Consider the following 45,515-nt stretch of genomic DNA (forward strand, 5'->3'; position numbering starts at 1 on the left):
AAGGGTATGTAGGGTTGGGAAAAAGGCTTGAGAATACACTTGATTATGAGCTAATTATACAAAATAGAGCAAACCAAGTAGCTAATACTGCTACTGAAAAAGCATTTCTTGGTATTTTTCGTAAAACCATTGAAACAGTAAACTCAATACTGACAGAGCAGTTTAACATACAATATACACGTGCAAAGAGTGCTTGGGGACTAACAAATAGAATTATCGCAAAAATAACATCCCTAACTTTTGCTATTTATTTAAACTTTATAACTCAACAACCTATCTTAGATATAAAAAACTTTATATTTTAACTAGCACAATTGGTAAACCAAAATAAAAATATGTTCTAATTTGAAGCAATACTATATTATTCAGATATTTATATCTTAGTTTATATAATCTCACATAGATTTATTGTAATTCCTTATTGCCTAATGAAAATAACAATAACACTTGCCTTGGTGCTTACCTTTTCAGGTTTTGTGTATGGTCAGTTTCCTAATACAAACTTAATAATTACTTCTATAAGAACGGGAGATACGGAAGTTTTTATTGTTAATCCTCTAACGGGTGATGCCTTTAACCTGACCAAAGCCCCTGATTCAGAAGAACGCTACCCTGCATGGTCACCAAATGGGGAAAAAATAGTTTTCACTTCTAATAGAGAAGATGGAAAAACTTTTCAACTTTATATAGTCAATAAGGAAGGGAAAGGTCTAAAACAATTAACTCATCTTCCTTTTGGCTCTGTAGCATATTGGGCAAGTTGGACGGCAGACGGTAAGTACATTTATTTTAACGAAGGCAATACCAGCAGCATTTATCGGATAAAACCGAATGGGACAGGTTTACAAAAAGTAGCGGAGGGCAGGGATGGTAATATCTCGCCTGATGGCAAGAAAATAGTTTTTACCCAACAAGGTAAAAAAGGTTACGGTGTTTGGGTAATGGATGCAAGCGGTGAGAATAGAAAACAGATTATTTCTCATGAAAGTAACATAGGAGGTATTGCACCTGTTTGGTCTGCAGACGGCAAAAAAATTGCTTTTTCTGGACAAGACGGCGAATATGCAGAAATTTTTGTTTGTGATGCTGACGGAGGGAACTTAAAACAACTTACGCACTTAAAAAAAATTAGTAGTTCTCCTGCCTTTTCTCCTGATGGTCAATACCTTACTTTCAGAGTTACTGACTTTGCTTATTGGCGGGAGGAGCAGAGCAGAAATACGGCATACACACAAAAACAAGCAGATAAGCGTCCCGTCTATCTAATGAAAGCTGACGGCTCAGAGGCAAAAATAATAGAAGTATTGCACTATCAATGTGCTATTGACGGAAGTAGGGCAGAGTGGCAACCTAATAAAAAATAAAAATTGCTCAATGCACACTTAACATTTTGGACAAAACGGTAGAAATGCCCTCTGTCAATGTGAAATTAACTATGAGTAAGATTTACGAAGGCATAGACGTATCCAAAAAGAAAAAGTAATTTTTTTGATTTTCCGTTCCCTTTCACATATCGTTTTGGCTCATATTTCCGTTATAAACTAAAAATAATCTTACAAAATATGAGAAAACTGTTTTTTATTTTTACCCTTGCTTTTTTTGCGATTGCTTCGCAAGGATACGGTCAAGATGCCAAACAGAAAGGCGAGGAGAGGGCTGACGAAATAGTGAAGTTCTTGAAAATCTACGACCAGAATCAAATCCGAATGATTAAAATTGCTTCGGAAGAGTATTATAAAAAGTATGATGAAATCGAAGAGAGCGAACCAGACCCTGAAAAGCGCAAAATCAAGCACTTACGCAATGAGCAAAAGTTTGAGGCAAGGCTCAAATCAGTTACCACCCCCGAGCAGTACCGCAATTATGAAATAGGCTTGAAAAATAAGAAAAAGCCTAAAAGTAAGTAATTTTTTAATTTTCATAATTATAATTTTCTGGGTGATAGGCTGTAACATTCTTGAAAAGGGCTTTCAAGGTTACTAAATCTGCTTCTATAGCTCCTGTGGGATAAAATAAATCAAAAATAATAGTTTCCTTTTTTTTGTAATCCAATCCCACAGGAATGATAGGCACGCCTGCACTGACTGCGATATGATAAAACCCTTTTTTCCAATCATCTATGTATTTTCTTGTGCCTTCAGGGGCAATCACGATTCCAAATTCTCCTTTGGCTTTCTTGTACTTTTCTACTACCTGTTCCACCAAATTATTGCTTTTGGTTCTATCCACAGGCACGCCACCAAGCCCATAAAAAATAAAGCCAAAAGGAGGTTTGAACAAGGTGTGTTTTCCTAAAAATTTGGTATTGAAGCCGTACCCAGCAATGTATCTTGCAAAAAGCGCTACAATAAAATCCCAATTACTTGTATGAGGGGCGACTATCATAAGAAATTTCTCAGGACGCTTGACTATTTGGTTGCGTACTTTCCAACCAATAAGCCAGTAAATGAATATACAGATTTGTTTTAAGAACCACTCCATTCCTGCATCAATTTAAGGTTAAGGGAAAATGAACCCTAAATTAATTATTATGATGAAATAATGGTTTTAAGGCGAGGTATAATTTTTCAAATACTGAAAAATTTTTCATGTAAACTGCATGATTTGCCTCATTAGGCAAAAATTCTTTTGTTATGGGTATCATTTCTTGAGCTTCTTTCCACTCATTTATTTCTCCTAAAGCCTTCATAGCCAAAATACAAGCACCAATAGCAGTGCTTTCAGAACTATTAGGCACAAGAATTTTTTGGTTGAAAATATCAGCCATCATTTGTACCCAAAAATCAGACTTGGTAAATCCGCCAGTGGCATAAATACAAGGCTCTTTTGGTGCGGACTGTATTTCTTTAAAAACTTTGCCTACGCTATATAGTGCAAATATAATTCCTTCTAAAACAGCACGATAAAAATGTGCTTGTGTATGATTTTTCCCTATCCCCAAAAACACTCCCTTAGCTGAGGAATCCCAAATAGGTGCGCGCTCACCCAAGAGATAGGGCAAAAACACCAAACCTTCAGACCCAGTGGGAATATTTGTCGCAGATTGGAATATATTTTCTACAGATTCGTCTGGAGAAAAAGCCTCTCTTAACCACTGCAAGATAATACCTCCATTATTGACTGCTCCACCTATAACATATTGGTTATCATCAGTATAATAGCAAAAAGTTCGCATTTGTTCATCAACGAATGATTGGGAGGAGGTCATGCGAATAGCCCCACTTGTGCCAATGGTAGTAGCTATTTGTCCTTCCTCTATCGCCCCTGCTCCTAAGTTTGCCAAACAACCATCACTTGCGCCTATTATAAAATTAATATTAGCAAACTCAGGAAACTTTTTAGTTTGAAAAATAGCAGTAGTAGGAACGGGAGTAGAAAGTTTATTTTCTTCTATCCCAATAAGTTGTAGGCTGTCTTTGTACCATTTCAAATTAAAAACATCAAATAAACCTGTGGCAGAAGCAAGTGAAAAATCTATGACATATTCTCCAAAAAGTTTAAAAAATACATATTCTTTAATACCAATGAATTTATGTGCCTCAGCAAGTAACTCAGCTTGATATTCTTTGAGCCACAGCAATTTGCATAGTGGGGACATGGCATGGACAGCCGTTCCTGTTTGCCTGTAAATTTGTTTGCCTAAATCCATTTCTCTCAGATTATCAGCTATTTGCTTTGCTCTACTATCTGCCCAAGTAATGAGTAGGGTCAGTGGTTTTCCTGCTGCATCTATCGCCATGAGGCTGTGCATGGCGGCACTGAATGAAATCGCTTTGATTTGATTCTTATTGCCTTGATTATCAGCTAATATATCTTTGAGTACTTTGACTGTTGCATTAAAAATTTCTTCTGGGTCTTGTTCTTGGAAGTCAGGAGAAGAAGAAAAAATAGGGTAAGGAATTTGACGAATATTTTGGACTACACCCCGATTATCAATACTTACGGCTTTTACGCTACTTGTGCCTATGTCGACTCCTATGTACATTGGATAGTGTTTTATAGTTTTAAAGTGATTATTGATGTCAATTTTCAAAAGTCTTCAGATATAAAAAGTGTTTCTTTGCTTCTATTTTTCCTATTCATCTGCAATAGTATTTTGTTTAAAGTTTTGATAGGACTGATTATAAACAAAACACAGGCATAAAGTATCAATAGCAAATTATTTTTTCTACTTAGGGCAAGAATGGCTTTTTTTGAAAAATGTCGGAATAGTACTTCTTGATGAATGGCAAAGTTTTTACCAAAGGGACTTGATAGGATATGTCGCATAAATTCTTTTTTTCCAATTTCAGGAAGCCCTTGTCTTCTGCGTAGCATGTTATGCAAGGTCCATTGGTAATGGTATCTTTGAGCAAGTTTTTGAGAAATGACGATAGAGTTTTGACTTGCACGATATTTAGTAAGTGGTTTGTGGATAACAGCAAACATCAATCCTCGTTCTTGCATTCTAAACCACAGGTCTGTGTCCTGACCCGGATTCACATTTCTATATCCGCCTACTTTTAGAAAAGATGCCTTGCGATACATGACTGAAGGGTGTATGACTCCCACTCCTTTATTTTCTTTGAAATATCTCTGATTATCTTCCCAAGTAACTAAGTCTTTGGGAAAATCAAGTAACCTGAAGACTTTGCTATGCTCATCGATATAATATACCCAAGTAGCTACCACATCTACTTCAGGATTTGCTTCTATGAACCGCAGTTGCTCCTCTAAGCGATTAGGCATCATAATATCATCTGCATCTATTCTGGCAATCCACTCTCCTTTTGCCGTGTCAATCGCCCTATTTAGTGAATTGGCTAAACCCATATTGGCATGACTGTCTATGATTATCCTCTGGTCAAGCGTTTGGTATTTTGCTAAAATTCTGGGAGTACTATCTGTGGAACCGTCATCTACAATAATGAACTCGAAATCTTTATAGCTTTGATTTAAGACACTTTCAATGGCTTCTGCTAAAAAATCTTCACCATTATATACTGACATGACCACAGATATTTTCATAAAGGATTTAGGAGTAAATAACTGATATACATTATACTACGGTAAATTTACAAAATACTACAAAAAAATTGATAATCTTGGCATTTTAGTTTTAAAATTTCATTGGTTTCTTATTAATATCAAACTTACTAAAAAAATCTACCTAATAAAAGCTGATTCTTGTGAATCAATCCTATTTTTACCTTAGAAACGCAATTTTATTCTTAGAAACGATTAGTTTATTTAGGATATTTTATCTTGTTAAAGTAATTTAAAACAATAGTAACATGAAAATAGAAAAGTATCAAATAGACCAACACAACTACCTATACGAAAAGCAACATGAAAGGAAATTTAATTTTCTGGCGGAAACACTTGAACAAGAAGGCATCAATGTAAATACCATAGTTACCAAACTTGCTGATTTACAAATAGCTATTCCTTCGTGGGCATTAGGGACAGGAGGAACTCGCTTTGGGAGGTTCTCTGGCGCAGGCGAGCCTCGTAGCTTAGAAGAAAAAATAGAGGATATCGGCTTACTTCATGCCCTCAATCGCTCAAGTGGGGCTATCTCTTTGCACATTCCTTGGGATATTCCTGAAAATACTGATGCAATCAAGTCATTGGCAAGTAGTTATGATATTGTCTTTGATGCTGTAAACTCTAATACTTTCCAAGACCAAAAGACTCAAAACTATTCTTACAAATTTGGTTCACTTTCTCATTCCCAAAAAGAAGTGAGGCAACAAGCTGTAAATCATAATATTGAAGTAATCAAATACGGGGAAATGCTTGGTTCTAAGGCTCTTACTGTTTGGCTTTCTGATGGTTCTTGCTTCCCCGCCCAACAGAATTTTAAGAAAGCGTTGCAAAGAACTTTAGATTCTTTGCAAGAAATCTATGCTTGCTTGCCTACTGACTGGCAAATTTTTATAGAATACAAGCCTTATGAGCCTAATTTTTACTCTACTGTGATTCAGGATTGGGGAACTTCTTTTTTACTGGCAAATAAACTTGGTCATCAGGCTTATACTTTGGTAGATTTAGGGCATCACCTCCCCAACACTAATATAGAGCAGATAGTAGCAACCTTGATGATGGAAGGCAAGTTAGGAGGGTTTCATTTTAACGACTCTAAATATGGAGATGACGATTTGACAGTAGGTAGTATCAAGCCATATCAGCTTTTTCTGATTTTTAATGAGTTGGTAGAAGGTATGGAAGATAAAAACACTCAAAATCCCGTACCAGCATGGATGATAGACGCAAGCCACAATGTCAAAGACCCTTTGGAAGACTTATTGCAATCGGTAGAGGCTATCAAAATAGCCTATGCACAGGCTTTGATTATCAACAGGGAGATGCTCTGGGAAGCACAAGACAACAATGACGCAGTCAAAGCTCAAGAAATTGTACAGAGTGCATTTAGAACAGATGTAAGACCTCTGCTGGCTGAGGCAAGGAAACGTAGTAGTGCGGCGTTAAGTCCTTTGGATTTATTTAGAAAATTGGAAGTAAGAAAAAGATTAGTTACAGAAAGGGGAAAGTTGGCAATAGCAACGGGACTATAAAAAAAGAAAAACGCATGAGTATAGCTGGATAACTGCTTCATATACGAAGCCCCATGCGTTTTCTTACTATTGCATCCACCTAAAAACTTATGACAAAGTTATTAAAAGAAATATATGATGCTATATGTCTTAGATTAGAAATAGATTAGAAAATTGTTAGCGTTTGATGAGTTTAGGGTCTATGAGTTTGAGTACGTTTTCTTTATAAGACATTCCAAGAGGAATACTTGTATTCCCAATAATAACTTCCTCATTGAGAATGACATCTACTTTTGAAATATTGACAATGTAGGAGCGATGAGTTCTTACAAATAAGTCTGGTGGGAACTGTTCCTCTATATGTTTCAGGTTCAGCCATACCAACTGTGGCTTGCCTGTATTGGTGTAGATTTTTACGTAATCTTTCTGAGCCTCTACATACAATACTTCGTCAAAATATAGCTTTATAAGTTTAGAATCTAATTTGACAAAAAAGTAGTCTTTTTGAACGTCAATAACTTCTTTCTCGTTGTCTGCAATTAGTTCAAGTGCTTTATTGACTGCTTTTAAAAAGCGAGCGTAAGTAAAAGGCTTAGTTAGAAAATCCGTTGCATTGACTTCAAAACCTTCTAAAGCATATTCTTGGTGTGAAGTAATAAAGATGAAGAGCGGAGGTTCGCTCAAGGATTTGATAAACTCCAACCCATTGAGCATGGGCATTTCTATGTCTGAAAATATAATGTGTATATGGCTATTATGCAAGTAGTTCATAGCTTGTACAGGATTCTCACAACTTGCCACTAAGTACAAACTATCTACTTGATTAATATAATTACAAACAATGGTTCTACTAATCGGGTCATCATCAATAACTAAACAATTGACTTTCATAGGGTTATATTTGATTTACTCTGCAAATAAGGTAGAATACTAAGACAAATGAAAAATATACTCTAACCAATTATGAACAAATTAGCACCTAAAATTAATAGTTGTTATTTAAATTATTGCTATTTTAGAGAAAAAACTTTAAAATGTCAGATTTAGAATATTTTATTGGGCTGCTTCAAAAAGAAGTTCCTGTAAGAATTAAATATAAAGATGAATCTTGGGAAATGCGTTTGCTGTATTTTTTCATCAAGTGGTTCAACCCCCATTTTATGACTGATTTTACCACAGTGATTGGCTATACGGTCTATTTTACAAACAGAAAGTTCATTGAGCAATGTCCCAAACAAGCTATGCAAATTTTGGCTCACGAAGCAGTGCATCTATTGGACACAAAGCGTTTCTCTTTTCCCATTTTTGCCTTGGCTTATCTTTTTCCCCAAGTGCTAATTGTATTTGCTCTTCTTTTTCCTATCAATGCTTTTTATATTTTCTTTTTGTTTTTTGCTCTGCCATTACCAGCCCCTTTTCGTGCTTACTTTGAAGCGAGAGCATATAGTTTAGACATTATTTTGGGGAAAAGAAGCATAGAAAGTGTGATTAAATATTTCATCAGTTGGGATTATTACAAAATGTTTCCTTTCAAAGAAAAAATTGTTTCTGTACTTGAAAAATATAGTAAGTACCCAAGTCAAGAAATGAAATATATCATGGACTTATATCAAAAGGCAGAACCTCGCGTTTAAAATTTTTAAAAGGGAAAAAGAATTATTTATTTTTCATTTTTACTACAAGCACGGAGGCTACCTTTCGCAGACCTGTTTTATCCGATGGGCTGTTTATCACCTTGCCATTTACCCAGAAAGTAGAAGAACCTCCTCCGTCTAAGTTGATAGCCTCTTTTACTCCCAAACCAAGAAAAATATCTGCTAATTCCTCAAAAGTTACCCCTTCGCTTATTTCTTGCCTGCCATCTACTACTAAAAAAATAACTTCTTGCCTATCACTGTAACCAACTGCTGTTCTGGGATTGATACCTGCTATTTGAGTAAAAAGTTCTTCCTTGTCAGTAATCCGTTTTTGATAATTCTCTACCAATACGGGACCTCCTCCCATAGCCTCTGTTACTTTCCACTTTTTCCGCTTAGAAGGTAATTTTGGAGTAGGTTGGCTTTGTTGAAAATCGTCAGTGATTGGATTGGGCGTTTGATAAAAATAATTTTTCCCCTTCTCCGCATACACCCAAGCAATGTCTGGCTTGCGTCCCCTCAATCCAAAAGCACTGCGCGTAGGATAGCAAATATGCGTATTGTTGCTTGCATCTTTTCGTGAAACTGCAAACTGATTCGTAGCAATAGTTTTCCCTTCGGAAACAATCAAACTTACAGAAGAAAGTCCACCTTTGGCAGTATCTGGCTTAAAAGAAAAATAACCGCCATTAATAGCTAAAATAGCTTGGTTTTTTTGGGCTATCTCTGGAACTATCTCCAAGCCTTTGCCTTCCTGCGAAGCTATGCTTTTGATTTCCAAGTTTTTATCTTTCAAGTTAATTTTAGCCAAAACGATATGTACTTTTCTATTATTTGTAGGCAGATTGCCCTGATATTCAAAGATTTGGATAGAGGATGGCAAGTTTTGATAAATCTCAGTGCGTTCCTGCCAAGACAGTTTTACTTGGGCAAAAAGAACATGAATAGATAAAAGCCAAACAATCAATATTTTGCAAAATAGTAGTAGATATTTCATTTGCTTACCTTTTATACTTTTTTTTGCAAGGTAAGTAATTCCTGAGAAAATAAAAAAGGCTTTACGTAAAGTAAAGCCTTTCAATACATCATTATAAAACTTATTCTGCAAAATATGTCCAGTTGCCGTTGCGATTATTTAGTGTGAGAGAACGTCCGTTATTCTGCAAATTTACATCATATTCCATACCGCTATTATCCCTAATGCGATAGTAGCCCCGCTGATTATCCGCAGAAATTACTAAAACGTCTGTCCATGCGTTCATGCCACTTTGCGTTTGAATCTGTGATACACCACCACTATTAGCAATTCTAATGCGAAAATCTGTTCCGTTTTGAGTCATGCGGAAGGAACGATTAAAATTACTGTAAAATCCTGTGTTATTATTGGGGAAATTACTATTCGGCATATTATTATTTGGCAAATTATTATTAGGAAAGCTATTATTACTGTTCCAATTATTGCCAAACTGATTGCCTGTAAAAATCACTTGTAAAGATACAGCGCGGTTGTCCCAGCCTATTCTGCTCAAATTATCTGTGTCTTGGGTAATATCTACGAAAGAACCCTGTCCATTTTCTCTTGAATACAGACGCACAGTGAAGCCCATAGGCACGCGGATAGAAGAAATATCATAGTTCCCAACTTGCATACCGCTCAAGGTACCATAGTTGCCTTCTGGCAAACTCATCATTCTTCCTGCATAATTAGGAAGTTGGTAAAAGGTAACTTGATTAGGATTCCAATTTTGATTGTTAGTGTTATTATTATTGAACTGTTGAGTAGGAGAAAGCCCACGAATGACTTGCAAAGACATAGCTCTATCGTTCCAACCCATGCTACTTAGGTCGTTTACATCGCCGGTAATGTCGACGGAAGCCCCTCGGAAATTGTCCTGCTCAAAGAGACGTACATAATAGCCTTGTGTAACCCTTAGCGAGGTCAAATCATGTGCCAAGCCAAAGTCTTTAGTCAAATATCGCCCTTCGCCAAGTGCTTGATTCCTACCGTCAAAGTTACTATGTTGATACAATAGAGCGATGCTTCCCGTATTGATATTAGATGGTGCATCACCTTTAAATACTTGGATAGAAGAAGTGATATTGTCCCACCTAAGCGTAGCAAGGTCGTTTACATCTGCTTTGATGTCAAGGGTACGACCGTCAAAATTTCCATGCTCAAAGAGCCTGACTGTATAGCCTTGGGGGACTTTGATAGAGCTAAGGGCATCATTCCCAATAGTTAGTTGTCGGTCATTGTACCTACCCTCTGCAAGCACTTGCCCTTGTCCTTGAAAATTTTTATCTGCAAAAATAACAATGTCATTATCAGAATAATTGACTGAAGGCTTATTCCCCGCCCACCAAGGTTGATTGCCACCTCCTTGATTTTGTGATGTATTCCCAGAATTACTTGCAGGAGTAGAGGTATTATTACTATTATTATTGGTAGTAGTAGGAGGAGAAGTGGTCTGATTATTTGTAATACTACGATTTTGCAAATCTATGACGCGAATAGATGAAATTCTATCGCTCCAAAAATCCAAACTTGGAATACTGGTAGTAATCTCAAAGAAATCACCCTCAAAATTATCATTTTCAAAGACTATTAACTTAAATCCCTCAGGAACTCTCACAGAAGAAATAGCATCATTGCCTACGCCAGCGAGGTCTGCACTGCGATAATCCCCTGCTTTGAGTGATTGGCTTTTGCCGCTAAAATGTGTGTTTTCGTACACCACAGGAGCTTGTGCTAAAATATTGTTTATCAGGCATGTGATACTGAGTACGGTAATCAGGAAAAATTTTTTCATAAGTGTAAGTGTTTGGTTTGTCTAATAACCTTACAAAAAATATACAATTCATACTTAATAAATTGCAAATATGACTTAACGAAATGTTAATAATCATATTGAAGGCATACAAGCAAGTTTTTGAAACAGATTTTTTTTCATACTTGCTCTTGCTTCATACTTGACATAAAGGTTTCACTTTGAGCTTTAGCATATTGCTGCTTGTTTTGAGGAGAACTTAGCCAGTAATCAATGAGATAATGTTTGTGTTGTGATTGGATTTGGAAAAGTTTGTCCAAGTAGCTTTTTCTTGTCTTTACTTTTTCAATATACGGGGGACGTATATTTTGTACTTCTAAAGCAGTGATAAACTGTCCAGCGCTATTTTTAAAAACGACGGTTACATTGCGTTTCTCAAGCAAGTTTTCAGAGATTTGGTGTAAATTTTTCATATAGAATAAAAGTTTTAGATTTATTTAAACAAGATTTCAAAAGAATAACTACTTTATTATCAATTTTTTTGCTAACTTGCATTGCCAAATCAGACATATTTTAAAAGTTTTGCTTCTATTTAAAAGCCAAACTATTTTGTAGCTAAATTTTAAAAGTAAAACTGTTTTGTTTTCTGTTGGTGATGCAATATTAAAAGTATTTGTTTTAATTATAAAAGAATTTTAAAATTATTTCTTTTATTTAGAATAAATCTTCATTTTTGTAAAAAGAAAAACTTTTATGGACGACTTAAAAGAGATACTCGAGCTTATTAGAGAAAAAAGAAAAGAAAGAGGGATTACGCAGGCAGATATGGCGGCAAAGTTGGGCATTTCTCAAAGTGCGTACAAAGATATTGAAATAGGTAAAACAGACCTAAAAGTCAGAACTTTACAGCAAATAGCCGATATTCTTGGGATTGATTTATTTGCAAAGAAAAGTAGTAATAAGGAGCAGTCATTGATTGCCATCAATCCAGAAAATATTTACAGGGACATCAACGAACTGAAACGCAACCAAGAGGAGATGAAAAATGAGCTTAATCAAAAATTAGACGAGATTCTTAATTTTTTTGGCAAAAAGAAAAAGTAAACAAAAAAACCTTACCTTTTTGTGCATAAAAGTAAGGCTCTTAGAGAGTTAAAATTCGCTTATTAAAAGGTAACCAGATTAATACTTACATCTGCATCTAAACTCAAATCTTCTACTTCCATTTTCATATCATCGTCCCATTCATGGTAAAACCAATTAATCTGAGCATGTCCTCCTTCTTGTTGATAGTTTTTGAGTAACCTAAGAATTTCCAGAATCGCTTTTGAAGATGCTGTGTTGAAATAAGTAAGTTTACAGTTAAAAATAATAGGTTTTTTCTCCTCATTGATGTATTGTGTAAGCCAGTCTATGAGTTTTTGGTAAAATTCAAAAGTTTCCTCTAAATATGACTCCCCTGCTATCTCGCAAATACCCGTTTCCGCATTAAAATTAACTGTTGGTATAAAAAATTCGGTTTTTTCTCCTTTTATTTCAATATTTCCCATAGATTTTATGATTAGTTATTCAGATTCAGCTTTACTTTGCTTAGACACTTCAACGGAAATGATAAAGTATGAAAACTCTTCGTTAATAGGTGTAACCTCCACGCTCAAAGGATTTTGGGCTTTAATAGCTATATCTACTAAACCAATATTTGCTCCTTTGTGTCCTTCTCTTCGAGGCAGATTTCGCAAATCTCTTTTCAACTTTCTCAAGCCCTCAATATCCAACTCGTTCACTGTATTGCACTTGTCTATGATTTCGGGAACGTCCTCATTTCGAATCAAATTGCCAGATACAAGCGTAAAATGGTCTTCTGACTCACTGAGTTGAAAAGTCCCGTTTCCGGACTTTTTGAGTTGATTTTCTCCAAAAACATTGCGCTCATCCGAGTGGTGTGCAATATTTTGTGCAAGTTCTATAAAAATAGAAAAGATTTTTTTGCTTGTAAGCGGGTCTTTGTCAAACCTTGCTTTGATGTCTTCACTAATCTTTGCCAAAATAGTTTCCATGAAGGGACCTTTGTAATAGATAATTACATTGTTCTCCTCGAAATCCATATAATAGTCAAAGATATTGATTCCCTTACCCATATTCTTTGGCAGATTTTTAGTCAATTGAATTTCTAAAAAATAAGACTTAGATGAACGTATCTTTTTAACCACTGTCGGCACAAATTTTATGTTTCGGCTTTTATAACATTTCTACTTCGACTCTGCTAAGAGAAAGATAAAACAGTATATAAGAGGTTATGCGGGGTAAAATAAAGAATATTTATTTTGATATGCAAAAATTAGGCAAAAAATATAATTTGCTTGCACTTAATCAAAGATTGATAGACAAATTTGGGGGTAGGAGGCAAGAGAGATACTAAGCAGTTTTGCTGAACCATAGCGCAAGCATGAATCAACGCTAAAATCAGCAAATAAAGAGCTACTTACATCATCAATATCAATAAAAAGAAGCAACTTACAGCTATTACTGCAATAATCATCAGTGTGTCTGTAAAAGTAATATTTTTGGATTTACTTTGACCATGCACACTTTGTAATGGAGTAATGTGCTGATTTTCATTGCTAAAATTCACCAATTCAGAAAATTCTACAGGACTAATTTCTCTATCAAGCATGTATCGTATCATCCTTCGTTTCATATCCTTTGACTGTTTTAATGTGGCAAATGTTATCTTTTATTCTACTAACGTAAAATTATTGTTTTTAGTATTATTTTAATAAAAAATTGTCTTTTTCTTAGAAAACATTAAGTAAGAAAATAGCTACTTTTTTATTTTTAATGTAGAAAATTTATTTGTCTTTTTGGGTAGCCTACAAATGGATTCTATATAGGGCTTGATTATAAATAGCTTAACTATAATTTTTTTGCTTTCATATAATAAAATTTTGTTTAATACAAGGCTAAGATTTGATAGAGATTTTATCATTCTAAAAAAATGAAACCAAAAATCAATAAAAATATATAACTTTGTAGGAAAAGAATGAATGCAATGCTTGATAATACTGTTTTAGATAAATTGATGATAAACGAAGCCTATTTTACTCATAAGCATATACAACTTTTTCAGGATAGCTGTTTGAAAACCAATCTTTTTGATAAAGATTTTGTTGATTTAACCGTTACTTCTCCACCTTATAATGTCGGAATTGAGTATAACTCTAATGATGATGAATTAAACTATGAACAATATTTAGATTTTTCTGAAAAATGGCTATCCAATTGCTTCTATTGGACAAAACCACAAGGGCGTTTGGTGATGAACATACCTCTAGACAAAAATAAAGGTGGGCAGCGTGCAGTAGGGGCAGATTTGACAAAAATAGCTCAAAAAATAGGTTGGCAGTATCATTCTACTATTATTTGGAATGAAGGGAATATTTCACGTAGAACAGCTTGGGGTTCTTGGCTTTCTGCGGCAGCTCCTTATGTGATTGCTCCTGTAGAGTTGATTGTGGTGCTTTATAAAGGCGACTGGAAAAAAACGAATGGTTCAAAAATCTCAGATATTACCAAAGAGGAGTTTATGACTTGGACAAATGGAGTTTGGACGTTTAACGGGGAAAGCAAGAAAAGAATAGGACACCCTGCTCCTTTTCCAAGAGAATTGCCTCGTAGAGCTATCAAGTTATTTAGTTTTGTAGGTGATACCATTTTTGACCCTTTTTGTGGAAGTGGAACTACCTTAATTGAAGCAGAATTGCTAAATAGAGTTGGGGTAGGAGTGGAGATAGATGCTAATTATTGTGAATTAGCTAAAAATAGAATTTTAAAAGAAGTAGAAAAGATAGAAGCTTTTATCAACTAACTCCTCACGAAAATGAAAAAATTATTTTATCTCGGTGCAGTAGGGCTAATACTTTTTGAAATGGGCAATGTCTATTTCATTATGCCCCTTCCCGGAAGTCAAGAAATGAATAGCATAGACATCGCTTATTTTTTGCATACTTGGCGGTGGATTTTTCGTAGTCTTTTTACTGTTACCCTCTTTTTAGGGCTAAAAAATGCCTTGACTGCGAATAAGGTCTTCCCTACGATATTATTAGTAGGGATAGCTGTGGTTGCTTATTTTACCAATTTTAAAATGGCGGCAGACGTGATGTTTTACCAACCCTCCACCTTGCAACTCAGAGCCGTAGGAGAAAGCGAGATTGCCGATGACAAGTTGGTCATTGGGATAGCGCACAATGGACAGGCAAAGGCGTATCCTATTCAGTTTTTGGGCTATCACCACCAAGTCAGGGACAGCATAGGGGGGAAGCCCGTAATGATAACTTACTGCACAGTTTGCAGAACAGGCAGAGTATTTGAGCCTGTGGTCAATGGAAAAGCAGAGGAATTTCGCTTGGTAGGCATGGACCATTTTAACGCCATGTTTGAGGATAAAACCACCAAAAGCTGGTGGCAACAGGCTACGGGAGAGGCAGTTGCGGGAAAGTTAAAAGGCAGTATGTTAGTAGAGTTTCCTTCTTACCAAACTACTTTAAAAAAATGGAAAGAACTGCACCCTTATACTTGGGTCATGCAAGCAGACCCCAAGTTCCAAGTAGAATACGACAGCATGAAAACCTATGAAAAAGGCAGATTGACAGGCAAACTCACGCGCAGGGACACAAGCTCTTGGCAAGCAAAATCTTGGGTAGTAGGGGTAGAAGTAGGGCAGGAGAGTAAGGCTTACGATTGGAATAGCTTGCAAAAAGAAAAAATAATCTATGATGAGTTGGGCAATCAACCTATTGTGATTATTCTTTCCCAAGACGGCAGTAGTTTCATTGCCTTGCAAAGAACAGACAAAATGCAGAAATTTACTATACAAAATGATACTTTAGTGAGCCAAGAAAATCTGTATAACTTCTTAGGGAAATCGCTCAATCCTTCATTCCCAGATTTGAAAAAACTAAACGCTTACCAAGAATACTGGCACAGTTGGCAAACTTTTCACCCTAAGACTAAGAGGTAAAAGGTTATTTTGGTTGTGTAGTATTTTTTAAATTTTCCAATATAGCTTTAAGATTTTCTATTTCTTCCTTAATTCTATCTATTTCTTTTTTATCCTCATAAATATGAATGGTACTATTGACATTAAGTCCATTGGTAGCAGTACAATTCATTTGGATTATTTGCTTTTCATCTAATTTAAGTAGTTCTACCAAAGGGATTTGAAATATTTTTGCGGTTTGTTCTGCAAGTTCTAATGTAATTGGACTACGACCTCGTTCCATTTTCCCATAAGCAGATTGGGAGATACTTAATAGGTCTGCCATATTTTCTTGGCTGTAGTCTTTGGCTAAACGCAATAAACGGATAATACTACCTAATTTTTTGCTATTCATTGAATTGTAATGTTTTAGAGTTTTTTGTACTAAAAAAGTGTTTAAAGTGCTAAACTGATACTTTTAGGACTGTTATTTCCTAACAAAACTGATTAGGTTTGCAATGTAATTAAACTTTAAATTTCAAACAAAAATGAAAGTAAAATTTTCTATTTTTACTGCCTCTCTGGGAAGTTTGGCAGTGATGAGTTTATTATTTTTCTTTGTCGCTTGTAACAGAAATGTGCAAAAAGAAGTTGAACCTATCACACAAGATAAAACTCTCTCACTAAGAAGTGATGTTGTAACAGAGAAACTTCTAAAAAGTAAGGATTTTATGGATTTTGCATCATTAATTATGACTCTAGAAGACAAAAAGAACAAATGGCTATCTACTCTTTCAGCTACAGAAAGGGAAAGATTATTTAACGAAGCTTCTAATTATCGTCAAACTAAAAAACTACCAAATCTGTCTTACTCAAGTAAAGAAGAGCAAAAAGAATTTTATCAGACACTGAAAAAATTGTTGGCTAAATTGAAAAAAGAATATTCCTATAGTAATAATACACTAAATAAAGCACTCTATTCAACTTATAATACTCCTATGTTATCTAATGGGAGGATAGAAGATAATTGTACCTATGATTTTATAAGTTGCCTTATCTTTGCTTTGGACAATTATCTATCATGCGATGAGGGGTCAGATTGTCCATTAATTTATGGTTCTGACTCTATGGTATGCACACTAAAACTTCGCTACTGCCAAACAGGGCAATGGTGATAGTAAAGATAAATATTTTTAATCTTGTAGGATTATCGCTTAATGTGTAATTATTATCTTCAGTAAATTGCAATCTATAATTTCAATATATCAATGTAAAAATATTGATAATAAATGAATTAAAAGCTTTTTATTGAGTTTACAACAATAAGCAGATAATTCTTTTTAATTTGTTTGGTTTCAGGAAATATCTGTTCCTATTGTAAGGCTGACTTAGAAAGTTAAACGCTTTCCAATTTAGAAAATCAGAACTATGACTAGAGAATGCTTATTTATTGAATATCAATTAATTAAATATTGTTTCATCTAAAATCATAATTCTATGAAAGTAATCAAATTCATTATGCTATTTATGTTATGTTTTTCAATATCATTACTTGTCTTTATACCTGCTCAAGCCCAAAAGCGCAAAGAAGGCAAAATTGTCTATCTGAAACAATTTTCTGACAAGTATTTTGACCAAGTGTCAGAACGAATGGGAAAAAGAATCAACAAGCAACAAGCTACAGATAGAATTTTAAGGCAGCAAGACTCAGCTTCTTTTTATCAGAAACAGATGATGAAAATGGAAATACAAAAAATAGTGGATGCGCTATCTACTGATAAAGAACAACTTATATACTTCAAAAAAGATAGAATTTTTTATCTTTCCAGTTTTTATGTTAGTCCTATCAACAACGATACTTTGCACACTATCTTTTTGAAAGAAGATGATAGCATATTTAAGATAGTTTTAGGTAATTTAAATGGAATGGAAAGCGATAGAAGAAAGATTGCATTGAAAAAAGACGTTACTGACGGAAAGGAGATGAACAATATTATGAAAATAGAATATATAAAGGATAGCGAACCCAAAGAAATATTAGGCTATAAATGCAAGAAAGCCATTGTTACTAAAGAAGTCAGAGATACTGCTCAGAAAACGATAGTTTATTATACAGAAGAGCTGCCTAATGTAAACTTAAAATTCCCTAACTTAAAAGGCTTACCTTTACTTATTGAAAATGAAGAAGAAGGCTATATTCTCATAGCCAAAGAAATTTCCTTTGAGCCTATTCCTGATGAGCGGTTTGAAATACCCAAAGGATATAGCTTGACTATTCGGGACTGATATGCATTTAAAATTAAGTCAGTAAACCAACTATCAAAAATATGAAAACTAAAGTCTTTATTTTGTGTATTTTAAATTATATTTTCACTTCTTATGCTCAAGCGCAAACCCATACCCAAGGCAGAATAGTTTATGAAGTTACCTTTAGCAAGGAGTTTTTTGCTCAGTCAAAAAAGTAATTGGAATACAATAACCTCAAGCAAAAGCATATCAAACGCTTGACAAAGAGCAAAACATTAGCCACCGAAATTGCACCTGATGCAGTGCTTGCTCTTTTCCCTAAAATTCAGGAAGAGCAGCTTTTCTTTAAGAAAGACACTGTGGCTTATTGGAGCGCACCCGTCATCAGTAGTTCCAGAGGCGATGGGCATTATGATACACTTACTGGGGTACATTTGAAGCAAGGTGATAGTTGTAAAGCAATGGTCATAGTGAATGTGATGAATAAGAAAGAAGCTCATATTTCAGTTAAAAGAGGGTATCCCCAACCCACAAAGATTCGTTACAAATCTGGGAGAAAAGAAATTTTAGGTTTTCCATGCAAGAGAGCTATTTTGTACTGTGAAAACAAAGAGAAAAATAGCAAATGGACGGTAGAGATTTTTTATACCAAAAAAATACCCAATGCCTATTTCTTTGTGAGAATGTTTGCTTTGTAGGAAGAGAAGCATCATCGCACCTCCTTAAAGTCCAGTAAGGAAAGAAGCAAACTTTGACAAAATTTGCTTCTTTTTCTTACAACCTCACCCCAATAAAATCGAGTGTAAAAAATATTTCAATAATTATTTATTTTTTACATTTCTATTTCCTAACTTTGAACTATGGTTCAATTAAAATTAGGATTAAGGGCTTATAGTCAGCAATTTCGCTCATTTTTTCAATTTTAAAATAAATGATTGTAAAAATTTATTCCATATTTTTTGATTAGTTAATATTTATTGATATTTTTGATGCAAAATATTTTCAATAATAAGTGAATTAAACCAAATGGAGGTTTTGTTATAGCAGTAGGGTATCTCAAAACAAACAAATCACCATTTTCAAAATATAATCTTTTAAAATTATGAACGAGGTATTTGTAAAACTCAAACGCAACTTTGGATTGACGCTGATACTGGCGATAGGGCTGGGCGTAGAGTTCACCAATTTCCAAAGTATGTTTTTCAGATTCATGCTGTCGTACAGACCTGATTGGGGTGCCATCAACCATGTACCTGCCATGTTTCTGAGTGCCTTTTTGCTCTTGTGCATCGTCATTTTTGGGATTCGCAAGCAGGTAGTGTTGTCTTGGTTTTTGGCTTTGCTGACTTGTGTGGTTTCTTTTACCGTATATAGCCGCATGGAGTTGAGCTGGGAATGGGAGAAAATGGACGAACTGAACTTTGTCGTGCTGATTCTGAGTGCCATGTTGCCTATGTTAGTAGCTTATAGCACTCATCAAATCGCTCACGATGAAGAGGAGGACATGAGCGAACTCATGGCTGACTTGGAACGCAGGAAACGCAGACAAATGCAAAACGAGATGATACGTCAAAAAGAACTGCAATATGCTCAAGAGCGTAAGCGTTTGAAAGCCTCTTTAGCACAAGCTTTGAGAGAGGAGGAGCGTATGAAAATGAGAGATTTGCAAAGCTATCAAAACGGATTTGCTAATCCCTACCAAGATGATGAGGATTTTGAGCCTGTTTACCAAAAAGCAAAATACTCCTCGACTCAAGAGGACTTGGCAGAGAAATTTGTAACCAGTAAGCAGTATAACTCTGTGAATTTCACACCCATAAGGGATAAATCTTCTAAAAATACCTCTTACAAGCCGGTGGAAAATAAAGAGAAAAGCAACCACACCAAAGAGCGTTATGCAGAGGAGAAAAACACAGAAAGCAAGCTAAAAACTACTCCAAAAATTATGCAAGCAAAGCCTCAATACGAGGAAGCAGAAAGCAGAGTAGTTAAAAATGAGGTGATAACAAGAAATGAAAACCTCTCTAAGCGATTCAGAGAAGAGATCGAGAAAGAACAAAGGCAAGAGCAAGAAAAGCAAGAGGTAGCAAGAGAAGTAGTTTTCAATTTTGCCAAAAATGAAAATGTAGCTAAGCATATCCCTCTCTCTAAGATGAGCGAGGACAGCAATCCACGCAAAGTAGCTGGAGGATACAAAATTACTTGTGTGCATTGTGGGAAAGAAGTCGTCAAAAAGTCAAAAACAGCCAAATACTGCTCTACCTCCTGCCGAGTAGCACACAACAAAGAGTCGGGCATAGAAGACGATGGCAAAGGTCATGCTTTTTACTTAGTAAAAGACGATTTTGAAAACTCTGGCGTGATAGAGTGGGCAAATGCAGAAAGCGTATAATATATAATATAAGATTGAAAATCAAGCTCTTTAAAGTAAAATATTGTTAATCATTTGTTTATGTGAAAATCTACCATAGTTTTCAATGTTTTATGTGATAGTATATAAAACACCTCTGAGGCACAATTTACTTTAAAAAAGAACTTTTAAAATCAATGATTGGCACTGTCAGAAAGTTAAGTAAGCCCAATTTGCATCTTTCCACGAAGTTCAAAAACGGGCGAACTAAGCCAGAATAAAATCAGTTTTGCTACTATATCAAAGTATCTTCTTTCAATGATTAAAATGAAAAAATGAATAATCAAAAACTTTAAAACAGCTAAAAAAATGACAAAAGTAGAAAATGCAAACAAGAAAACAATAGAAAAGCGTTTGGTGGAAAATCCCAAAGCCAATGCTACTCTTGGGAAGTGTTGCAAATACTGCAATAAGCAGATTCAATACTTTACCAATGATAGGCAAGAGTATTGCTCTAACACCTGTCGCAGTGCGGCGAACCAAGCTAAGCGCATTGCTAAGATGGAGATGAGTGAGCTAAAAAAAGAAACTGCAGAGATAGCAAAGCGTTTCCCAAATGGAAATGATGCAATCAATGCCGCTCATAACATGACCAATGAGCAGCTTTGGAAGTTAGTAGAGGTAATGATGACTGAGTTGGCGGCAGAGAAAGCCAAAAACGCAAGCCTTTCTAAAGAATTAGGACGCTTCAAAAAAATAGCTTTCAACTTGTATGTTACTGAGTAATTGTTGGTTTTTAGTTTGTAGTTTTTTGTGATATGCGATTAAGTTCCTTGTTCATAATTAGTATCTTTTAACTCTGCTATATAAATTTAAAGTATTTGACTAATTTCCTTTGAAAAAGCTATTCAAATTTGGATAGCTTTTTTTGTTGTAGGGACAAGGAAAAACCGTTCTTTAACCTCGATTGTTGTACCAACTTTCTAAATATATATAAATATCTTAAAATTAAATTATTTTAATTATAAAAAAGCAAACTATATTTTTATCTTAATCTAAAATTTAAAATTATAGTTTTTGTAACTATTGGCTAATCATTACTTTATACTATATAACTTCATTTTACATAAAGTTATAAACAATAAGTAATTGAAAATCAGCTAATTAGTTAAATGTTATATAATAGGGTTTATGTATAAAAATTAAAAAAGCATACCCAGCTTTTAATCAAAATCTTATTATCCTACACTAAGCTATACAGGCAATTAACTCATTCAAATCTGCTACGTTATGGGCTTGGGACATATCTATTGGCTTATGATAGACATTTTCATATACCTCAGCAAAAATCTCTTTCTTTATTTCTGTGTCGTACTCATTATTACCCAACCATTGTTGGAAAAGATTAGGATACTGTTTTTCGTATTTGTATAAATAAAAATCTTGTAATTTATTGAAAAGCTGATTCTTAAACATCTCTTTTTTGGGAGAGAGTTTATTAAATTCTTTGAATACTATGCGAATAGAATAAGCGTGGCTCTGTCCTGCCGCTTTGTAAAACTCAAATTCAAAATTCAAGGAAGTGCGTTCTTGAATTTCTCGTAGTGCTTTTTGCAAGTGCCTTTTTTTCTCACGATTATTCTCGTAGTGAATATCTGCTATTTTGCAAAGGTGGTCAAAGTAAGGTGTAATTTCTTCTTTTTTGTACATAGCAACGTGTTGTAACATAGAAAGATACATAAAAAGACTTTTATTTCTCTGTGTACCAGCCGCTATGTAATCTTCTAAAAATACAGTAGAATAATAGCTTAATAAATTGGAGATGAACTCTTTGCTGAGTTTTAGCTCGTAGTACCTTTTCTGAGGACGGCGAGAGTCATAAAGTACCCTTGCGTCCACTAATACAGGAATACTGGAAATCCCTTCTATGTTCATGCCTGGTACTTTTGCCTTATAAGTGAATACAATGTTTTCCTTTATCATGCGGAAGATAGTGTATTCTAACTGAGAACTCCACTCATAACCATTGATACTTGGTTTGTGTTTGCGTGTTTCTGCGGCGGGGTGTCTTTTACTAAGGTTGGATTTTTTATAGCCCATGACTTTACAGAAGTCAGTCAAGGAAACGCGATTAAAGCCAAATAAATTATGAGTATAATTATAACATATATAGACAATTAAGTCCCTTACTAAACCTGCATCAGTGCCATAATGCTCGTTAATATCTGCCGCATTTAAGATAATGTTTCGCTCTACTCTGACAGGAGAAAGTGTATTAGTAGAAGAAGATGTGGAATTTTGAGAGTTTACCGCAGTTGTTGTCATATTTTTCTTATTTTAGCAAAGCAAACGCAAATTACATTTAGCTACAAAGTTAAAATTATTAAAAATATTTCCAAAAAACTTAGGTAAAAAAAATCTTTTTTCTCAAAAAAATTATGAAATACATCATTTTGATACTCGCCTCATGTTTTTTCTTTGCTTGTGGAGGTAAAGAAAAACAAGAAGATAATACTGAAAATCATATAACTAATGTCAGTGTAGTAGATTCTACTTACCTATGCGTGCCTTGTAAGTCAGTAGGGAAAATAACAGAAAATACCTCAGAAGCAGACTTGATAAAATGGTTTGGTAGAGAAAATGTCATCACTGAAAAAGCAGAGTTTGACGGCGGGGAGATGATTATTACGACTATTTTTAGAGGAACTGAAAAGCAACTTGTTATCAACTGGAGAGATGAAAATAACTTGGCAGGCGTCGCTTCTTGTGAAATCAATAATGCCAATACTATTTGGCAAGTTCCCTACGGCATCAAACCCTCGACACCTCTGAAAAAGTTGAATGAGCTAAATGGCAAACCCTTCTTATTCAGTGGATTTGGTTGGGATTTTGGTGGAAATATTACAGATTTTCAGGGGGGCAGTTTGACTGCTTTTAAGGAATGTTACAGTATAGGATTATCTGATGAGAGTACAACTCCTTACCAACTGACAGAGGAGGAAACTCAGCAAGTCATGGGAGATACAGATGTGATAAGTGATAATAAGGTTCTTGACAAAATGAATATTGCTGTGGGTGTAGTAAGAATATTATTGAAGTAATAAATTCATTTAATGATTTTTTTCTTTACTTAAGATAGGGGTAAATCTAATGAAAGTTGTCTTAAAAATAAAAGAGTAAAGAAAGTTAGTTTTTAAGCAACTCCCAATTAGCTTTTTTGTCTTTTTTGTATTTATAAACCATAATTTACTTCATAACTTTTTCTAATTAATTTAAAATGAAAACTTTAAACTTAATTTTTGTATTTACTTTGCTTTGGGGAATCGCTGCTTTTGCCCAAGATGACGACAAAAGGCAAGAAACCCTGTTTGGTAGAGGCACAAGCGTTTCTGGCTTTGGAGGTCCTATAGTAGAGTTCAGTGTCGCTAAAGGGCAGTTTTCAGTGTCTAACGGAGGAGGTGGTGCAATAATTCTTAATCAGAGTTTCTTTATTGGCGGATATGGGGTAAATACTTCCAATCGCCTTGCGATTAATATACCTAATGCTAACTACAGGTTAGATTTTGGGCATGGTGGCTTTTGGCTGGGCTATATCAACTCACATACCAAATTAGTTCATTTTACAAGCAGTTTGCGGCTTGGATGGGGCAGTGTAAGCATGCGAGATAGCAGGAATTATGGAAATAATCCTAATACTCGGCTAAGTAATTGTTTTGTAGCTACCCCTGAATTAGGCTTTGAGGTGAATATTACTCGTTTCTTTCGTATTGCTGCAACAGCAGGTTATCGCATAGTAGCGGGTATTAGTGAAATTAATTTCACTGATATACAAGGGGGGGTAGTGGAAAAAGTAAATAATGCTGATTTTAGTAGTCCAATGGGTTCGCTTACATTCAAATTTGGTTGGTTTGGTAGGTAGAAAGACAGATTTTTTCTTATTCTCGCTTAGTCAAAATTATTTTTGCCTAAAAGTGGCAAAATAATTTTGACTAATTTTTTTCTTACGAACCTTCCCTTCATTAAACTTCTTCTTTACTATGAGAGTATAGGACAGTTAGCTACTATTCGTTTTTTATCTTTGTAATTGAAAAACTAAGCCCACAAAATAAAAGCAAAAAGGATATATTTTATTTGTAAACAATAACTTATAATTATGAACTTCAAATATGTAAGCTATCTTTGGGACGAGGCTAAGGCAAAGTCCTTGGGAAATAACCAAGTCGATTTACTCATTTATCGCTCCAATCTTTTAGGGGCAGACCTCCGTCTCACCAATTATGGGGGAGGAAATACCTCTTGCAAAACTACTGAAAAACACCCACTTACTAACGAGCCTACGGAAGTAATGTGGGTCAAAGGCTCGGGAGGCGACTTAGGAACGCTTAAAAAAAGTGGATTAGCGGCACTTTACATGGACAGGCTACTTGACCTCAAAAAAATCTATCGAGGCTTGCAATACGAAGACGAAATGGTGGAACTCTTTAACCACTGTATTTATGATTTGAACTCCAAAGCTCCCTCTATAGATACCCCTTTGCACGCTTTTTTACCCTTTAAACACATAGACCATCTGCACCCTGATGCAGTAATAGCGATTGCGGCAAGTAAAGACGGAAAAGCAATTAATCAGGAACTTTTTGAAGGGAAATTGGGCTGGGTGGATTGGCAACGTCCTGGGTTTGATTTAGGTCTGAAATTGGCAGATTGCTTGGCACAGAATCCTGATATTAAAGGCATTATTTTAGGGCAACACGGGCTTTTCACTTGGGGAGATGAGGCGTACAGTTCTTACTTGAACACTTTGGAAGTCATAGAAAAGGCAAGCGAGTATTTGGCAAGTAATGAAGGGAAACGCAGACCTGTTTTTGGAGGAGTGAAAATTCAGGCTTTGGAGAAAGAGCAAAGACTGACACAGGCAAGCAAACTTGCTCCTATATTGCGTGGGTTATGTTCTTCTTACCAACAAATGGTAGGGCATTTTACTGATGATGAGAGAGTTCTCCAGTTTGTCAATTCTAATGATTTAGATAAGTTAGCCCCACTTGGTACGAGTTGCCCTGACCATTTTCTGCGGACTAAAATTCGTCCTTTGGTCTTGGAACTCGCTCCAGATGAAGATATTACGGATTATAAAAAAATCAAGGAAAAACTTATTCCTGCTTTTGAGGAGTATAGAAAAGGCTACACGGCTTATTATGAGCAGTGTAAGCACCCTAATAGCCCTAAAATCAGAGATACCAACCCTGTGGTAATCCTTTGGAAAGGCGTAGGAATGTTTACTTTTGCCAAAGACAAACAAACCGCCAGAGTAGCCAGCGAATTTTATATCAATGCCATCAATGTTATGCGTGGAGCTGAGGCAATTTCTGAATATATTTCTTTAGCTTTGCAAGAGGCGTTTAACATAGAGTATTGGTTATTAGAAGAAGCCAAACTTCAGCGTATGCCTAAGGAAAAGCCACTTTCTCGTAAAGTAGCCTTGATTACGGGTAGTGCGGGAGGTATTGGGAAGGCAATTGCCAAAAAATTTGTGCAAGAGGGGGCTTGTGTAGTGCTTTGCGACAACGATGCTGACCGCCTAAAAGGCGCGGAAGAGGAATTTGAGAAGACCTATGGCAAGGATAGCTTTTCAAGTAACGTAGTAGATGTAACAGATAATCAAAGTATTGCAAAACTATATCAGACTGCCTGCCTTGCATTTGGGGGGGTGGACATTATCGTCAATAGTGCAGGAATTTCTATTTCCAGAACCATAGAGGAAACCAAAGAGAGCGAATGGGATTTGATGTATGATATTTTGGTGAAAGGACAGTTTCTTATTTCCCAACAAGGAGTGGAAATTCTGAGAAAGCAAGGTTTGGGAGGGGACATAGTTAATATTGTAAGTAAAAATGCTTTGGTTTCAGGACCCAATAATGCAGGATATGGCTCTGCTAAAGCGGCACAGTTGCATTTGAGTAGGCTTTTAGCGGCGGAACTGGGTAAAGATAAAATTAGGGTAAACTCAGTAAACCCAGATGCAGTGATAGCTGATAGCAAAATCTGGGCTGGGGCTTGGGCTGAGGGCAGGGCAAAGGCGTATGGGGTTACGGTAGAGGAACTACCCAAATTCTATGCGTCAAGGACTTTACTCAATGAAATTATCTTGCCAGAGGATATTGCCAATGGGGTTTTTGCTTGTGTGGGAGGCTTACTGAACAAAAGTACAGGAAACGTGATTAACGTGGACGGTGGGCTTGCAGCGGCATTTGTGAGGTAGAACCTCATCGGAGCTATCCAGACCTGTAAGATTTTGAAAATCATATAGGTCTGGTAATTTTGCAATTTAATTTAGCTTTAACATATCATGTCAATCACATTTCGCTACATTCCGACAAATGGAATTCAACTACACATCGCGGAGGCTGGAGATAAAGAGAATCCTGTATTAGTCCTGCTGCATGGATTTCCTGAGTTTTGGTACGCATGGATTCACCAAATAGAATTTTTTGCAGCGCAGGGTTTTCATGTCATAGCCCCAGACCAAAGAGGATACAATCTCAGCGACAAGCCTCGTGGAGTAAACAAGTATGGTTTAGACGAACTTTGCAAGGACATCATTGGGCTTTTAGACCACGAAAAAGTACAAAAATGTTTTTTAATTGGACATGATTGGGGGGCAATGGTTGCATGGGGACTGGGCATGAAATTTCCTGAAAGGTTTTATAAATTAGGGATTATCAATGTCCCCCACCCTACTGTGATGAAGAAAAGCCTTAAAAATAACCCTATTCAACGAAAAAAAAGTTCGTATATGTTCTTTTTTCAACTTCCTTGGATTCCTGAGTATATCTTGGGAAAGGATAATTTTTTAACTTTGGTAAAAACACTAAAAAAGAATACCAAAAAGGGAGCATTTGCTGAGGAGGAGTTGGAAATTTATCGCAAGGCATGGGGGCAGAAAGGCGCATTGACAGGCATGTTGAACTGGTATAGGGGAATTATTCGTGCCGCACCGACTCGTGGAAAAACTAATAGGATAAATATTCCCACTCATATTTTTTGGGGAGAAAATGATTATGTACTTGGAAGAGATTTGGCAGAGCAAAGCCTGAAATACTTAGACTTTGGAGAGATTACCTTTTACCAAGCAACTCATTGGATTATGCACGAGATTCCAGAGCTACTCAACCCTGATTTGTTAAAATTTTTGCAAGAATAAAGATTATTGTGGTATGACCAATCTTTTCTCTTGCAAGGAATAGTAGAGTTTCTCGCCTCTTTCGAGCAGGATAGTAACAATATCTTTGCTTATTTCTTGTACGGTCCCATGTCTGAGGCTATCATTTGCCACATAGCCGTTAGCATCAAAGAAGCGGCGAATTGTTACGTTTTTGCCATCTTCGCAGGTTATCTCTACTATATAGGCACACCAGCCTTGTGCGTCTTTGTCAAAATAGCCTGATTCTTCGTAAGTACTTTTAAAAATAAGCGTGTCCATTGGTTGTGTATGTGTTTTTGTTTCGGCATATCAAAGTTAAAAAACTTTAAATAAAACTATATAGGTAATTCTATGATAAAAATGCTTCCCTTACCCAATTTGCTCTCAACGCTTACATGACCTTTGTGCTTTTCCACAATTTCTTTTACATAGCTTAGCCCCAAGCCAAAGCCTTTGACGTTGTGTATGTTGCCTGTAGGAACACGATAAAATTTTTCAAAAATAAGTTTTTGCTGCTCCTTGCTAATACCCAAACCCTTATCAGAAACTGTAATAAGTAAGTTCTTGTCGTTGCTCTCAGTAGAAATAAGAACATCTATGACTTCGGGAGAGTATTTTACTGCATTGTCCAAGAGATTAGAAATGGCATTAGAGAGGTGAAAACTATCCCCTATTACTTCTGCCTTAGCCGCATTGAGTCGCCTTGTGATTTTGCCTTTATCTCCAATCTTTAGTTCGTAGGTATCAGCTAACTGGTTGATTAGCTGATGAATATTTATGTTTTCTTTTTTCAGTTCTAAGCCTTTTTTGTCCAACATAGCCGCTTGCAATACTTTCTCTACTTGGGTATTGAGGCGTTTGTTTTCCTCTTTGATTACTTTGGTGAACTGCTTAATGGTTTCTGGATTTTGCAGCACCTGCTCGTTTTCAATATTAGCTACGGCAAATGTAATAGTAGCTATGGGGGTTTTCAATTCGTGAGTTACATTGTTGATAAAGTCGTTTTTCATAGTATCTAACTTTTTTTGCTTGGTTAGCAACTGTGCCGCTAAGGCATAGCAAATCAGAGAGATGACTATGAGAAAGAAAGAAGCCAAAAACTGTACAAGTAGGGACTGCAAGATAAACAGTTTTTCTTCGGGGAAAAACAATCGCAAATCTTCTCTGTCCCCAAAAGAGAATTGGTATTTAGTGCTGTCAAAATCTTGTGTATGAGCATTTTTAGGAAGGAAACTGTAGGCATTTTTTCGGGTATCAAAAAAAGCCAACAGCACTTCTGTATCTATCTTTTTTTCTTGAAGTTGTGCTTTTATCAAAGAATCAATCGGGAATATTTGAGCAATGCTCTGGCTATTTTTCTCACAGTCTAAGCAATACTGAATACTTCGCAATACGTAGTACTCTTTTAGTCTTTTGTTTTCTTTTCGCCGAGTCTGCTCGAGTTCATTTTTAAACCTCTCAAACTGCTCTTTCCTAAGCTGTGGGAGCAGGGTATCTGGCTCAAAATCGAGTTTGGGGTATTGCTGCACAGACTGAGCAGTAATAAGCCAAAAAGAACTGTCCTCATTGACGTACAAGGAGGTATAAGAATTTTTATCTTTTTCGTTGGAAGTATGGCTTACCCAGCGGGCATAAATGACTTGGGCTTGCTCTACTGTTTCTTTGACATCGTTAGCAAAGTTTAATTTTGCCCGCTCGTACTGCTTTTCTATGTTGGCGATTTCTAAGCCAAAAATTAGTCCTGCGGGAAAACTGATGAGCGAGAGCAGTGTGATATAGACCGACTTTTTCATATTCCAAAAATAAAAATTAGCACAAAAAATTAGGTAGTACTTTTCAAACTTTAAGTTTTCTTTAAGGTTTGGCTTTTAAAAATTTTATTTGCCAAACATTACAGTTCTTTGCGGTGTTAAAGTGTTAAGAATTTTTTATAAATTACAGTTCTATTTATTAACCAAATATTTTTTAACTCTCTTTTTCTTATGAAAAAATTACACGTTTCTATTTTTTCTGTCTTGGCTTCTTTGGTGATTTGCTTACCTTTTCTTTTTTCTCCAAGAACAAGCAGTACATGGCAAACAGCACAAGACATTACTATTTGCCATGTAGAAAGTGAGCCAAGTGCTTCTGCTACAAGCCTATTTAATAGACTTGCAGATGACCAAAGTTTTATGAATAAGCATGAAAATCCGCTTCCGTTCATTTTTGTGGGAGGTGGTCAGAAAATTACCTTCAAAACTCCAGATGGGCAGGAAGGTACAGGCTGGGAATTTAAGGCTACAAAGAAATCAGACAAGTACGTATTTGTAATCCACGAATGGTGGGGGCTAAACGACTACATCAAAGAAGAAGCAGGAAATATTTTTAATGAGCTTGACGGCAAGGTAAATGTCATTGCCTTAGACCTTTATGACGGGCAAGTAGCTACTACACGCGAAGATGCCGGAAAGTATATGCAAAGCGTAAAACCTGAAAGGGCGCAGGCTATCATCAAAGGTGCAGCAGAGTACGCAGGGAAAAAGGCAAAAATTGGCACAGTAGGTTGGTGCTTTGGCGGAGGCTGGTCTTTGCAAGCCTCTTTGGTGCTTGGTAAGCAAGCCAAAGCCTGCGTAATTTACTATGGAATGCCCGAGAAAGATGTAGAAAAACTGAAAACTTTGAACCCTGAAGTTTTGGGTATTTTTGCTTCACAAGAGCAGTGGATTTCTCCACAAGTAGTAGCTGAGTTTGCAGAAAATATGAAAAAAGCAGGAAAGAAACTTACTTTAAAGAACTATGATGCTGACCATGCCTTTGCTAATCCAAGTAATCCAAAGTACAACAAGAAATTTGCAGAAGAGGCAATGGCTTTGACTATAGACTTTTTCAAGAAAAAGTTATAAAAATCTACCAAACAAGATATTACATCTGACAGGTTTTGTAAACCTGTCAGGTGTAATCATTTACTTATCTCATGGCAGTTTTGCTTTTTAGCTTATCACCAAAATAGACAATCTTCCAAATCCTTCCTTTGCGAGAATCAGTTACGTACAAAGTACCATCAGGAGCGACTGCTAAGCCTGTAGGTCTGTGAATAGCATCATTAGGGCTTTTTACGTTGGTAGTCCCCTCAAATCCATCGGCAAATATTTCCCACTGACCGTTAGGCTTACCGTCTTTGAAAGGTACAAAAACGACAAAATACCCCTCTTGCTCAAAAGGGGAGCGATTCCAAGAACCGTGAAAAGCAATAAACGCTCCATTGTGATATTTTTCAGGAAATTGTGTTTTATTATAAAAAACCAAATCATTAGGAGCGGCATGGGCGGGGAAAGCGGCGATAGGTCTTTTGATATTTTCACAACGACCTTGTTTTTTCCCATCTCCACCGTACTCTGGGGCGAGCATTTTTTTATCTTGGAAGGGGTCAAAATAACAATAGGGCCAGCCAAAATCATCGCCTTCATTGATTTGTAAAAACTCCTCCGCAGGCAAATCTCTATTCATTGAGTCAGAGTAAAGTTTGGGAAATAGATAGTCCAACATATCCCTGCCGTGTTGTAAAGCATAAAGAGAATTTGCAGAAGCATTCCAATCCAAAGCAACCGCATTGCGGATTCCAGAAGCATAGCGTTTGCCGTCTTTGCCGTGCTTTTGCCCTGTTTTTTCTGCACTAAATTGCCAAATTCCCCCTTGTAAGTTGAGTTCTGGGCAAGGGTCAAGGGCTTTAGACCCTATCTGTCTGTCGTTTTCTTGGCAGGCATTGGAGGGTCCACCTACGGTTACATACATATTACCCGCTCCGTCAAAAGTCATAGGCTTAGATGCGTGGTCTCTTTGGACAGGAAAACCTGTAACCATCGTATCTGCTCGTAAATCAGGAAGTAACTCCCCAGATTTGAGCTTATAACGGAAAACCGCCGTATCAGAGGAAGCATACAAGTAACCATTGTAAAGAGCCATGCCTGTTCCTGTGTAATCTCCAAAAGTTGCTATCAGGTCAGCTTTACCATCTTTGTTGGTATCTCGCATTGCTACTATCCCTTTGCCATTGAGCAGAGTAGCTAATTTTACATAAATATCACCATTATCGTTTATGGCGATATGACGTGCCGTTGCTCCTAAGCCTTCTGTTACCAAAACTGCCCCAAAACCTTCTGGAAGGGTAATTCCTCCGTTGTCAGAAGCGGGTTGGTAGATTTCCGCAGGGTCATTGGAACTGAGGCTTTGATTTTCTGTTGTTTGACTGCCCCCACAAGCCATTAAGCATGAGCATAGGATTGCAAAAAGCATTGTTTTAGTAGTAGTAGATTTCATTTTATTTGAAAAGTAAGTAAAAGTAAAAAATTGTAATTCAGTAGATTAAATAAATCGTGTAGGTCAAATGTTTTAAAAACCCACTAAATTAGTGATAGTTTGAAATTTTTGTAGTGATTGAGATAAGAAAGGAGAAAATCGTTCTTTAAGTGTAGGTCTGACTTTCTAAGTCAGGTACTTGTCCGATTTGGGAAATCAGACCTACGTTTATAAAATGTGTTACCTATTTTTTGCCACCTCTCAAATAAGTAGATACACCCAGTTGCAAATACAACACACGTTGTTCAGCATTAGAAAGGAGATTTCGATAATCCAGCGTAGCTTCCAAGGCAACATTAGGAGATACGAAACGAGCAAGTCCACCTCCAAAGGCATAAGTAAACCTGTTAATAGAAGCATCAGGCGTAGGAAAGGTAACACCCCCATAGTTGTAATCAACATGAGCATAACCTAACTCGCCTGTGAGGAATAACTTTGTCTTGTTAGGCAAAAAATAATACCTTGCAAAAGCATTTAATCCATACCTTTTTAATTCCAAGGTAGTTACTGAAGAAGAGGAAAATGAGGAAAACTCATTGTACGCCAACAAGATAGGTACAGAAAGCCCAACTGCCAAATTGTTTTTAACGAAAAAGCCTATCTTTGGAGCGAAATCAAAAGAATTACCTCTGCCTCTGACTGGTTCCGTAGGTTTCAAAGAGGAAAAGCCTATGCTACCCACTACTAACCAAGTTTTCGCCTCTGTATGAGGGATAAAGGTACTCTCCTCGCTTTTTTTGCCTTTGAAGTAGGCGAACAGCCCTATTTCAAAATTGTAGGTCTGGCGAGCAAAATTTGCAAATTCAAAGCTTTCCTTTCGATAATCTGCTGTAAATTCCAATCCTATATTTGAGGTAATAAAATGCACTAAGCCTAAACCTGCACGATAGTTTGTAATAGCCTGATTATTGGAAAAATAATACTTTGAAGAGGTCTGTGGGTTAAAATTTTCTGAGCGATTCCTTATATAAGAAGCCCCCCATTCTCCATGAACGAACAGTTTTGTTTTAGAAGGTAAAAAATAATACCTTGCAAACAAACTCGTACCTATACCAAGATTATGACTTGAGTAATCAGAAACCCACGAACCGCTGTAATTCATAGGAACAGCAAGCCCTACGGCAAGGTTATCTCTAAAAAAGTAGCCTGCTCTCGGTCTTAATACCAACCCTGCTGTATTAAGCGAATTATCCTTCATAGCTTGAAGCCAACCGCTCCCTCCTGCCATCCAAGTCCCTTTTTCAGTTTGGGCAAAAGACGCATGAACAACGCATAGCAATAGCCATGCAGCAAAACAAAATTTTAAGTTTTTCATAAGAAAGAAATTAAACGGTAAAAAAGTAAAATGTGTAAATAAGAATGTAGAGAATAAAAAATACTAAGTCAGTCAAAAGAAATGGGTAAAGGTTTAATTTCATGCAGATTATGGGATAGTATAAAAATAAGAATAATTATCGCGTTTCAAAACTAATAACTGTTTGCTGTTAAAAGCAAAATTTAGGTGCTTTTTAACACTGCAAAATAGGTAAGCATAGAGTTTGAAATATGGTAGAAAATTGCCTATTTTTGTTTCTAATACTATTTATTCTTCAATGCAAAAAAAGGTCTTTCTCTGCTATTTCATTTTCGTAATTTTTAGCTGGAACTTTGCTTTTCCCCAACGAGCCGACATTCCAAGTCTAAAGAAAAAACTCCTTAGCAGCATTTCTGCTAAGGAAAAAGTAGAGATACTTAACAAACTCTTTTTTATTTATATTTTCCTTGACAAGGACAGTGCTATGCACTACAAAAACTTGGCTTTTCGATTGGCTACCCAAACCAAAGATGCCAGAGGCATCGCCTATAACCAAGTCAATGAAGGAATCATGCTCAAGCTAAGAGGAGATTATGCTGGTGCCATGGACAAGTTCCTCCTTAGTCTTTATACTTTCGAGAGCCTCAAAGATGAAAAAGGTATAGCTACGCTCTATGATGAGATAGGACTAATATGCACAGACCAAGAGCATTATGCTTTAGCAGAGGACTACCTCAGCCAAAGTCTCCAACTTAGGCAAAAATTGAAAGACGAAATAGAAGTAGGCATGTGCTACTACAACTTTGGCAACCTATACTTAAAAGTAGGGAAATTAGATGAGGCACTGCTCTATCATCAGAAAGCCTTAAAAATCAGGCAGTTTGTCCAGAAAGATATTTTTGGTACAGGACATTCCTTCCGATGTATAGGGGAAGTGTATTTGGCTAAAAATGAATTGGATAGTGCCTCTGCTTATTGCCAAAAAGCCTTAGCAATATTGGCTGACAAGAAAGATGCTTTTTTGCACAGCGAAGTATATTCCTTACAGGCGGCGATTCTCCAAGCACAAGGCAAGTACGAAAAAGCCTTAGAAGCCTACCAAATTTCTCTTGACTCAGCCAAGTTGTTTTCCTTCCAACAGCAATTACGAAAAGTTTACAAAGGCATAGCCGAATGTTATGCCGAACTCGACAAGCCCATAGAGGCACGAAACTATTTGCAGAAACATATCGCTCTTACTGACAGCCTTTCCTCTACCAATTCTTTGGAAAAAGTGGTTCGTATTAAATCAGATTACGAAATGGCAGTCAAAGAAAAGCAAATATTGGCTTTGGAAAAAGACAAATTGGTACAAGATGAAAAACTATTCTATCGCAATATTTTGCTTTCTATCTCTATTTTCTTTCTGATAATCCTTGGAATTTCCTTGTATTGGGTGTATAAATACAACCGCCGCTACCACCACGTCAATTTGCTTTTGAAAGAAAAGAACGACACCTTACTTGCTCAAAATGAGGAAATTGAAAGCCAACGAGATAGCCTTTTGAAAGCCAATGAAAATATTAAAGCCCAAAATGAGCAGATTAAGGAACAACGCAATGACCTCAAAAGATTGGCAGAAAATATCGGCAACTACAAAGATAAAATCAAAACCCAAAGAGATATTCTCCAAAAGGCATACGAGAAAATAAACTTACACAAGCAGCAGATTAAGAGCCAAAGAAATGACTTGAAAAGGTTGATTGAAACGATTACCAACTATAAAGACAAACTGAAAAAACAGCAAGAAAAACTCATTACGCTCAACGAGGAGATTAAAAGCCTCAATGAGTACTTAGAAAGCAAAGTGCAGGAACGCACAGAGGAGTTGAGGAAAATCATAGAGAGCCTCTCCAAGCAAAACCAAGACTTAGAGCAGTTTTCCTATATCATTTCTCATAACCTTCGCGCTCCTGTGGCTCGGATTTTAGGCTTGGTCAATATTTTTGACATAGAAAATAAAAATAATGACTTTAATGTGCAGATATTAAGCCACTTGGCAAAGGCTACTCAAGACTTAGACACTATCATTTGGGACTTGACCGAAGTAATTTCTATTCGCAATAGTTTTAACTTGTTAAAAGAACCTATCAACTTAGAGGAACTTACCCAAGAAGTTTGCAATTATTTAGAAGGAGAAATTAAAAATTCTCATGCTCAAATCCAAAGTAATTTTGAGGTGAAAAGTATTTTTTCAGTAAAAAGCTATGTGCAAAGTATCTTGCACAATTTGCTTTCTAATGCTATTAAGTTCCGCTCCGCTCGCCGCGAACCGCAAATTTACATAAAGACTGAATATATAGATAGTTATGTCTGTCTTTCCATTAGCGACAATGGCTTAGGCATGGATTTAAGCAATACTACTCAGTACAAAATTTTTGGCTTGTACCAACGATTGCACGAACACGTAGAGGGCAAGGGCATGGGGCTTTTTTTGGTAAAAACCCAAATAGAAGCCCTCAATGGCAAGATAGAAGTAGAAAGTAAACTCAACGAAGGCTCTGTTTTTAAAGTCTATTTTCCTGTAAAAGATGAAGAATCTCCATCATAAACACATTTTGTAATTCATTTTTGATATATTTGTTTTAGGAAATTTTCTTTGCACCCCTTAGATTCACTTTTTTATCATCTTTTCATTTTGACACCTATCCCGATGAAGCACTTTTTATGCTTTGTATGCTATATTTCACTTTTCACTTTTAGTTTTGGACAAGCTAATAATGAGGTACTTATGCTCAGTCCTACTCAGCCTCAAGTGGGAAAACCTGTGGAGTTTGCATTTAATCCTTTGCTTACTTCGCTGGCAAGAGCCAAGGAAATCAGTAGTGTAGTGTATCTGGTTGATGATAAAGAAATCAAGGCAGAGGATATTACGCTTTTTCGTAAAGGCGATATTTACACGGGAAAAATAGCTCTACCTCGCAATACGATTGCTTTTTTTCTTACATTCAGAGATAAATCTACGAGTCGCTCTGGAAAGATGGTCAGTGAGGGTTTTACGGTTAGAGTTTTTGATAAAAATCAACAATTCAAGGAAGAAAACTATGCTTTGTTGGCAAAAGGTTACTATGAGTGGTGTGGCTTAGTAGGCAGAGAAAGAGATAACGCACTTATCATAGGTTGGTTGGAACATTATTTCAAGTTACAGCCCCAGCATAAACGAAAATACTTGGACTTATATTTTACTGCCTTGAAAAATGAAGATGCAGACAAAAGTAAACCTATCATTTATAGAGAATTAGAAAGCCTTTATACGGAAAAGAATCTCTCAGAAAATGACTTAGTATTATTGCAAAAATGGTATGGTAATCTTTATGATGAGGACAAAAAAGTTTACTTTACTAATCTTTTAAAAAGTCGCTACCCTCAAGGCGATTTTGCGGTAAACGAAAGATATTTACAATTTGTCCAAGAACCTGATATTTACAAAAAGAAACTACTGTATGAAAATTTCAAGAGAGATTTTCCAAAGTCAGAAAACCTAAAATCCATGCAGTTGAGTCTGGCGTATCTTTTTGCCAATCAGAAGAATTGGGAAGGTTTTGAAAGCATCGTTTCTTCTATCAAAATGAAAGATAAAGCCTTCTTGTACAACTCTTTGGCTTGGGAGTGGGCAGAGCAAAATATCAACTTGGACAAAGCCCAAGAACTTGCTTCGCAGACGGCTGAGTATGCCAAGTATCAGCTAATTCAATCTACAGAAAACAAACCTTCATATATTTCCAACAGCCAATGGAAAGAGCAGTTAAAAATTAACTATGCTACCTTTGCGGATACTTATGCTTATGTGCTTTTTCGCTTAGGCAAATACAAGCCTGCTCTCCCCTACTTTAAAGATGCTTCAGAAATTTTCTTTAATAACATAGAAGTCAATGAACGCTATACTACGTGTTTAGAGCAAATTACTAATACTGAGAGTATAAGTCTGCTGAAAAATGAATTGGAGCGATTGGTCAGGGCAGGAGTAGCTTCGGAGAAAATGAAACGCCAACTGCAACAATGCTACGGCAAGGAAAAAGGGAATTTGCAAGGTTATGATGCTTATTTGGAAAGTTTGGAATCCGAACTCAAAAAAGAAATCAGAAATAATTTGGCTAAACAAATGTTCAGCGAATCTGCCCCTGATTTCAAAATGATAGACTTAGAAGGCAAAGAGGTTTCTTTAGCAGATTTCAAAGGAAAAATAATTCTGCTGAACTTTTGGGCAACTTGGTGCGAGGATTGTGCAGCTTTTTTCCCTTTTTTAGAAAAAATCAGGGCTAAGTACAACAAGGTAAACTCTGCCGTAGTTTTTCTTTTTGTCAGCACTTGGGAGAATGCAAGCAATCGCCAAGAAGTGGTAAAAGACTTTTTAGCCAAAAATAAATATGATTTCCCTGCTTTTATTGATAAAAATAATAGTGTGAGCCTCGACTTCAAGGTAAATCATATTTTTGCAAAAATAGTCATAGACAGGAATGGCAAAATACGCTTTAAGCAGACGGGAGTCAGTGAAAATCAAACCCTTATGGCAGAAGAGCTTAGTCAAATGATTGAAATAGTGAATGAGATGAACTAAGGTAGGGCAATCTTACACCGCTCATTAGATAGTTTGGCGATTTCACTTTCTATCTCTACTAACAGCGAAGTTTTCACATTGTCTAACTCATGCTGATAGGATTTGCGAAGTTCTTTGCGTTTGATTGCTTCCAAAAAGCGGCGAATGTCCTCTTTACTTTCTAAAATCAGTGCAGGAACTCTTTTAGGCTTGTTGTCATCACCCTTATGCACCATAGTAAAGTAAGAAGTATTAGTGTGCTTGATGTCCCCTGTCTGAAAATTCTCGGCAATCACCTTGATTCCCACCAACATAGAGGAATTTCCCACGTAGTTCACCGAAGCAAACATCGTAACCATTTCACCGACCTCTACGGGTTGTAAAAACTCTACTCCCTCGATGCTTACTGTTACGCAGTAGCCGCTACAGTGCTTGGAAGCACAGGCATAAGCAACCTTGTCCATGAGAGAGAGCAACAATCCTCCATGAATCTTCCCTCCAAAGTTGGCATAGGCGGGAATCATGAGTTCGGAAATCGTAGTGCGAGAGTAGCTGACAGGTCTAAAAAGTTCTTCCATTTTTTTTTAGGTTTGTTTTCAAATTACTTTTACTTCATCTCCTATGCGGACTTTCCCTCCTTTAATGATGCGTGCAGTGATTCCTCCATGACCACGCATTGCATTGTATCCTCCCTCGCCCAAATTCTCCTCCATACGAGAACATGGGTGGCAAAGCCCCGTAGTTTCTAAGATGGCTTCTCCGATTTGGAACTGCTTGTTTTGCAAAGCTAAGAGATTTATGCCTTTTACTACAATATTTCTGCGAGTGAGCGCAGGGTCAATGCTCTCCCTGCCTAACATGGAAGCTACCGCTTGCAAATGTTCAGCTTGAATAAGGGTAATGTGCCGTTTGCTATCTGCTTTTCCCTTGTAGTGGTCGCCTGCTAAACCCTTGTTTTCTACGACTTCTACCTCCTCAAGTACTTTGACCTGCCCACCTCTTTCAGGGCGTATGCTTACCCAAGTAACTTGTCCGATTTGAGGTAGGCACTGGATAAGTTGTTCTATGGTTTTCATTTTATTAATTTTTCTTTTTGATTTTTACTGCAAATGCCTGATAAGGATTGTCTTGCATGAGTAGCTTAACCTCTTTTTGAGTAAAACCACTTTCGTATAACTTTGGGATAAAATCAGTAAAAATGAGGTGATAAGGGAGAAAACTTCCTCCATTTGCCTCGCCAATATGATACCAACCCGAGTCTTGGGACAGCAAGGTTCGATGCAAAAGTTTTTCCTTTTTCATCATTTGCAAATAGCTGATGTACTGCGAAATAGTCTGCTCACTTAATTGGGAATTGGCAGGATACAGCCCATCAAATTCTACCCATGCTCCTTTGCAGGCTACTTGGAGGTGTATCTCTGTGTTTTGCTCATTTTGAGCATGAATCCACACAAAAGCCGCAGGGTGTACTCCTTTTGATTCTATGATTTTTAACTGCTCTAATACCGCTCCATTCCCTCCTGTGTGAGAGGCTATGGTCAGTCCCGTTTGCAAGTGAGTAAGTGCTGCTGCTTCTACGATTTTTTGTTGCAAGTCTGTAATAGGGGCATCGCCTACCGATATTTTCATAAAACTTGGCTTGATGCCTGTACCTTCTATGCCTTCTTTCCATTCTCTTATCCATCTTTCCGCTAACTGCTGAGGGCTTTCTGTCTGGACATGAGCAGGCAAATACTTGTGATTGACCGCCCCGTAGTAGCCTGTATTGGTCAGGATATGCAAACCTGTAGCCTCTGATAATCTTTTAAGTAAAATAGGTACTCTCCCTAAATAATTAGGAGTGCAATCTATCAAAGTAGCACAGCCATTGGCTTTGAGTTTTTGTAGGAGAGGCAAAGCAGTTTCAAAGATTTTGTCCAGATTATAGGTAGAGGTATCTATCTTATCCGCTCCGATAAAGTCCACTACAATATGCTCATGAGGCAGGGTAATGCCCATTTGCTTTTTAGAAATCCAGCCATTGACTGTCATGATTTCTGCTTTTTCAATTTCTTGGCTAAAAACAGATTTTGCAAATAACGAAAAGATACTTGCTAAGGAAAGTTGGATAAAATTTCTGCGTTGCATAGTTTTAAGGATATGCTCAAAGTTAATAAAAAAAATTGCTTATCCGAGTGCTAAGTTGCTGTCAAATTCTCTGGCAAAAGTAATAAAATCAGTGTTAGGCGGTGCAATGTCTTGCTGTCGTAGTAGTATTGCATACTGCGCCCTATGGTAGGTAGCGTGATTGATGCACTGGATAATGATGTCAGAAACTATATTTTCATAATCTACTTTCTGGAAATTTTGGTATGACATGATTCTGTCAAATTCTTCTTGATTACTATTTTGTAAGTAATTAAGCCAATTTTTGGTATTTTCAACAGAAAGTTTCTCTAGCGTTTCCCAAGGCAAAATTTCCCAGATATGAATACTCAAATCTGGATTGCCTTTGATGCGTGTAAGCCATAGTTTCTGGGCAGTAAGTACATGGCTTACCAACAAATGGATTCTGTGGGGTATTTTCTCAGTGGGAATCGTCTTAAAAAAATCAAAATAGCGGTGATTTGCCCAGTGATTATAAGTAAAAAGTCGTATAAAGTGTTCTTTCATCTTCTTGGAGGCTATAATTCTTGCCTACAAAGATAAAAAATCTTAGTGTAAAAAAAACAATAAGAAAAAATAAAATTACTTGCTAAAATACTATCAAAATATTTGACTCAGTCTAATGAAGTTACAAAGCACTTTTTCCGTCAAAAAGTTGGTTATTTATTTTCTGGCTATACACGGCATAGTTAAAGCCTTTTTGGATACAGTATGCCCCGTATTCTCCTTTTTTGTTCAGAGCTAAAAAACCTACTTGGATTTTCTCAAATCCTTTAAAACGCTGCATGATGCGTTCTACAGCGACTTTGCAGGCTTTTTCAGGGGACTTGCCTTGTCGCATAAGTTCCACTACTAAGTGGCTACCTACTGTACGTATCACCGCCTCCCCTACTCCTGTGGCACAAGCTGCACCGACTTCATTGTCCACGTACAAACCTGCGCCGATAATTGGGGAATCACCTACTCTACCGTGCATTTTCCAAGCCATGCCACTTGTGGTGCAAGCTCCAGAAAGATTCCCTGAGGCATCTAAGGCAAGCATTCCGATTGTATCATGGTTATTCTCAAAGTTGATAATTGGTTCGTATTTTGCCTCTTTAAGCCATTCTCTCCATGCTTTTTCTGCTGTAGGCGTAAGCAAATTTTCTTTTTGGAAGCCATTTTTCAAGGCGAAATCCAATGCCCCTTCGCCTACTAACATGACATGAGGTGTTTTTTCCATGACCAATCGCGCTACCGAAATGGGGTGCTTGATGTGTTCTAAGAAAGCCACTGCCCCGCAGTTGCTGTTCTCGTCCATAATACAAGCGTCCAGCGTAACCCTGCCATCTCTGTCAGGAAATCCACCATAGCCTACACTGCTTACTTTGGGGTCTGCTTCGGAAACTTTTACACCCGCTTCTACGGCATCTAAAGCTTTCCCATTTTTGCTTAGAATCTCCCATGCAGCTTTGTTGGCATCTATGCCATGTTCCCAAGTAGAAATCACTATGGGATTATTTTTAACTCTACTATCTTTCATATTCCCAAGTACTTGGCTTGCTACACTTATTAAACCTAAGGAAAGAAAACTTCTTCTTTGCATATATTTTAACGATTAAATAGTACTATCATACTGTGCCTAACTTGGAAAATTAGACCTACTTATGCAAAGCTAATTTGTTTTTTGGAAAATCAAAAAAGGCTTCCTTTTTAAAGAAGCCTTTTCTCATATTTTAAAACATTTTAAAGTTTGATTACTTTGACCGAAACGTTGGTAGTACTGCTTATGATTCTTACTATATACGAGCCACTTGCTTGGTTAGTCATGTCTATAAAGAAGCCTTGTACTTTACCATTAGTCAAGAAGACATTTCTTTGATATACGATTGTCCCAGTAATAGAAACTACTACCACTTGGATTTGACTATCCGCAGGGTTTTGATAATCTAAGTAGAATCGTCCATCTACTGATGGGTTAGGATATACTTGATATACCAAAGAAGATTCATCTATCTGACCATTGCAGTTGTTATCTATTCCGTCAGGTACTTCCGTTGCGTCTGGGTGTACATTTGGATTGTTGTCATTGCAATCACCTTTGTTAGATACGTAGCCCGTAGGTTTCACACAAGACTTGATAGTTACACTTGGATTACCAAAGCCATCGCCATCTGCATCTTGATACCAAATAGTATTGGGATTAATCTTCGCATCTGAATCATCACAATCTGTATTGTCTGGCACATATCCTATTGGAGCGGTGCAAGCAGATACCACTACATTTGGATTACCAAAGCCGTCTCCGTCTGCATCGCGATACCACTTAGGCACTGTTCCGTCAGGATTGAAGATGGTAGGACAGTTATCAGTATTGTTGCTAACATATCCATCTGGTCGAGAGCAAGCCTGAATCGCATTTGCAGGGTCTCCTAAGCCATCTCTATCTTGGTCGAGATACCAAGTAGGGATAACTTGATTAGGATTAGGCAGTGTTGGACAGTTATCTGTACCATTTAGTACATAGTTTCCAACAGGTTTTGTACAAGAAACAATGAAGTTGTTAGGGTCTCCAAAGCCATCTCCGTCTTGGTCTAAGTACCACTTTGTATTTGGATTGATATTCCTATTTGTATCATCGCAATCTGTATTATTTCTGACATATCCTGCAGGTTGCAAGCATTGAGTTCTTACATCGGCAGGATTACCAAAGCCATCTCCGTCTGCATCACGATACCATTTCGTATTAGGATTCAAACTTGCATCACTATCGTTACAATCTTGATTATTTCTCACAAAACCTGCGGGTTGAGTACATGATTTTTGCGTAACACTTGGATTACCAAAACCATCTCCGTCTGCATCGCGATACCAAATAGTATTAGGATTCAAGGTTGCATCACTGTCGTTGCAGTCTGCATTGCTTCTGACGTATCCCACAGGTTGCAAGCATTGAGTCCTTACATCGGCAGGATTACCAAAGCCGTCGCCGTCAGCATCACGATACCATTTGGTATTCGGATTGATGTCTGCCTTAGTATCATCACAGTCTGTATTATCTCTAATATATCCCGCAGGTTGCAAGCATTGGGTTTTTACATCAGCAGGATTGCCAAAGCCATCGCCGTCAGCATCACGATACCATTTTGTATTTGGATTTAGAGTAGCATCATTATCGTTACAATCCGAATTATTGGTAACGAAATTACCCACAGGTTTCGCACATTGGGTAAAGGCTACTGCACCTGCACCAAAGCCATCATTATCGTTATCTGCATACCACTTTGTATTTGGATTAATGCTTGCGTCGTTATCGTTACAATCCGTATTGTTCATTACATAACCTGCTGGCTGTGAACAAGCTACTACGCTTATACTTGGATTGCCAAAGCCATCGCCATCAGCATCACGATACCATACCGCAGTAGGTTTGATGGCAGGATTAGTGTCATCACAATCCCCATTATTAGTAACATAGCTGCCTGTTGGTTTAGCACATTGGACAAAGACTACTGGTCCAGCTCCAAAACCATCGCCGTCGTTATCTGCATACCATTTTGTATTTGGATTCAAGGTAGCATCGCTGTCATTGCAATCAGTGTTATCTCTGATATATCCTGCAGGTTGTAAGCATTGAGTTTTTACATTAGCAGGATTGCCAAAGCCATCGCCGTCTGCATCGCGATACCATTTCGTATTAGGATTGATGTCTGCCTTAGTATCATCGCAGTCCGTGTTGTTAGTAACATAATTACCCGCAGGTTTGTTACATTGTGTAAATGCAACCGTCGCTGCTCCAAACCCATCTCCATCATTGTCTGCATACCATTTTGTATTTGGATTTAGACTTGCATTGCTATCATTACAATCTGTGTTATCTCTAACATATCCAGTTGGTTGCAAGCATTGGTTTTTTACGTCAGCAGGATTGCCAAAGCCATCGCCGTCTGCATCGCGATACCATTGCGTATTGGGATTGATGTCTGCCTTAGTATCATCGCAATCTGTATTATCCCTAATATATCCAGTTGGTTGCAAGCATTGGGTTTTTGCATCAGCAGGATTACCAAAGCCATCGCCGTCTGCATCACGGTACCATTTTGTATTGGGATTCAGGGTAGCATCGCTATCATTGCAATCAGCATTGCTAAGCACAAAGCCCGTTGGTTGGGTACAACTTACTTGGGTTATAGTAGGATTACCAAAGCCGTCTCCATCTGCATCGCGATACCATACAGTTGTTGGGTTAATAGCTACATTATTATCATTGCAATCCGTGTTATTTCTAACATATCCAGCAGGTTGCAAGCATTGGGTTTTTACGTCAGCCGGATTGCCAAATCCATCGCCGTCTGCATCACGATACCATTGCGTATTGGGGTTAATATCTGCTTTGGTATCATCACAGTCCGTGTTATTTCTAACATATCCAGCAGGTTGCAAGCATTGAGTTTTTTCATCAGCCGGATTGCCAAAGCCATCGCCGTCTGCATCGCGATACCATTTCGTATTGGGATTCAGGGTAGCATCGCTATCGTTACAATCAGCATTGTTAAGCACAAAGCCTGTTGGTTGCGTACAGCTTACTTGAGTTATGGCAGGATTGCCAAAGCCGTCTCCATCTGCATCACGGTACCATACAGTTGTTGGGTTAATAGCTGCGTTATTATCATTACAATCCGTGTTATTTCTAACATATCCAGCAGGTTGCAAGCATTGGGTTTTTTCATCAGCCGGATTGCCAAAGCCATCGCCGTCTGCATCACGATACCATTTCGTATTAGGATTGATGTCTGCCTTAGTATCATCGCAATCAGCATTGTTAAGCACAAAGCCTGTTGGTTGCGTACAACTTACTTGGGTTATGGCAGGATTACCAAAGCCGTCTCCATCTGTATCGCGATACCATACAGTTGTTGGGTTAATAGCTACATTATTATCATTGCAATCCGTATTATTTCTAACATATCCAGCAGGTTGCAAGCATTGAGTTTTTTCATCAGCCGGATTGCCAAAGCCATCGCCATCTGCATCACGATACCATTTCGTATTAGGATTCAGAGTAGCATCGCTATCGTTACAATCAGCATTGTTAAGCACAAAGCCTGTTGGTTGCGTACAACTTACTTGAGTTATGGCAGGATTGCCAAAGCCGTCTCCATCTGCATCACGGTACCATACAGTTGTTGGGTTAATAGCTACATTATTATCATCACAATCCGTGTTATTTCTAACATATCCAGCAGGTTGCAAGCATTGAGTTTTTTCATCAGCCGGATTGCCAAAGCCATCGCCATCTGCATCACGATACCATTTCGTATTAGGATTCAGAGTAGTATCATTATCGTTGCAATCCGTATTATTAGTTACATAGTTACCTGTAGGTTTAGTACATTGAGTAAAAGCAACTGCCCCTGCGCCAAAACCGTCATTATCGTTGTCCAGATACCATTGTGTATTTGGATTAATAGC

42 protein-coding genes are annotated in these 45,515 nt (G+C 37.0%); 20 read left to right on the forward strand and 22 right to left on the reverse strand.

Going from position 1 to position 45,515, the window contains the following annotated elements; translation table 11 throughout:
• The 3 genes from BM141_RS22910 to BM141_RS09400 all read left to right on the forward strand — a co-directional run.
• Positions 1 to 305 (forward strand): hypothetical protein (locus BM141_RS22910; protein ID WP_394331678.1); only part of this gene is annotated, 305 nt, incomplete at its 5' end.
• Positions 306 to 428: 123 nt separating this feature from the next.
• Positions 429 to 1,364 (forward strand): TolB family protein, encoded by a 936-nt coding sequence (locus BM141_RS09395; RefSeq protein ID WP_091544457.1) that lies wholly within the window; start codon positions 429 to 431, stop codon positions 1,362 to 1,364.
• A gap of 198 nt (positions 1,365 to 1,562) precedes the next feature.
• Positions 1,563 to 1,907, forward strand: a complete 345-nt coding sequence (locus BM141_RS09400; protein ID WP_091544462.1) for a hypothetical protein — start codon at positions 1,563 to 1,565, stop codon at positions 1,905 to 1,907.
• Between the two features lie 4 nt (positions 1,908 to 1,911).
• Here BM141_RS09400 and BM141_RS09405 read toward each other — a convergent pair whose 3' ends face one another.
• The 3 genes from BM141_RS09405 to BM141_RS09415 are packed head-to-tail and all read right to left on the reverse strand — an operon-like array spanning position 1,912 to position 4,989.
• Entirely contained in the window at positions 1,912 to 2,481 is a 570-nt protein-coding gene (locus tag BM141_RS09405) for a 1-acyl-sn-glycerol-3-phosphate acyltransferase (RefSeq protein WP_091544466.1), read from the reverse strand.
• 40 nt (positions 2,482 to 2,521) lie between these two features.
• Positions 2,522 to 3,985, reverse strand: coding sequence for a gluconokinase (locus BM141_RS09410; protein WP_221407657.1), 1,464 nt, complete (start codon positions 3,983 to 3,985; stop codon positions 2,522 to 2,524).
• A gap of 44 nt (positions 3,986 to 4,029) precedes the next feature.
• Positions 4,030 to 4,989 (reverse strand): glycosyltransferase, encoded by a 960-nt coding sequence (locus BM141_RS09415; protein ID WP_221407658.1) that lies wholly within the window; start codon positions 4,987 to 4,989, stop codon positions 4,030 to 4,032.
• A gap of 284 nt (positions 4,990 to 5,273) precedes the next feature.
• Between BM141_RS09415 and BM141_RS09420 the strand changes: the two genes are divergently transcribed.
• A complete protein-coding gene (locus BM141_RS09420; RefSeq protein WP_091544472.1) occupies positions 5,274 to 6,557 on the forward strand; it encodes a sugar isomerase in 1,284 nt (427 codons plus the stop codon).
• A gap of 156 nt (positions 6,558 to 6,713) precedes the next feature.
• Here BM141_RS09420 and BM141_RS09425 read toward each other — a convergent pair whose 3' ends face one another.
• Positions 6,714 to 7,427 carry a LytR/AlgR family response regulator transcription factor gene (locus BM141_RS09425; RefSeq protein WP_091544475.1) on the reverse strand — a complete coding sequence of 238 codons (714 nt, stop codon included), beginning with the start codon at positions 7,425 to 7,427 and terminating at the stop codon, positions 6,714 to 6,716.
• Between the two features lie 143 nt (positions 7,428 to 7,570).
• On the opposite strand from BM141_RS09425, the gene BM141_RS09430 reads away from it, so the two are divergent.
• Positions 7,571 to 8,170: a hypothetical protein gene (locus BM141_RS09430; protein ID WP_091544478.1), complete on the forward strand. Its 600-nt coding sequence runs from the start codon at positions 7,571 to 7,573 to the stop codon at positions 8,168 to 8,170.
• Between the two features lie 22 nt (positions 8,171 to 8,192).
• On the opposite strand, the gene BM141_RS09435 is transcribed toward BM141_RS09430, so the two are convergent.
• The 3 genes from BM141_RS09435 to BM141_RS09445 all read right to left on the reverse strand — a co-directional run bounded on the left by BM141_RS09435 (position 8,193) and on the right by BM141_RS09445 (position 11,414).
• Positions 8,193 to 9,170, reverse strand: coding sequence for a phosphodiester glycosidase family protein (locus tag BM141_RS09435; protein WP_143090869.1), 978 nt, complete (start codon positions 9,168 to 9,170; stop codon positions 8,193 to 8,195).
• Between the two features lie 100 nt (positions 9,171 to 9,270).
• Entirely contained in the window at positions 9,271 to 10,983 is a 1,713-nt protein-coding gene (locus BM141_RS09440) for a beta/gamma crystallin-related protein (protein ID WP_091544485.1), read from the reverse strand.
• A gap of 137 nt (positions 10,984 to 11,120) precedes the next feature.
• Positions 11,121 to 11,414 (reverse strand): hypothetical protein, encoded by a 294-nt coding sequence (locus BM141_RS09445; protein ID WP_091544489.1) that lies wholly within the window; start codon positions 11,412 to 11,414, stop codon positions 11,121 to 11,123.
• Between the two features lie 280 nt (positions 11,415 to 11,694).
• On the opposite strand from BM141_RS09445, the gene BM141_RS09450 reads away from it, so the two are divergent.
• Positions 11,695 to 12,045: a helix-turn-helix domain-containing protein gene (locus BM141_RS09450; RefSeq protein WP_091544492.1), complete on the forward strand. Its 351-nt coding sequence runs from the start codon at positions 11,695 to 11,697 to the stop codon at positions 12,043 to 12,045.
• Between the two features lie 62 nt (positions 12,046 to 12,107).
• On the opposite strand, the gene BM141_RS09455 is transcribed toward BM141_RS09450, so the two are convergent.
• The 3 genes from BM141_RS09455 to BM141_RS09465 all read right to left on the reverse strand — a co-directional run bounded on the left by BM141_RS09455 (position 12,108) and on the right by BM141_RS09465 (position 13,639).
• Positions 12,108 to 12,491, reverse strand: coding sequence for a DUF1987 domain-containing protein (locus BM141_RS09455; RefSeq protein ID WP_091544495.1), 384 nt, complete (start codon positions 12,489 to 12,491; stop codon positions 12,108 to 12,110).
• Positions 12,492 to 12,506: 15 nt separating this feature from the next.
• Positions 12,507 to 13,079: a SiaB family protein kinase gene (locus BM141_RS09460; RefSeq protein WP_091544497.1), complete on the reverse strand. Its 573-nt coding sequence runs from the start codon at positions 13,077 to 13,079 to the stop codon at positions 12,507 to 12,509.
• A 344-nt stretch (positions 13,080 to 13,423) separates the two neighbouring features.
• On the reverse strand, positions 13,424 to 13,639 hold the full coding sequence (locus BM141_RS09465) for a hypothetical protein (RefSeq protein WP_143090870.1): 216 nt from the start codon (positions 13,637 to 13,639) through the stop codon (positions 13,424 to 13,426).
• A gap of 351 nt (positions 13,640 to 13,990) precedes the next feature.
• Here BM141_RS09465 and BM141_RS09470 point away from each other — a divergent pair, with 351 nt between their 5' ends.
• The gene (locus tag BM141_RS09470; RefSeq protein ID WP_091544751.1) at positions 13,991 to 14,806 is read left to right on the forward strand and encodes a DNA-methyltransferase; all 816 of its coding nucleotides are present in this window, start codon (positions 13,991 to 13,993) and stop codon (positions 14,804 to 14,806) included.
• A gap of 12 nt (positions 14,807 to 14,818) precedes the next feature.
• Positions 14,819 to 15,958, forward strand: coding sequence for a DUF3179 domain-containing (seleno)protein (locus BM141_RS09475; RefSeq protein WP_091544503.1), 1,140 nt, complete (start codon positions 14,819 to 14,821; stop codon positions 15,956 to 15,958).
• A gap of 4 nt (positions 15,959 to 15,962) precedes the next feature.
• Here BM141_RS09475 and BM141_RS09480 read toward each other — a convergent pair whose 3' ends face one another.
• Positions 15,963 to 16,331 carry a helix-turn-helix transcriptional regulator gene (locus tag BM141_RS09480; RefSeq protein WP_091544505.1) on the reverse strand — a complete coding sequence of 123 codons (369 nt, stop codon included), beginning with the start codon at positions 16,329 to 16,331 and terminating at the stop codon, positions 15,963 to 15,965.
• A 133-nt stretch (positions 16,332 to 16,464) separates the two neighbouring features.
• Between BM141_RS09480 and BM141_RS09485 the strand changes: the two genes are divergently transcribed.
• The 5 genes from BM141_RS09485 to BM141_RS09505 all read left to right on the forward strand — a co-directional run bounded on the left by BM141_RS09485 (position 16,465) and on the right by BM141_RS09505 (position 21,299).
• Positions 16,465 to 17,091 (forward strand): hypothetical protein, encoded by a 627-nt coding sequence (locus BM141_RS09485; RefSeq protein WP_091544508.1) that lies wholly within the window; start codon positions 16,465 to 16,467, stop codon positions 17,089 to 17,091.
• A 322-nt stretch (positions 17,092 to 17,413) separates the two neighbouring features.
• Complete coding sequence (locus BM141_RS09490; RefSeq protein ID WP_091544511.1) at positions 17,414 to 18,202, forward strand: hypothetical protein; 789 nt, start codon at positions 17,414 to 17,416, stop codon at positions 18,200 to 18,202.
• 179 nt (positions 18,203 to 18,381) lie between these two features.
• The gene (locus BM141_RS09495; RefSeq protein WP_091544514.1) at positions 18,382 to 18,861 is read left to right on the forward strand and encodes a hypothetical protein; all 480 of its coding nucleotides are present in this window, start codon (positions 18,382 to 18,384) and stop codon (positions 18,859 to 18,861) included.
• A 404-nt stretch (positions 18,862 to 19,265) separates the two neighbouring features.
• Entirely contained in the window at positions 19,266 to 20,555 is a 1,290-nt protein-coding gene (locus BM141_RS09500) for a caldesmon family protein (RefSeq protein ID WP_091544517.1), read from the forward strand.
• Between the two features lie 327 nt (positions 20,556 to 20,882).
• The gene (locus tag BM141_RS09505; RefSeq protein ID WP_091544519.1) at positions 20,883 to 21,299 is read left to right on the forward strand and encodes a hypothetical protein; all 417 of its coding nucleotides are present in this window, start codon (positions 20,883 to 20,885) and stop codon (positions 21,297 to 21,299) included.
• Between the two features lie 462 nt (positions 21,300 to 21,761).
• Here BM141_RS09505 and BM141_RS09510 read toward each other — a convergent pair whose 3' ends face one another.
• Positions 21,762 to 22,838 (reverse strand): hypothetical protein, encoded by a 1,077-nt coding sequence (locus BM141_RS09510; RefSeq protein ID WP_091544522.1) that lies wholly within the window; start codon positions 22,836 to 22,838, stop codon positions 21,762 to 21,764.
• 113 nt (positions 22,839 to 22,951) lie between these two features.
• On the opposite strand from BM141_RS09510, the gene BM141_RS09515 reads away from it, so the two are divergent.
• The 4 genes from BM141_RS09515 to BM141_RS09530 all read left to right on the forward strand — a co-directional run bounded on the left by BM141_RS09515 (position 22,952) and on the right by BM141_RS09530 (position 27,714).
• A complete protein-coding gene (locus tag BM141_RS09515; RefSeq protein ID WP_091544525.1) occupies positions 22,952 to 23,614 on the forward strand; it encodes a hypothetical protein in 663 nt (220 codons plus the stop codon).
• Between the two features lie 176 nt (positions 23,615 to 23,790).
• A complete protein-coding gene (locus BM141_RS09520; RefSeq protein WP_091544528.1) occupies positions 23,791 to 24,432 on the forward strand; it encodes a hypothetical protein in 642 nt (213 codons plus the stop codon).
• A gap of 234 nt (positions 24,433 to 24,666) precedes the next feature.
• On the forward strand, positions 24,667 to 26,772 hold the full coding sequence (locus BM141_RS09525; protein ID WP_091544531.1) for a bifunctional aldolase/short-chain dehydrogenase: 2,106 nt from the start codon (positions 24,667 to 24,669) through the stop codon (positions 26,770 to 26,772).
• Between the two features lie 87 nt (positions 26,773 to 26,859).
• Positions 26,860 to 27,714 carry an alpha/beta fold hydrolase gene (locus tag BM141_RS09530; protein WP_091544534.1) on the forward strand — a complete coding sequence of 285 codons (855 nt, stop codon included), beginning with the start codon at positions 26,860 to 26,862 and terminating at the stop codon, positions 27,712 to 27,714.
• Positions 27,715 to 27,717: 3 nt separating this feature from the next.
• Here the strand turns inward: BM141_RS09530 and BM141_RS09535 are convergent, their stop codons facing one another.
• A complete protein-coding gene (locus tag BM141_RS09535; protein ID WP_091544538.1) occupies positions 27,718 to 27,993 on the reverse strand; it encodes a hypothetical protein in 276 nt (91 codons plus the stop codon).
• A gap of 56 nt (positions 27,994 to 28,049) precedes the next feature.
• Entirely contained in the window at positions 28,050 to 29,507 is a 1,458-nt protein-coding gene (locus tag BM141_RS09540) for a sensor histidine kinase (RefSeq protein ID WP_091544543.1), read from the reverse strand.
• 189 nt (positions 29,508 to 29,696) lie between these two features.
• Here BM141_RS09540 and BM141_RS09545 point away from each other — a divergent pair, with 189 nt between their 5' ends.
• Positions 29,697 to 30,596, forward strand: a complete 900-nt coding sequence (locus BM141_RS09545) for a dienelactone hydrolase family protein (RefSeq protein WP_091544544.1) — start codon at positions 29,697 to 29,699, stop codon at positions 30,594 to 30,596.
• A 64-nt stretch (positions 30,597 to 30,660) separates the two neighbouring features.
• Here the strand turns inward: BM141_RS09545 and BM141_RS09550 are convergent, their stop codons facing one another.
• Both BM141_RS09550 and BM141_RS09555 read right to left on the reverse strand, forming a co-directional pair.
• Entirely contained in the window at positions 30,661 to 31,986 is a 1,326-nt protein-coding gene (locus BM141_RS09550) for a PQQ-dependent sugar dehydrogenase (RefSeq protein ID WP_245764035.1), read from the reverse strand.
• Between the two features lie 247 nt (positions 31,987 to 32,233).
• Positions 32,234 to 33,364 carry an outer membrane protein gene (locus BM141_RS09555; protein WP_091544551.1) on the reverse strand — a complete coding sequence of 377 codons (1,131 nt, stop codon included), beginning with the start codon at positions 33,362 to 33,364 and terminating at the stop codon, positions 32,234 to 32,236.
• Between the two features lie 277 nt (positions 33,365 to 33,641).
• On the opposite strand from BM141_RS09555, the gene BM141_RS09560 reads away from it, so the two are divergent.
• Together BM141_RS09560 and BM141_RS09565 are read left to right on the forward strand one after the other, a co-directional pair.
• Positions 33,642 to 35,933, forward strand: a complete 2,292-nt coding sequence (locus tag BM141_RS09560) for a tetratricopeptide repeat protein (RefSeq protein ID WP_143090871.1) — start codon at positions 33,642 to 33,644, stop codon at positions 35,931 to 35,933.
• A 102-nt stretch (positions 35,934 to 36,035) separates the two neighbouring features.
• Positions 36,036 to 37,940: a TlpA family protein disulfide reductase gene (locus BM141_RS09565; RefSeq protein WP_091544559.1), complete on the forward strand. Its 1,905-nt coding sequence runs from the start codon at positions 36,036 to 36,038 to the stop codon at positions 37,938 to 37,940.
• Here BM141_RS09565 and BM141_RS09570 read toward each other — a convergent pair.
• The 6 genes from BM141_RS09570 to BM141_RS09595 all read right to left on the reverse strand — a co-directional run.
• Positions 37,937 to 38,497, reverse strand: a complete 561-nt coding sequence (locus tag BM141_RS09570) for an acyl-CoA thioesterase (protein ID WP_091544563.1) — start codon at positions 38,495 to 38,497, stop codon at positions 37,937 to 37,939. The genes BM141_RS09565 and BM141_RS09570 overlap by 4 nt on opposite strands.
• An 18-nt stretch (positions 38,498 to 38,515) precedes the next feature.
• Positions 38,516 to 38,995 (reverse strand): MOSC domain-containing protein, encoded by a 480-nt coding sequence (locus BM141_RS09575; protein WP_091544565.1) that lies wholly within the window; start codon positions 38,993 to 38,995, stop codon positions 38,516 to 38,518.
• Positions 38,996 to 38,999: 4 nt separating this feature from the next.
• The gene (locus BM141_RS09580) at positions 39,000 to 40,046 is read right to left on the reverse strand and encodes a phosphotriesterase family protein (RefSeq protein ID WP_091544568.1); all 1,047 of its coding nucleotides are present in this window, start codon (positions 40,044 to 40,046) and stop codon (positions 39,000 to 39,002) included.
• A 39-nt stretch (positions 40,047 to 40,085) separates the two neighbouring features.
• Positions 40,086 to 40,571, reverse strand: a complete 486-nt coding sequence (locus BM141_RS09585) for a DinB family protein (RefSeq protein WP_091544570.1) — start codon at positions 40,569 to 40,571, stop codon at positions 40,086 to 40,088.
• Between the two features lie 121 nt (positions 40,572 to 40,692).
• Positions 40,693 to 41,649: an isoaspartyl peptidase/L-asparaginase family protein gene (locus tag BM141_RS09590; protein ID WP_091544574.1), complete on the reverse strand. Its 957-nt coding sequence runs from the start codon at positions 41,647 to 41,649 to the stop codon at positions 40,693 to 40,695.
• Positions 41,650 to 41,789: 140 nt separating this feature from the next.
• Positions 41,790 to 45,515, reverse strand: a 3,726-nt coding sequence (locus tag BM141_RS09595) for a MopE-related protein (RefSeq protein ID WP_177217326.1), incomplete at its 5' end; no start/stop codon positions are given.

Source organism: Thermoflexibacter ruber, assembly GCF_900113045.1.
Classification (GTDB): domain Bacteria; phylum Bacteroidota; class Bacteroidia; order Cytophagales; family Thermoflexibacteraceae; genus Thermoflexibacter; species Thermoflexibacter ruber.

Coding starts and splice junctions, on each gene's coding strand:
- BM141_RS09520 (WP_091544528.1), top strand. CDS start 23,791: ATGAAAACTTTAAACTTAATTTTTGTATTTACTTTGCTTTGGGGAATC.
- BM141_RS09580 (WP_091544568.1), bottom strand. CDS start 40,046: ATGCAACGCAGAAATTTTATCCAACTTTCCTTAGCAAGTATCTTTTCG.
- BM141_RS09555 (WP_091544551.1), bottom strand. CDS start 33,364: ATGAAAAACTTAAAATTTTGTTTTGCTGCATGGCTATTGCTATGCGTT.
- BM141_RS09590 (WP_091544574.1), bottom strand. CDS start 41,649: ATGCAAAGAAGAAGTTTTCTTTCCTTAGGTTTAATAAGTGTAGCAAGC.
- BM141_RS09530 (WP_091544534.1), top strand. CDS start 26,860: ATGTCAATCACATTTCGCTACATTCCGACAAATGGAATTCAACTACAC.
- BM141_RS09440 (WP_091544485.1), bottom strand. CDS start 10,983: ATGAAAAAATTTTTCCTGATTACCGTACTCAGTATCACATGCCTGATA.
- BM141_RS09525 (WP_091544531.1), top strand. CDS start 24,667: ATGAACTTCAAATATGTAAGCTATCTTTGGGACGAGGCTAAGGCAAAG.
- BM141_RS09480 (WP_091544505.1), bottom strand. CDS start 16,331: ATGAATAGCAAAAAATTAGGTAGTATTATCCGTTTATTGCGTTTAGCC.
- BM141_RS09450 (WP_091544492.1), top strand. CDS start 11,695: ATGGACGACTTAAAAGAGATACTCGAGCTTATTAGAGAAAAAAGAAAA.
- BM141_RS09470 (WP_091544751.1), top strand. CDS start 13,991: ATGCTTGATAATACTGTTTTAGATAAATTGATGATAAACGAAGCCTAT.
- BM141_RS09490 (WP_091544511.1), top strand. CDS start 17,414: ATGAAAGTAATCAAATTCATTATGCTATTTATGTTATGTTTTTCAATA.
- BM141_RS09570 (WP_091544563.1), bottom strand. CDS start 38,497: ATGGAAGAACTTTTTAGACCTGTCAGCTACTCTCGCACTACGATTTCC.
- BM141_RS09565 (WP_091544559.1), top strand. CDS start 36,036: ATGAAGCACTTTTTATGCTTTGTATGCTATATTTCACTTTTCACTTTT.
- BM141_RS09410 (WP_221407657.1), bottom strand. CDS start 3,985: ATGTACATAGGAGTCGACATAGGCACAAGTAGCGTAAAAGCCGTAAGT.
- BM141_RS09505 (WP_091544519.1), top strand. CDS start 20,883: ATGACAAAAGTAGAAAATGCAAACAAGAAAACAATAGAAAAGCGTTTG.
- BM141_RS09540 (WP_091544543.1), bottom strand. CDS start 29,507: ATGAAAAAGTCGGTCTATATCACACTGCTCTCGCTCATCAGTTTTCCC.
- BM141_RS09435 (WP_143090869.1), bottom strand. CDS start 9,170: ATGAAATATCTACTACTATTTTGCAAAATATTGATTGTTTGGCTTTTA.
- BM141_RS09415 (WP_221407658.1), bottom strand. CDS start 4,989: ATGTCAGTATATAATGGTGAAGATTTTTTAGCAGAAGCCATTGAAAGT.
- BM141_RS09405 (WP_091544466.1), bottom strand. CDS start 2,481: ATGGAGTGGTTCTTAAAACAAATCTGTATATTCATTTACTGGCTTATT.
- BM141_RS09395 (WP_091544457.1), top strand. CDS start 429: ATGAAAATAACAATAACACTTGCCTTGGTGCTTACCTTTTCAGGTTTT.
- BM141_RS09460 (WP_091544497.1), bottom strand. CDS start 13,079: ATGGGTAAGGGAATCAATATCTTTGACTATTATATGGATTTCGAGGAG.
- BM141_RS09500 (WP_091544517.1), top strand. CDS start 19,266: ATGAACGAGGTATTTGTAAAACTCAAACGCAACTTTGGATTGACGCTG.
- BM141_RS09515 (WP_091544525.1), top strand. CDS start 22,952: ATGAAATACATCATTTTGATACTCGCCTCATGTTTTTTCTTTGCTTGT.
- BM141_RS09535 (WP_091544538.1), bottom strand. CDS start 27,993: ATGGACACGCTTATTTTTAAAAGTACTTACGAAGAATCAGGCTATTTT.
- BM141_RS09575 (WP_091544565.1), bottom strand. CDS start 38,995: ATGAAAACCATAGAACAACTTATCCAGTGCCTACCTCAAATCGGACAA.
- BM141_RS09445 (WP_091544489.1), bottom strand. CDS start 11,414: ATGAAAAATTTACACCAAATCTCTGAAAACTTGCTTGAGAAACGCAAT.
- BM141_RS09545 (WP_091544544.1), top strand. CDS start 29,697: ATGAAAAAATTACACGTTTCTATTTTTTCTGTCTTGGCTTCTTTGGTG.
- BM141_RS09475 (WP_091544503.1), top strand. CDS start 14,819: ATGAAAAAATTATTTTATCTCGGTGCAGTAGGGCTAATACTTTTTGAA.
- BM141_RS09420 (WP_091544472.1), top strand. CDS start 5,274: ATGAAAATAGAAAAGTATCAAATAGACCAACACAACTACCTATACGAA.
- BM141_RS09425 (WP_091544475.1), bottom strand. CDS start 7,427: ATGAAAGTCAATTGTTTAGTTATTGATGATGACCCGATTAGTAGAACC.
- BM141_RS09585 (WP_091544570.1), bottom strand. CDS start 40,571: ATGAAAGAACACTTTATACGACTTTTTACTTATAATCACTGGGCAAAT.
- BM141_RS09550 (WP_245764035.1), bottom strand. CDS start 31,986: ATGCTTTTTGCAATCCTATGCTCATGCTTAATGGCTTGTGGGGGCAGT.
- BM141_RS09455 (WP_091544495.1), bottom strand. CDS start 12,491: ATGGGAAATATTGAAATAAAAGGAGAAAAAACCGAATTTTTTATACCA.
- BM141_RS09510 (WP_091544522.1), bottom strand. CDS start 22,838: ATGACAACAACTGCGGTAAACTCTCAAAATTCCACATCTTCTTCTACT.
- BM141_RS09485 (WP_091544508.1), top strand. CDS start 16,465: ATGAAAGTAAAATTTTCTATTTTTACTGCCTCTCTGGGAAGTTTGGCA.
- BM141_RS09430 (WP_091544478.1), top strand. CDS start 7,571: ATGTCAGATTTAGAATATTTTATTGGGCTGCTTCAAAAAGAAGTTCCT.
- BM141_RS09560 (WP_143090871.1), top strand. CDS start 33,642: ATGCAAAAAAAGGTCTTTCTCTGCTATTTCATTTTCGTAATTTTTAGC.
- BM141_RS09400 (WP_091544462.1), top strand. CDS start 1,563: ATGAGAAAACTGTTTTTTATTTTTACCCTTGCTTTTTTTGCGATTGCT.
- BM141_RS09465 (WP_143090870.1), bottom strand. CDS start 13,639: ATGAAACGAAGGATGATACGATACATGCTTGATAGAGAAATTAGTCCT.